The organism is Nostoc sp., assembly GCF_036916655.1.
Taxonomy (GTDB): domain Bacteria; phylum Cyanobacteriota; class Cyanobacteriia; order Cyanobacteriales; family Nostocaceae; genus Nostoc.
In genome coordinates this window covers 1-52,996 of record NZ_JBALFY010000093.1, presented here as the reverse complement: position 1 = coordinate 52,996, position 52,996 = coordinate 1, and the positions used below count along the sequence as shown (strand labels likewise).

70 protein-coding genes and 3 pseudogenes (1 of these 73 cut by a window edge) are annotated in these 52,996 nt (G+C 43.8%); 33 read left to right on the top strand and 40 right to left on the bottom strand.

Going from position 1 to position 52,996, the window contains the following annotated elements; all coding sequences use genetic code 11:
* A protein-coding gene (locus V7L31_RS24345; RefSeq protein ID WP_334698846.1) for a glycoside hydrolase family 24 protein crosses the window boundary here: on the top strand, positions 1 to 352 show its 3' end. 359 nt of this gene lie to the left of the window's left edge; only the last 352 of its 711 coding nucleotides appear in the window; its start codon lies off the left edge, out of view; it ends in the stop codon at positions 350 to 352.
* 416 nt (positions 353 to 768) lie between these two features.
* On the opposite strand, the gene V7L31_RS24340 is transcribed toward V7L31_RS24345, so the two are convergent.
* The 6 genes from V7L31_RS24340 to V7L31_RS24315 all read right to left on the bottom strand — a co-directional run bounded on the left by V7L31_RS24340 (position 769) and on the right by V7L31_RS24315 (position 6,107).
* A complete protein-coding gene (locus tag V7L31_RS24340) occupies positions 769 to 1,182 on the bottom strand; it encodes an ISAs1 family transposase (protein ID WP_442944482.1) in 414 nt (137 codons plus the stop codon).
* A gap of 901 nt (positions 1,183 to 2,083) precedes the next feature.
* Complete coding sequence (locus V7L31_RS24335; protein WP_334698644.1) at positions 2,084 to 3,769, bottom strand: ATP-binding protein; 1,686 nt, start codon at positions 3,767 to 3,769, stop codon at positions 2,084 to 2,086.
* Positions 3,769 to 4,341, bottom strand: coding sequence for a hypothetical protein (locus V7L31_RS24330; protein ID WP_334698643.1), 573 nt, complete (start codon positions 4,339 to 4,341; stop codon positions 3,769 to 3,771). The genes V7L31_RS24335 and V7L31_RS24330 overlap by 1 nt, the downstream gene beginning before the upstream one ends.
* A 63-nt stretch (positions 4,342 to 4,404) precedes the next feature.
* Positions 4,405 to 5,058: a hypothetical protein gene (locus tag V7L31_RS24325; protein ID WP_334698642.1), complete on the bottom strand. Its 654-nt coding sequence runs from the start codon at positions 5,056 to 5,058 to the stop codon at positions 4,405 to 4,407.
* Between the two features lie 95 nt (positions 5,059 to 5,153).
* On the bottom strand, positions 5,154 to 5,708 hold the full coding sequence (locus V7L31_RS24320; RefSeq protein WP_334698641.1) for a hypothetical protein: 555 nt from the start codon (positions 5,706 to 5,708) through the stop codon (positions 5,154 to 5,156).
* 6 nt (positions 5,709 to 5,714) lie between these two features.
* Positions 5,715 to 6,107, bottom strand: a complete 393-nt coding sequence (locus tag V7L31_RS24315; protein ID WP_334698640.1) for a hypothetical protein — start codon at positions 6,105 to 6,107, stop codon at positions 5,715 to 5,717.
* Between the two features lie 128 nt (positions 6,108 to 6,235).
* Here V7L31_RS24315 and V7L31_RS24310 point away from each other — a divergent pair, with 128 nt between their 5' ends.
* Entirely contained in the window at positions 6,236 to 6,370 is a 135-nt protein-coding gene (locus V7L31_RS24310; protein ID WP_334698639.1) for a hypothetical protein, read from the top strand.
* On the opposite strand, the gene V7L31_RS24305 is transcribed toward V7L31_RS24310, so the two are convergent.
* Positions 6,356 to 6,742 (bottom strand): hypothetical protein, encoded by a 387-nt coding sequence (locus V7L31_RS24305; protein WP_334698638.1) that lies wholly within the window; start codon positions 6,740 to 6,742, stop codon positions 6,356 to 6,358. The genes V7L31_RS24310 and V7L31_RS24305 overlap by 15 nt on opposite strands.
* Positions 6,743 to 6,756: 14 nt before the next feature.
* Here V7L31_RS24305 and V7L31_RS24300 point away from each other — a divergent pair, with 14 nt between their 5' ends.
* Complete coding sequence (locus tag V7L31_RS24300) at positions 6,757 to 6,945, top strand: hypothetical protein (RefSeq protein ID WP_334698637.1); 189 nt, start codon at positions 6,757 to 6,759, stop codon at positions 6,943 to 6,945.
* Between the two features lie 133 nt (positions 6,946 to 7,078).
* Here V7L31_RS24300 and V7L31_RS24295 read toward each other — a convergent pair whose 3' ends face one another.
* Positions 7,079 to 7,312 carry a hypothetical protein gene (locus V7L31_RS24295; RefSeq protein WP_334698636.1) on the bottom strand — a complete coding sequence of 78 codons (234 nt, stop codon included), beginning with the start codon at positions 7,310 to 7,312 and terminating at the stop codon, positions 7,079 to 7,081.
* Between the two features lie 161 nt (positions 7,313 to 7,473).
* Between V7L31_RS24295 and V7L31_RS24290 the strand changes: the two genes are divergently transcribed.
* Positions 7,474 to 7,710: a hypothetical protein gene (locus V7L31_RS24290; RefSeq protein WP_334698635.1), complete on the top strand. Its 237-nt coding sequence runs from the start codon at positions 7,474 to 7,476 to the stop codon at positions 7,708 to 7,710.
* Between the two features lie 276 nt (positions 7,711 to 7,986).
* On the opposite strand, the gene V7L31_RS24285 is transcribed toward V7L31_RS24290, so the two are convergent.
* Entirely contained in the window at positions 7,987 to 8,310 is a 324-nt protein-coding gene (locus V7L31_RS24285) for a hypothetical protein (protein WP_334698634.1), read from the bottom strand.
* A gap of 77 nt (positions 8,311 to 8,387) precedes the next feature.
* Positions 8,388 to 8,570, bottom strand: coding sequence for a hypothetical protein (locus V7L31_RS24280; RefSeq protein ID WP_334698633.1), 183 nt, complete (start codon positions 8,568 to 8,570; stop codon positions 8,388 to 8,390).
* Between the two features lie 177 nt (positions 8,571 to 8,747).
* Here V7L31_RS24280 and V7L31_RS24275 point away from each other — a divergent pair, with 177 nt between their 5' ends.
* A complete protein-coding gene (locus tag V7L31_RS24275; RefSeq protein ID WP_334698632.1) occupies positions 8,748 to 8,924 on the top strand; it encodes a hypothetical protein in 177 nt (58 codons plus the stop codon).
* A gap of 35 nt (positions 8,925 to 8,959) precedes the next feature.
* On the opposite strand, the gene V7L31_RS24270 is transcribed toward V7L31_RS24275, so the two are convergent.
* From V7L31_RS24270 to V7L31_RS24255, 4 genes are all read right to left on the bottom strand, one after another.
* Entirely contained in the window at positions 8,960 to 9,571 is a 612-nt protein-coding gene (locus V7L31_RS24270) for a hypothetical protein (protein WP_334698631.1), read from the bottom strand.
* A gap of 1 nt (position 9,572) precedes the next feature.
* Complete coding sequence (locus V7L31_RS24265; RefSeq protein WP_334698630.1) at positions 9,573 to 9,845, bottom strand: hypothetical protein; 273 nt, start codon at positions 9,843 to 9,845, stop codon at positions 9,573 to 9,575.
* A 381-nt stretch (positions 9,846 to 10,226) separates the two neighbouring features.
* Complete coding sequence (locus tag V7L31_RS24260) at positions 10,227 to 10,925, bottom strand: hypothetical protein (protein ID WP_334698629.1); 699 nt, start codon at positions 10,923 to 10,925, stop codon at positions 10,227 to 10,229.
* Between the two features lie 23 nt (positions 10,926 to 10,948).
* The gene (locus V7L31_RS24255) at positions 10,949 to 11,371 is read right to left on the bottom strand and encodes a hypothetical protein (protein ID WP_334698628.1); all 423 of its coding nucleotides are present in this window, start codon (positions 11,369 to 11,371) and stop codon (positions 10,949 to 10,951) included.
* A 15-nt stretch (positions 11,372 to 11,386) separates the two neighbouring features.
* Between V7L31_RS24255 and V7L31_RS24250 the strand changes: the two genes are divergently transcribed.
* Positions 11,387 to 11,572: a hypothetical protein gene (locus V7L31_RS24250; protein ID WP_334698627.1), complete on the top strand. Its 186-nt coding sequence runs from the start codon at positions 11,387 to 11,389 to the stop codon at positions 11,570 to 11,572.
* An 18-nt stretch (positions 11,573 to 11,590) separates the two neighbouring features.
* Here the strand turns inward: V7L31_RS24250 and V7L31_RS24245 are convergent, their stop codons facing one another.
* The 6 genes from V7L31_RS24245 to V7L31_RS24220 are packed head-to-tail and all read right to left on the bottom strand — an operon-like array spanning position 11,591 to position 13,747.
* Positions 11,591 to 11,890 (bottom strand): hypothetical protein, encoded by a 300-nt coding sequence (locus tag V7L31_RS24245; RefSeq protein WP_334698626.1) that lies wholly within the window; start codon positions 11,888 to 11,890, stop codon positions 11,591 to 11,593.
* The gene (locus V7L31_RS24240; RefSeq protein ID WP_334698625.1) at positions 11,887 to 12,276 is read right to left on the bottom strand and encodes a hypothetical protein; all 390 of its coding nucleotides are present in this window, start codon (positions 12,274 to 12,276) and stop codon (positions 11,887 to 11,889) included. The genes V7L31_RS24245 and V7L31_RS24240 overlap by 4 nt, the downstream gene beginning before the upstream one ends.
* Entirely contained in the window at positions 12,269 to 12,571 is a 303-nt protein-coding gene (locus tag V7L31_RS24235; protein WP_334698624.1) for a UPF0175 family protein, read from the bottom strand. Before V7L31_RS24235 ends, V7L31_RS24240 begins: the two co-directional genes overlap by 8 nt.
* On the bottom strand, positions 12,568 to 12,999 hold the full coding sequence (locus V7L31_RS24230) for a hypothetical protein (RefSeq protein ID WP_334698623.1): 432 nt from the start codon (positions 12,997 to 12,999) through the stop codon (positions 12,568 to 12,570). The genes V7L31_RS24235 and V7L31_RS24230 overlap by 4 nt, the downstream gene beginning before the upstream one ends.
* A complete protein-coding gene (locus V7L31_RS24225) occupies positions 12,999 to 13,412 on the bottom strand; it encodes a hypothetical protein (protein ID WP_334698622.1) in 414 nt (137 codons plus the stop codon). The genes V7L31_RS24230 and V7L31_RS24225 overlap by 1 nt, the downstream gene beginning before the upstream one ends.
* Positions 13,412 to 13,747, bottom strand: a complete 336-nt coding sequence (locus tag V7L31_RS24220) for a hypothetical protein (RefSeq protein WP_334698621.1) — start codon at positions 13,745 to 13,747, stop codon at positions 13,412 to 13,414. The genes V7L31_RS24225 and V7L31_RS24220 overlap by 1 nt, the downstream gene beginning before the upstream one ends.
* A gap of 23 nt (positions 13,748 to 13,770) precedes the next feature.
* Between V7L31_RS24220 and V7L31_RS24215 the strand changes: the two genes are divergently transcribed.
* Complete coding sequence (locus V7L31_RS24215; RefSeq protein WP_334698620.1) at positions 13,771 to 14,325, top strand: hypothetical protein; 555 nt, start codon at positions 13,771 to 13,773, stop codon at positions 14,323 to 14,325.
* 3 nt (positions 14,326 to 14,328) lie between these two features.
* Here the strand turns inward: V7L31_RS24215 and V7L31_RS24210 are convergent, their stop codons facing one another.
* Both V7L31_RS24210 and V7L31_RS24205 read right to left on the bottom strand, forming a co-directional pair.
* A complete protein-coding gene (locus V7L31_RS24210) occupies positions 14,329 to 15,021 on the bottom strand; it encodes a hypothetical protein (RefSeq protein WP_334698619.1) in 693 nt (230 codons plus the stop codon).
* On the bottom strand, positions 15,021 to 15,824 hold the full coding sequence (locus V7L31_RS24205; RefSeq protein WP_334698618.1) for a phage tail fiber protein: 804 nt from the start codon (positions 15,822 to 15,824) through the stop codon (positions 15,021 to 15,023). The genes V7L31_RS24210 and V7L31_RS24205 overlap by 1 nt, the downstream gene beginning before the upstream one ends.
* 45 nt (positions 15,825 to 15,869) lie before the next feature.
* On the opposite strand from V7L31_RS24205, the gene V7L31_RS24200 reads away from it, so the two are divergent.
* Positions 15,870 to 16,163: a hypothetical protein gene (locus tag V7L31_RS24200; protein ID WP_334698617.1), complete on the top strand. Its 294-nt coding sequence runs from the start codon at positions 15,870 to 15,872 to the stop codon at positions 16,161 to 16,163.
* 32 nt (positions 16,164 to 16,195) lie between these two features.
* On the opposite strand, the gene V7L31_RS24195 is transcribed toward V7L31_RS24200, so the two are convergent.
* The 6 genes from V7L31_RS24195 to V7L31_RS24170 form a co-directional block, all read right to left on the bottom strand.
* The gene (locus V7L31_RS24195; protein ID WP_334698616.1) at positions 16,196 to 16,477 is read right to left on the bottom strand and encodes a hypothetical protein; all 282 of its coding nucleotides are present in this window, start codon (positions 16,475 to 16,477) and stop codon (positions 16,196 to 16,198) included.
* Positions 16,478 to 16,480: 3 nt separating this feature from the next.
* A complete protein-coding gene (locus V7L31_RS24190; RefSeq protein WP_334698615.1) occupies positions 16,481 to 16,954 on the bottom strand; it encodes a hypothetical protein in 474 nt (157 codons plus the stop codon).
* 194 nt (positions 16,955 to 17,148) lie between these two features.
* Complete coding sequence (locus tag V7L31_RS24185) at positions 17,149 to 17,751, bottom strand: hypothetical protein (RefSeq protein ID WP_334698614.1); 603 nt, start codon at positions 17,749 to 17,751, stop codon at positions 17,149 to 17,151.
* Positions 17,752 to 17,825: 74 nt separating this feature from the next.
* The gene (locus tag V7L31_RS24180) at positions 17,826 to 18,215 is read right to left on the bottom strand and encodes a hypothetical protein (protein WP_334698613.1); all 390 of its coding nucleotides are present in this window, start codon (positions 18,213 to 18,215) and stop codon (positions 17,826 to 17,828) included.
* A gap of 26 nt (positions 18,216 to 18,241) precedes the next feature.
* Positions 18,242 to 18,436: a hypothetical protein gene (locus V7L31_RS24175; RefSeq protein ID WP_334698612.1), complete on the bottom strand. Its 195-nt coding sequence runs from the start codon at positions 18,434 to 18,436 to the stop codon at positions 18,242 to 18,244.
* Positions 18,433 to 19,830, bottom strand: a complete 1,398-nt coding sequence (locus V7L31_RS24170; RefSeq protein ID WP_334698611.1) for a DUF4055 domain-containing protein — start codon at positions 19,828 to 19,830, stop codon at positions 18,433 to 18,435. Before V7L31_RS24170 ends, V7L31_RS24175 begins: the two co-directional genes overlap by 4 nt.
* A gap of 171 nt (positions 19,831 to 20,001) precedes the next feature.
* Here V7L31_RS24170 and V7L31_RS24165 point away from each other — a divergent pair, with 171 nt between their 5' ends.
* Entirely contained in the window at positions 20,002 to 20,184 is a 183-nt protein-coding gene (locus tag V7L31_RS24165; RefSeq protein ID WP_334698610.1) for a hypothetical protein, read from the top strand.
* A gap of 24 nt (positions 20,185 to 20,208) precedes the next feature.
* On the opposite strand, the gene V7L31_RS24160 is transcribed toward V7L31_RS24165, so the two are convergent.
* A complete protein-coding gene (locus V7L31_RS24160; protein ID WP_334698609.1) occupies positions 20,209 to 21,090 on the bottom strand; it encodes a hypothetical protein in 882 nt (293 codons plus the stop codon).
* Positions 21,091 to 21,181: 91 nt separating this feature from the next.
* On the opposite strand from V7L31_RS24160, the gene V7L31_RS24155 reads away from it, so the two are divergent.
* From V7L31_RS24155 to V7L31_RS24145, 3 genes are all read left to right on the top strand, one after another.
* Positions 21,182 to 21,484: an HU family DNA-binding protein gene (locus V7L31_RS24155; protein WP_334698608.1), complete on the top strand. Its 303-nt coding sequence runs from the start codon at positions 21,182 to 21,184 to the stop codon at positions 21,482 to 21,484.
* A 62-nt stretch (positions 21,485 to 21,546) separates the two neighbouring features.
* Complete coding sequence (locus tag V7L31_RS24150) at positions 21,547 to 22,386, top strand: tyrosine-type recombinase/integrase (RefSeq protein ID WP_334698607.1); 840 nt, start codon at positions 21,547 to 21,549, stop codon at positions 22,384 to 22,386.
* Positions 22,383 to 22,628 (top strand): hypothetical protein, encoded by a 246-nt coding sequence (locus tag V7L31_RS24145; protein ID WP_334698606.1) that lies wholly within the window; start codon positions 22,383 to 22,385, stop codon positions 22,626 to 22,628. The genes V7L31_RS24150 and V7L31_RS24145 overlap by 4 nt, the downstream gene beginning before the upstream one ends.
* Here V7L31_RS24145 and V7L31_RS24140 read toward each other — a convergent pair.
* The 4 genes from V7L31_RS24140 to V7L31_RS24125 form a co-directional block, all read right to left on the bottom strand.
* Positions 22,591 to 22,929: a hypothetical protein gene (locus V7L31_RS24140; protein ID WP_334698605.1), complete on the bottom strand. Its 339-nt coding sequence runs from the start codon at positions 22,927 to 22,929 to the stop codon at positions 22,591 to 22,593. The genes V7L31_RS24145 and V7L31_RS24140 overlap by 38 nt on opposite strands.
* Before the next feature lie 91 nt (positions 22,930 to 23,020).
* Positions 23,021 to 23,428, bottom strand: a complete 408-nt coding sequence (locus V7L31_RS24135) for a DUF6464 family protein (RefSeq protein ID WP_334698604.1) — start codon at positions 23,426 to 23,428, stop codon at positions 23,021 to 23,023.
* Positions 23,415 to 24,365 (bottom strand): DUF6464 family protein, encoded by a 951-nt coding sequence (locus tag V7L31_RS32730; RefSeq protein ID WP_442944481.1) that lies wholly within the window; start codon positions 24,363 to 24,365, stop codon positions 23,415 to 23,417. Before V7L31_RS32730 ends, V7L31_RS24135 begins: the two co-directional genes overlap by 14 nt.
* Complete coding sequence (locus V7L31_RS24125) at positions 24,352 to 25,143, bottom strand: hypothetical protein (protein WP_334698603.1); 792 nt, start codon at positions 25,141 to 25,143, stop codon at positions 24,352 to 24,354. The genes V7L31_RS32730 and V7L31_RS24125 overlap by 14 nt, the downstream gene beginning before the upstream one ends.
* 84 nt (positions 25,144 to 25,227) lie before the next feature.
* Between V7L31_RS24125 and V7L31_RS24120 the strand changes: the two genes are divergently transcribed.
* The 6 genes and pseudogenes from V7L31_RS24120 (at position 25,228) to V7L31_RS24105 (ending at position 29,623) form a co-directional block, all read left to right on the top strand.
* A complete protein-coding gene (locus tag V7L31_RS24120) occupies positions 25,228 to 25,686 on the top strand; it encodes a hypothetical protein (RefSeq protein ID WP_334698602.1) in 459 nt (152 codons plus the stop codon).
* Positions 25,687 to 25,835: 149 nt separating this feature from the next.
* Positions 25,836 to 27,203 (top strand): annotated as a pseudogene (gene terL / locus V7L31_RS32725) (phage terminase large subunit); the annotation flags it as partial.
* Between the two features lie 131 nt (positions 27,204 to 27,334).
* Positions 27,335 to 27,997, top strand: a complete 663-nt coding sequence (locus V7L31_RS32720; protein WP_442944488.1) for an HNH endonuclease signature motif containing protein — start codon at positions 27,335 to 27,337, stop codon at positions 27,995 to 27,997.
* The gene (locus V7L31_RS32715) at positions 27,948 to 28,127 is read left to right on the top strand and encodes a hypothetical protein (protein WP_442944487.1); all 180 of its coding nucleotides are present in this window, start codon (positions 27,948 to 27,950) and stop codon (positions 28,125 to 28,127) included. The genes V7L31_RS32720 and V7L31_RS32715 overlap by 50 nt, the downstream gene beginning before the upstream one ends.
* Before the next feature lie 84 nt (positions 28,128 to 28,211).
* A complete protein-coding gene (locus tag V7L31_RS24110) occupies positions 28,212 to 28,874 on the top strand; it encodes a sigma-70 family RNA polymerase sigma factor (protein WP_334698600.1) in 663 nt (220 codons plus the stop codon).
* On the top strand, positions 28,871 to 29,623 hold the full coding sequence (locus tag V7L31_RS24105) for a DUF3102 domain-containing protein (RefSeq protein ID WP_334698599.1): 753 nt from the start codon (positions 28,871 to 28,873) through the stop codon (positions 29,621 to 29,623). The genes V7L31_RS24110 and V7L31_RS24105 overlap by 4 nt, the downstream gene beginning before the upstream one ends.
* On the opposite strand, the gene V7L31_RS24100 is transcribed toward V7L31_RS24105, so the two are convergent.
* A complete protein-coding gene (locus V7L31_RS24100; protein WP_334698598.1) occupies positions 29,577 to 30,164 on the bottom strand; it encodes a hypothetical protein in 588 nt (195 codons plus the stop codon). The two genes, V7L31_RS24105 and V7L31_RS24100, sit on opposite strands and share 47 nt — an antisense overlap.
* Positions 30,165 to 30,611: 447 nt before the next feature.
* Here V7L31_RS24100 and V7L31_RS24095 point away from each other — a divergent pair, with 447 nt between their 5' ends.
* The 3 genes from V7L31_RS24095 to V7L31_RS24085 all read left to right on the top strand — a co-directional run bounded on the left by V7L31_RS24095 (position 30,612) and on the right by V7L31_RS24085 (position 32,173).
* Positions 30,612 to 30,857: a helix-turn-helix domain-containing protein gene (locus tag V7L31_RS24095; protein ID WP_334698597.1), complete on the top strand. Its 246-nt coding sequence runs from the start codon at positions 30,612 to 30,614 to the stop codon at positions 30,855 to 30,857.
* 222 nt (positions 30,858 to 31,079) lie between these two features.
* Positions 31,080 to 31,691 (top strand): hypothetical protein, encoded by a 612-nt coding sequence (locus V7L31_RS24090; RefSeq protein WP_334698596.1) that lies wholly within the window; start codon positions 31,080 to 31,082, stop codon positions 31,689 to 31,691.
* A 59-nt stretch (positions 31,692 to 31,750) separates the two neighbouring features.
* Entirely contained in the window at positions 31,751 to 32,173 is a 423-nt protein-coding gene (locus tag V7L31_RS24085; RefSeq protein ID WP_334698595.1) for a hypothetical protein, read from the top strand.
* Between the two features lie 59 nt (positions 32,174 to 32,232).
* Here V7L31_RS24085 and V7L31_RS24080 read toward each other — a convergent pair whose 3' ends face one another.
* Entirely contained in the window at positions 32,233 to 32,472 is a 240-nt protein-coding gene (locus tag V7L31_RS24080) for a hypothetical protein (protein ID WP_334698594.1), read from the bottom strand.
* Positions 32,473 to 32,554: 82 nt separating this feature from the next.
* Here V7L31_RS24080 and V7L31_RS24075 point away from each other — a divergent pair, with 82 nt between their 5' ends.
* From V7L31_RS24075 to V7L31_RS24065, 3 genes are all read left to right on the top strand, one after another.
* Complete coding sequence (locus tag V7L31_RS24075; RefSeq protein ID WP_334698593.1) at positions 32,555 to 42,292, top strand: tape measure protein; 9,738 nt, start codon at positions 32,555 to 32,557, stop codon at positions 42,290 to 42,292.
* Positions 42,293 to 42,651: 359 nt separating this feature from the next.
* Positions 42,652 to 43,275, top strand: a complete 624-nt coding sequence (locus V7L31_RS24070) for a hypothetical protein (RefSeq protein ID WP_334698592.1) — start codon at positions 42,652 to 42,654, stop codon at positions 43,273 to 43,275.
* Positions 43,262 to 43,657 carry a type II toxin-antitoxin system death-on-curing family toxin gene (locus V7L31_RS24065; protein ID WP_334698591.1) on the top strand — a complete coding sequence of 132 codons (396 nt, stop codon included), beginning with the start codon at positions 43,262 to 43,264 and terminating at the stop codon, positions 43,655 to 43,657. Before V7L31_RS24070 ends, V7L31_RS24065 begins: the two co-directional genes overlap by 14 nt.
* A gap of 245 nt (positions 43,658 to 43,902) precedes the next feature.
* Here the strand turns inward: V7L31_RS24065 and V7L31_RS32710 are convergent.
* Positions 43,903 to 44,202, bottom strand: a pseudogene (locus V7L31_RS32710) (pentapeptide repeat-containing protein); the annotation flags it as partial.
* Between V7L31_RS32710 and V7L31_RS32705 the strand changes: the two are divergent.
* Positions 44,087 to 44,329 carry a hypothetical protein gene (locus V7L31_RS32705; protein WP_442944486.1) on the top strand — a complete coding sequence of 81 codons (243 nt, stop codon included), beginning with the start codon at positions 44,087 to 44,089 and terminating at the stop codon, positions 44,327 to 44,329. The pseudogene V7L31_RS32710 and the gene V7L31_RS32705 sit on opposite strands and share 116 nt — an antisense overlap.
* Here V7L31_RS32705 and V7L31_RS24060 read toward each other — a convergent pair.
* Positions 44,287 to 45,657: pseudogene (locus V7L31_RS24060) on the bottom strand (pentapeptide repeat-containing protein); the annotation flags it as partial. The gene V7L31_RS32705 and the pseudogene V7L31_RS24060 overlap by 43 nt on opposite strands.
* Before the next feature lie 263 nt (positions 45,658 to 45,920).
* Here V7L31_RS24060 and V7L31_RS24055 point away from each other — a divergent pair.
* On the top strand, positions 45,921 to 46,184 hold the full coding sequence (locus tag V7L31_RS24055) for a TRADD-N-associated membrane domain-containing protein (protein WP_334698589.1): 264 nt from the start codon (positions 45,921 to 45,923) through the stop codon (positions 46,182 to 46,184).
* Positions 46,185 to 46,368: 184 nt separating this feature from the next.
* On the opposite strand, the gene V7L31_RS24050 is transcribed toward V7L31_RS24055, so the two are convergent.
* The 3 genes from V7L31_RS24050 to V7L31_RS24040 form a co-directional block, all read right to left on the bottom strand.
* Positions 46,369 to 47,343: a hypothetical protein gene (locus tag V7L31_RS24050; protein WP_334698588.1), complete on the bottom strand. Its 975-nt coding sequence runs from the start codon at positions 47,341 to 47,343 to the stop codon at positions 46,369 to 46,371.
* Positions 47,344 to 47,649: 306 nt separating this feature from the next.
* On the bottom strand, positions 47,650 to 49,323 hold the full coding sequence (gene c2c8, locus V7L31_RS24045; RefSeq protein WP_334698587.1) for a type V CRISPR-associated protein C2c8: 1,674 nt from the start codon (positions 49,321 to 49,323) through the stop codon (positions 47,650 to 47,652).
* Between the two features lie 42 nt (positions 49,324 to 49,365).
* Entirely contained in the window at positions 49,366 to 49,578 is a 213-nt protein-coding gene (locus tag V7L31_RS24040; protein ID WP_334698586.1) for a helix-turn-helix domain-containing protein, read from the bottom strand.
* A gap of 169 nt (positions 49,579 to 49,747) precedes the next feature.
* Here V7L31_RS24040 and V7L31_RS24035 point away from each other — a divergent pair, with 169 nt between their 5' ends.
* From V7L31_RS24035 to V7L31_RS24005, 7 genes are all read left to right on the top strand, one after another.
* Entirely contained in the window at positions 49,748 to 50,056 is a 309-nt protein-coding gene (locus tag V7L31_RS24035) for a hypothetical protein (protein ID WP_334698585.1), read from the top strand.
* A 73-nt stretch (positions 50,057 to 50,129) separates the two neighbouring features.
* Complete coding sequence (locus V7L31_RS24030) at positions 50,130 to 50,984, top strand: KilA-N domain-containing protein (RefSeq protein ID WP_334698584.1); 855 nt, start codon at positions 50,130 to 50,132, stop codon at positions 50,982 to 50,984.
* Between the two features lie 27 nt (positions 50,985 to 51,011).
* The gene (locus tag V7L31_RS24025; protein ID WP_334698583.1) at positions 51,012 to 51,257 is read left to right on the top strand and encodes a hypothetical protein; all 246 of its coding nucleotides are present in this window, start codon (positions 51,012 to 51,014) and stop codon (positions 51,255 to 51,257) included.
* A 144-nt stretch (positions 51,258 to 51,401) separates the two neighbouring features.
* Positions 51,402 to 51,650 carry a hypothetical protein gene (locus tag V7L31_RS24020; RefSeq protein WP_334698582.1) on the top strand — a complete coding sequence of 83 codons (249 nt, stop codon included), beginning with the start codon at positions 51,402 to 51,404 and terminating at the stop codon, positions 51,648 to 51,650.
* Positions 51,637 to 51,924 (top strand): hypothetical protein, encoded by a 288-nt coding sequence (locus V7L31_RS24015; protein WP_334698581.1) that lies wholly within the window; start codon positions 51,637 to 51,639, stop codon positions 51,922 to 51,924. The genes V7L31_RS24020 and V7L31_RS24015 overlap by 14 nt, the downstream gene beginning before the upstream one ends.
* On the top strand, positions 51,917 to 52,531 hold the full coding sequence (locus V7L31_RS24010) for an HNH endonuclease (RefSeq protein ID WP_334698580.1): 615 nt from the start codon (positions 51,917 to 51,919) through the stop codon (positions 52,529 to 52,531). Before V7L31_RS24015 ends, V7L31_RS24010 begins: the two co-directional genes overlap by 8 nt.
* Positions 52,528 to 52,863, top strand: coding sequence for a hypothetical protein (locus V7L31_RS24005; RefSeq protein WP_334698579.1), 336 nt, complete (start codon positions 52,528 to 52,530; stop codon positions 52,861 to 52,863). Before V7L31_RS24010 ends, V7L31_RS24005 begins: the two co-directional genes overlap by 4 nt.
* The last annotated feature ends 133 nt before the right edge of the window (positions 52,864 to 52,996 follow it).

Here is a 52,996-nt window from a genome sequence, read left to right as displayed (position 1 = left end):
GCAGATGATGTTTTGGACTGCTTATAGTTTTGAAGCGGAATATCAAGATGTAGTAATTTACCGTTGGTTAAGTGATTCTAAAGTTTGGGGAGTTGATATTTCTCAACTGTTGCGCCAGGGAAAGTTAAATGATGTTTTGCGGCGACTCTCTCCCACTTGGACAAGTCTGGGATATGGCTTAGAAACTAATTCTATTAGTAGTTCTTTGCCTAAGGTTTATCAGAAAATGCTGCAAGAGGAATTAACAGCAGCAAAGCAACCAACTCGCCCAAATTTGACACCATCTCCAACTTCTTCTAGCAAAGCAGTAAAGAAGCAGGGGAAACGCATCTTATTTACTAATAAAAACTAAAAAAGATTTAAAAATGATATATATCATTGTAAAAAGTGAGAAAATGATAAGCAAAACAAATACCAGATATTCAAAAAGTTAAATTAACTTATCTGAAGTTTAATCGCTATCTGTTAATAGTAAAAAAACTTATTTATTGGGTAAATAAAAGTATGTTTATCTGGAGATAAAGGCAAACTTTCACGTAAAATATTCAATTCAGTTTTTCATATATTAATTTAAGCTAATGCTCTTGTTAAATAGTTGTTATCTATCGCGGCGAGAAACTGTTTGTTTTTTATTCCACGTTTTACACGCTTCTCTTGACTTAAAAGATTGACTGCAATGTGCCGCAATACTGCAAAGTTTTCTGGTGCATTATTCTTTCTAATTCTAGAGTCATCTTCTCTTAAGGCGACATCTAATAACGGCAGTCGCTACAACGGGGGGAACCCCCGCAACGCGCTGCCTCTCCAATGTAATGAATTCTCAATTCCCCAATGACTGCGAACTGAATTGGCAAACTGTTCAGCATCATCCTCAAGACTACTGATAAAATAACGAGTTTCAACTGTTGTTTTACCATCCAATGAACGGACGGACTCTACCATACCAACACTATTTAATTTTGACCAGATCGAATCTGGGTCAAGCCGCGATTGAATACCAGATAACATTAGATAATGGCGAATCTCATGACGACCGTGCCCTACTTCTTCTGTTTTATAGGTACTATGTTGAATCTCCTGAAATCCTGTGCCTATCCCTGACTGGAAAAGTTTTTCAACTTCATTATAAAGATTACCTTGGTTCTTTTTTAAGGTAATCACAACAGAACTATTTCTAGACACTTTCCAGATTTGTGTAGTGCTATTTCTGCTAAATGTCGTAATTACAATAAAGCTTGCCGTCTCAAAAGCATAGGAAAATTTTGCAGCGAAGTTAGAGAGATTGTCCTTAGCCTTAATGCTCAGGGTGTGTATCCCACAGAAGGTCGCGTTTGTGAATTAATACCAAATCCGGGGTGTTTTAGATATAAACAAGTCCGCGCTGCTTTTAATGATGCACGACGTGAGTTTGGTTTGTAAGCTGTTATATGTAAAACTATAACAGCTCATATAACTGGAACCATAACCTTGCCACCCTTTATTGGAAGCATAAGCTTGCCGTTGCGGCAAAGTTATGGGTAAAGTCACAAAAAAGCCGCCAAGTGGCGGCTTTCCAATTATGGGCAGTACCAGACTCGAACTGATGACATCCTGCTTGTAAGGCAGTAGTGTTAAGAACTAGAAGCTTTATTAGGCAAGTGTTTTGAAGGGCGGCAAAAATTACTGAGCTAATTTTGTGCTAATTTTATTCCTGAAAAATTTTTCAGGAGGCGAACTTTTGCAGCAGGTCATTGCGGTTATGTTGGGCGATCGCTTTTGGAATTGCCGCACTTTAGTTATTCTGAATACAAAAGTTGATATCCCAAACTTAACCGCCTAACAAATTCTTCAGTATTTCGGTTGCCCCAGACTGGATTTTTATTATCAACGATCCAGTTAACTGAATTGTGGCAAACCTCGGTGTGACATCTCTCGCACGTTGGAAACCAATTTTTCCCCAGGTGATTGCCGCCGTAGTGGGTGTGGTGTAACTCGTTAAACTTATGCTTTAAACAGCAACAACACAAGGAACCATACTTTTCAAGAAACTGACGAGCGATCACACATTCTCTACTGTAGTTGTTGCCGTAGCGCACCGAGTAATCTAATTGCGGTTTAATAGGTACTCGTGCAGTAGTTCTACTTGTTTGCTGCTTGGCATGTGTCCCATCATTTCTTCCCATTTTTCTTTGATTAAGTCTGGTGTTGGCACTTTCCCCAGCTGGTCTGCCCAGGCAACTAAATCTTTGTGCCAGTCAGTTTGAATATCCTCTGGAGACGCTAAAGGAATGGTGAGAGGAAGTTGGTTGATTTGTAGCAAGCCTTTTGGCTTATTGCCCTTTTTCTTGAACTGCTTGTAAGTGTGGTGGGTGGGATGTATGGCTAAGGATTCGGGAACAGCGCCACTGACAATGCAGCTGTAGGCTAATTCATCAACGTGTTTTTTTCTGGGGTCATCCTTTTTCCATTGCTTGGCTAACTGTCTTGCAGTGGCATTGAGAGCTATTAGGAGATAGTTATTCCTCATTTGTGCCGAAATATTTAAATCATTGGCGTTAGACGACTGGTTTAAGGCAATGAATATAATTTTGTATTTTCTGCCTTCTGAACCTAATCGCCTTAACGCTAGTTCAATAATTTCTTTGTTTGAGAAGCTATCTAGGCAGGCATTGATCTCATCACCAAAAACAATAATTGTCGGCTCTAAATCTAGCTGCTGTTTGTTAAGTTCTCGCCGGGAATCAAGTAGCTCAATTAATAGGATTAATTGCTGTTCAATTAGCGGGAAATCAGATATGGCGTGAATCCCTAGTTCACCCCACAAGATATTGACATTGGCATGAGGGTCAAGAGCCAAAACTTGTGCTGGCTCATCTTTGGTCAACCACCCTGCGACCCAAACAGCAACCGAAGTTTTACCACTTCCAGAGTTACCAGCAACAATAATCCCGACGGCATCATCAACTAAATCCCGCCAGTCGTAGAATTCAAGCTCACCCACTTTTCCGGGGCATAAAGCTTCGTAATCTATTTCTTCGGTCAACTCCAAAGAAACAGAGACAGCCGATAAAAGCCTATTCGCTTCACTCCTGTGCTTTGCTTCTTCTGCCTCTAATTTGGCTATCTCTGCCTTAAATTTAGCCAATTGTAGCAGACGCTGATACTCAGCTAATTGATTTTGTTTTTCAGCCTGTTCTCGGTCAAACTCGCGCTCACCTTCACTCTTATCCTTGATGCGAGTAATTTGGTCGTTGCGAGTTACCCGATCTTTTATGTACTCGGTTTCAACAGCGATTTTATGTGTAGTGATTTCACGCTGTTGCTCGTTGACTTGAATTTCTTGGTTTAAGTCAGTTTTGAGTTGTTCAAAGTAAGCTACAAACTCTCGCTTGTAGCGTTGTAATCGCTTTGATGTTAGCAGTGTACTACTCGACAATAGAATCAAACTGCCCAAAGCCCAGTTTTTAGCATCAGGATTGGTAGCCGGAATTGTTCGTAGTCGCGTTGCTTTATCAGACAGAATAAATGTCCCTTGCGGCTGAAAGCGTGGGTTGGTTGGAACATAATTTTCTTGTCTCCAGTATCCTTCTGGGATAATGTACTGCTTGTCTTGAGTGCAATACTTAGCGGCGCGATTATTATTTTTTTTGGGCTTGAAACAAAACTCAATCACATCATATTTAGTGCCAGACAAAGAATAGACTGACAATCCCAATCCCGTCACAGACAGAGCGATCGCCAGTCCAGTACTGAATTGATTCTGTTGTTTGAACAACTTCAACCAATCCATCAATATCTCCTAATCATCTTCCAAAGAACTGGTAATAAGGCCAAACCTAAAGATGCTCCCATCACAATCTGTAATTGCAAGTTGATAGTCAGCCCATCGGTAGGCTGTACTTTGATTTCGTAGTTTTTTACTTCAACTTCAAAAGCCTGGATCGATTCGTTGGCGTATTGCATAAGCTGTCTGTATTCCTTGGTTGCATTCCATGAAATACCAGCAGAAGCTATTAACTTACTACAGCCAAATACTACTCGTGGAATATCTCGTACTTTGTACTCACTCGAAAGGTCAATCCCTGCCTCACCAATATCAATCATGGCGGGAATTAACCCAAGGGAGAATCCCAGTAATCCTGCGCTCATTGCTCCTAAGCCAAAATCAATGGCTAGGAAACATAGGGTTATGTTGGCAGAATTGGCAGTCAATGTAAGTAAAAAATTACGAATTAATGTAAACGTCGCGCAAGCTGACAGGTAGTCTTTTTCTAAACGGTTTAAATGATCTTGATATTCACGAGGTATCTGATTTGCCTCAGAGTCTTCCTGCTGGTCTGTAACGTCCGTGTCAAGTAACATTGGTTTATCAAGAAGAAAATTATTAGCACCCACTGCAATCTGACGTGATTGCAGTGGGTTTTATTAAATACCTAAAGCATTGCGTAGTCGCTGAATTATCCCCATTGGACTTTTTACTTGAGCGGCGTAATCCCGTTTGTGAATCAGAGATAAATCGGCGTTGTCTCCATGCTCTAAAAGATGTTCCGCCACTTTAAGCTCGTAGCTTTGATTTTCTTGCAATTGCTTTAGCTGGATGCGAGAACCCTGCTCAAGCAGGCGAACTCGTCCTTCAACATCCTGAATTACCATATCCGCGAACAGTTTGGCGCGGTTGTAGTCAATGGCCCAGCTATGTCGCCCTATCTCCATCTCAAGTGAGGCTTTGAACTGTTCGCGCAGTTCATCCATGTCATTCAGATATTTGATATTGGCGAAACTAGCTTGACGTTTGGCTTTTTGAATATCCACCTCAGCCTTACTGCCACTGGCAACAAATTCACCTAAGAATTTATTCCATTCCTGTTCATTGGTGATTTTGGTTTTCATCGTCTCAATAATGGCTGGCATCAATGTAGCCGCCATTTTGCCCTCTTGATACATCGACCCCAACTTTTGCAGTGTGGCGCGATCGCCTGTCAATGCCTTCTGTAATTCCGCCACAGATACACCAGCAACCCTTTGTGCGGCTTTACCTGCTCTGGTGTTGGTTCTGATACGGGTTTTGATGTGCTTCATAAAATATTCTTTGAGTTACAAACAACAAAACTGGAGTCAGTAGCAATAACAGCAGTAGGTTGAATTTATGCTGTTGGCGATACTCTGCTACTTGCTCAACTAGGGACTTTGAAGAGGCTGAGAATTTCTGCTTCTGAATCCCGAAATTTATCCCTCGCTTCTTCTACACGGCGGGAGAATGCGCGTGTTTTGCCGCTAAAGTGTTCGTTGCTTTCTTCTAATCCCGCAATTAAATGAGTTTCAACCTGCTGCATTATGTCATCAGTCTGTCGCTTGTCTTGCTCAATTTGGTGGTCAACCCAAGCGATGATTGCAGACTGAATGCGGGTTTTGAGTTCGGCGCGATCACTTATTGCCCAGTCCATTTTTTGGCTGATTGACTTAATCTGCTCAATCGGCAAGCTGACATCTAAAGTTGATGCGACTTGTTGAATCAAGGTTTTCTTCTGAGCGTGACTTAATTCCCCTGCGCCTGTTGGAACCATCTCGGAAGATGCTGATAATTTTTCCACAATCACTGACATCTGATCTTCTGTTAACTCCTCATCATGGTAATGAGTGAAAATATACGTTCTAAGTTGTTCGAGAGTGAATTTTTGATTTCTGCTTTTTAGACGAGACTGAATTGCTTTAATTTGATTCTGGTTCATAACTTCCTACGCAAATAATTTGTACAAAACTTCTCCAAGCTCAGAAATGGAGTAAGTACCATCGTTGCGGTAATTCATGCCCATACTTCTGAAAACCCGATAAAACTTATGCTTGGAAATTGAAGGATATTTTTTGTAGATGTAATCCTTGATAACCGCGCCCTTAACTTCACCGCTCAAGTCAGTGGCAGACTCTACTACTAAATTCAATACATGAGATGTGATCACCTTCCTTGGTGCGATCCTTTTGCACTTAGCGACAAACCGCAAATTCTCAACAGTGAGAGGCAATCGCGCAGATACTAACTGATTTTTTAGCTCTTGCCATTGGTAAGCACGGACTGACTTCCCTAAGCAAGTTTCATAAATTATTCTTGTTCTCTCCTTCTGTAGGGGCATATTCTCTCCTTTTTAAAAATTCAGTTGTAACTGACATTTAGTACAACTTCTTATGCTGTAAGCGCTGTGAACAATTACAAGAGATTTAATCAACACTTAATGCAAGAAAAGTTGCAGTGCGCTGCTAGATGCAGTTTTTAGTGGCTGTGCGGTGCAACGGTGCAATGAAAGAATTTATAGGTGCGGATGCTTTGCACGATATGCAGGTAGATAGTGCAACGATGGATTTAGAACAGATAATGCCACTTTCACGTAAAATCTGAGCAATCTTGAGGTAATTCAGGATGAACTGCACAAGGTAAATAATTATTAGCAGAGTAATAAATACACCCATTGCAGTGATGTCTTGTTTCTAGTTCAGCAATCATTTCTTCTACTTTGGCTTCTGCTAGCTTGTCTGACACTGCTTGAGAAATTGCCGCCACGCTGATTGTGCATAAACCAATAATTCCAGCATTACCTCCATAAGCCACCATCTTTTCAATAGTTAACTCATGAGGTTTTAAGGCATCAGCAAGCCGTGTAATTACTTTGCCTGATAGTCCTAGTATTAGAACCCCAGCGCCTATTGTAGTTACGGTTAATCCCAGTCCTCCGAGTGAAAGGGCGACAAGGCTAGATAATTTTTCACGCATACTTCTTACGCCTTGTGCGTTTAGTTCTCGTTGGTAGTACAAACCAAATAACTGCCCAAAATATTAAAAGCGATCGCAGCAAGAAATTAACCCAAGGGCGTAACGGAGTTTTCCAAAATATCCACCAATGGATGATCCAGTGTGCAAACTTGGAGAGTGGAACCGTGTCACGCAATGGCATTTCTTTTTGGAAATTCCGATAAGTCAAATGATGTACGTTCCGACTCCTTGCCCACGGGAATACGACACAGTGATATTTTGTCAATACGTGGCATTTCTTACACTTTTCGCGCCATTCATCTGAATTGATGTAGACATAATACTGAGGCGATCGGCTCATGCTTTTGCCACCTCAGCCAGCGATTGAGTTAGTACTTTGGCTGCTTGCAATAACTTGTCCGGCTCCTCTGCGCTTGATGCAGCCGTCAACAACAGATCGTTAGCCTCATGTATTGTGTCAATGAGTTTGTTGATAATTGCTTTCTGGTTTTTAATCCTGGCGATTAATTCGCCTTGGTTATAAGCCGGATTGCTATTGAACTGGGTTTCTAAATCCTTGATGGTGTCCATACCCCTAGAGCCGCAGCTAGGTTAACAGAAAAAATCTTAGCACAGCCTGCATACTAATGGGATACTAATGCAGGTAAATAATGATAAATTGAAAATACGCACCGCAAAGCAACCCCCTAGTACCCCACAATTAATAGAGATTTATGAAAGCAGCAGAAAAAATGCCCAGGACTAAAACAGAGTCAAAGGTAAGGGTAGATGTGTATTTGCCGAAGCCTTTAGTAGAAGAAATCCAACGTGTAGCGGCTGCCGATGGCTGGACAGAAGCCGAATTTTATCGGTTGCTCGTCCTTGATGGGCTGTCTGTGTATTCCGAAAAATCAAATAAGCGATTAATAAATGAGCAGATGAGGAAGAAGCGTAAAGCCCAGGAGGAGGCTGATGACAGCAACGATTGAACCAAAGTTTCAAGTGAGTGATCGCAAAAAGTGACTTTTCAAGCAAAAACCTCCTGAAAAATTTTTCAGGAGGTTTTTGATGTTAGAACGATCTGTTATTTTTTAGCCCGTGACAGTTCCGGCGCTGCATCCTCTAAGTGCTTAATCGTCTCTACAGGATTTGGTCGCTGGCGATCCATCCATTGGGCGATCGCAAGTTCGCGGAAATTGGGGATAGGAGGTGAGAGCGATCACCATAATACAGAACCCGGCTTATGTCCTGCTCCTAAAAAATTTTCAACAACCACTTTCCATTGGATCGTCTCTGCCGATGCCAAGCGATCGCAATTTAACTCTGATATCTTCCCAATCCTGTCCACAGTAGTAATATTTTTTGGAACGCAAGTCTGCTAGATAGTAACCGACTTTTCCACCATTAATTTTAAATAATTCAATTACAACTTCTTTTTTAGTTGTGCCAAACATGAACTCAATATCACCATCCGGCAAATTGAGTGGGTTGTAAAAAGTTTTACCATTTTTAAAATGCCAGTAAGACCTTACGTCGGTAATTTTGCGCTCAATGAGTCGATATCTAATGGGATGAATTATCTTTTCCATCTAAGCCTCCGCAAGTTAAAATTAGAATAGAGAAGGAAGCCCCCAAGGGTCAGTTGGGGGCTATTTCAGGCTACGGGTTAGCTTTCGCTTTCCTTGTCATCAATATCTAAGTCGTCGATCACGTCTTGTCTATTGATTTCTTCTTTCTCTCCGGTGACTGGATCTTCTTCAACCCATTTGTTGTCCTCGTATTGAAAGAGTCGGATAGCGGGCATTTCTGCCTCGTCTTTTCCGTTAGCCTTGTGAGATGGATCTGACATTTACCTCCTTGTTTGAGGGGGTGAACTTTTTCCCTCATGTCTTAATTGTATACCGTGGGGACATGGATGTAAAGGGAATTTCGCATAAATAATTTTGTATTTTTAGCCATTCACCATCAACAAACTCTACACCACGGGGACGTGGCTTTGATGTAGAATAGAGGTAATTGGAGGTGAATGATGCAAAAAATACGAAATAATCAAGGAAAATTTACTACAGACAGAGCAGAGGCGAGAGACGCCAAACTAAGTTTGAGAATTGAACCATCTGTTTTAGAACAGATTCAAGCTATTCCAGATTGGCAAGAGAAAGTGCGATCACTGCTCTATGAATTCATCGAGACAGAGCAATGATAATCGGTCAATGTTTATCGCTCCTGAAAAGTTTTTCAGGAACCCTCCTGCAAAACATTGATCGCTTTCAAGTTATGATGCGGATTTGAAAGCTCCCCTTTAATCCTCTGTTCTAAGAGCAAAAGCCAGTCTATATGCTCTATCTGATTTTGCCATGAAAGTTTAGAATTCTTGCTGATATGAATAAGTGAAAGCGGCGCTAGGGCAACACCCGCGACTGCACGACGGGGTGCGAGTTGTCGAAGCGCAAAACTTTGGGTAAATCCTTCGAGATCCACATCCCAAACACCAATAGGAGTAGCACTCCCATTGCGGAAGACGCGCCAGACTGCAAAGCGATGCGTAAGTGCAGAATTATACTGATTGTCATGCGATCGCAATCTGAAAGGGGTTCCGTTGAATTGCCCAGCCATTTCTGCTTGCAAGTCGGGGAGATAATCCAATGTGATGAGGTAATCGCACTCGCCGTATATTGAAGTGATGCGGTAGGTGCTAAGTCCCCCTGGCGTGGTGCGTTCAATTCGCAAAACGGCGCAATATTTCCCATACCATCGCTTGATAATTTTCGGTGAAGTTCTGCGCTTCTTCTTCGGTTTGAATAATTGCTCAATCCATCGCTGTAGTTTTGTGAGCCAATTAGCTGCCACATTAGTCGCGCCCCTTCGTCAAAAAGTGGCCAAAAGCATTCGCCAACGCATCCGTCGGCAATCCCAAAATTCCAGCTATCAGCACAACACAGGGATAGAAGATTTGGGCGTTTAGTTCGCGGGAGGCGATCGCAAATTCAATCTTCCCTCCGTTGTTGATTTTGAAGGAAATATCTGTTGATTGGGCTGCGATTAGGGTTGTCAAGAAAAGTGCGAACAAATAGGAGTAACCCTTGCCAAGGCGAGAATCATTTTTGGGTGGGGTGATAGCCATTGTTTTTGGCAAGTGGTTTACCTATTCAAAATTCCCCAGTAACTTAGGCGTATCGGCAGAGGTAGCCTTTGTAGTGCGAGCGCTTGCCACGGGCGACTCTGATTAAGCTGGAATGATCCAACCCAGTCTCCTTGCTGAATTTAAAAATATTGGTGACTGCTAATTCTTCACCTTGCGGTGTGGTTACGATGTAGTCCTTGGCTTTTCCTCTAAGTGCAAGGCGCTTAACGCGGATTTCTTCGGGTTCATTAACAAGACGACACAGCCAGCCTTTGTAGAGTCACGCTTTTATATTGAAATAATTATACTATAAAATAAAAGCTCAAATCTATACAGAGTATAGATTTGAGCTTTTTGAATATTTGATTTTATTCTCAACCTTTACGTCAAAGAATAGCGGGTAATTGTGGGTGAACCCTGTCCCATTAGGGAAAAAGTCACTGTGCAGATCGCAGAACTTTGCAGTGACTTATCTAAGTTCATCGCCACAGTAGCCCCTTTCAAGCCATCACCTACGGCATAACCTGCGGGTGGTGGATCTTGCTGCCAAACATAGACTTCACGCCCTGAAACAGCATTACTTGCAGCAAAGAAGACGCGGCGAAAAGCTTCATCGCTGGAAAGTAAATTCGCCGTCCAAGGAAGTTCCCAAGATTGTCCAGTTATCGCGCCATCTTTATAGCCAAGGGCATCTTCAAAAACTAGCACATCAGCCCGATCGCTATTCAATTTTGCACTCAATTGCGTACCACCTAATAAGCGCAATTTCGCCACGTAATTAGCTGTAGAACTGCCCGTTAATGCAGTAGTGGTGGGTTCAACATGTAGAACAGTATCACCAAGTTTTGCATCTTGAGTTAAATAAACCTGTAGCTTGTCAGTGCCATTATCAAAGGTCAAAGGTGTGCCACCTGCGATCGCTCCTGTCAATGCAGTTACGGTGATGCTAGTTGCAGCGCTAGTTATACCACTAGCGGCGATCGCTGATACGTCGGTTGGCTCGGTGCGATCGCCCAGTGGCAATAAAGCTACATACAGCTTTACCTTGTTGCCTGCACCGACTTGAAAAGTTTTACTCATTCTGATCTCCGGTTAAATCGGAATCAGGGTTCCCTCACCTGCCAATCTTTAATGAAAATCTTGCACTGTTCGACGGTCAAAAGTTTGTCGTTCGCTGGCATTGGGCTAACTCTTTCTATTAAGTAATCAGTAGGTAAATCCCCACTCAAAAGCCCAATTACTTCTACCAAACTTTTATTTGTATCCCATTGCTTGAGGTGAATTTCCCAGCTATTAGTGAAGGTGCGATCGCCCCCAATATTCGCGCTCACATCAGGATATGGCTGTTTGATTACTACTTCTAAGCCTGAAGTTTTTGTGCCGTTTTCTGGGTAATTCCAGCCTTTGTCGGGGTCGGGGAGACAGGCGATCGATGGGGCTGTGGTGCGATCGGGAAAGGTGTAAGTTCCTAGTGAATCTTTCAATATCACCAACACGTCGGCTCGTAAAATAAGAATATCAATCATCTACTTAATTGTTAAATGTTTATATCTCAAGCCCAGGCTAGTAGATTGTGGGCGATCGCATACAAAGAACTTGGCTTGCGAGAGCGTGAAGTAAGGGCGGTATTTTTGGAATTTGGCGTTACTTCTACAACAATGATTGTTGTGAGCGATTACGACAAAGTTATTAGCAGGCTAAAAGAGTATGCTGATGCAAATTTTTGATGGTATATGAAAAATTTTTCAGGAAGTGCGTTCCTGATAGTCAAAGCACATCCGCTCCCACAAATCCTCAAATATCTTTTCGATTTCCTCTACTGACTGGAACTTAGAAACGGCTATGCAATAAAGCTTGAGATTTTTTGTAAATTGCACTTCTGAGTCAAGCACTTCTTTGCCTTCTAAGTTGTAAACGTAGATATTCAAAAAATATTTTGTGCCAATAACGTCATAAATTCGCTTTTGCAGCAAGAATTCGGCAGCACGAAAGCCAGTGTTTTTGTACTTTGTGTAGCCTGAATTTATAAAGTCTTTTGGTGTCATAAGAGTTTATTCAATTGCTGCTGCATAATCCCTGCTGCATCGCACTCTTGCAATCCTACTTTTGTCCACGGTCTAGGAGGGAGTTCCGTACCGTTTTTAGTAGTTGCACCATCATGGACGATCGCGGCATAATCAGCTTCCCAGGTGTACTCAGCAGCATTAGCGGTGCGGCTAATTACCAGAGAGTCGTAGAGTTCACCAGTATCATAAATATCTCGTGGAGACGACACTAAATCCTTATTCTGACGGAGGGTTTCACGCGGCCATTCCCAGATGTCGGAGGCGATCGCATTTTGAAATGAATCAGCAAGCGCATCTACGGAAACATCGAAAGCTTTATTGATAATGGAATTTAACTTGTTTGAGTCGATGTTGATGTTAGGCATTTTCTATATCTTCTTCTAATTCCTCAACTGTATTCACGCCTAAATCAAGAGGTATGTTTTCCGCTCTCAAAAACTGTTTTGCTTCCTCTAATGAAATGCCAAGTAGTTCTGCAAACATTCCAAGAGATATCTGTCGTTTTTCATAAAGCTCAATAGTCGTGGTAGTTCTCGCAACCCAATCTTTGATCGCGTTGAAAGGTGTGTACCCTTCTCCCGGATGTCCTTTCCCTGGATGGATATAAGTTTTATAGGATAGAACGCTATCGTATTTTGCTGTTGAAAGGTGGAGATTCATAATATTCTCAACTTATACAAGTTATCTACAATCTGCCGCGTGCAACTACCAATACAGTAAGCTAATTTCTCTTCATTCTCGTCAATTTGCGAAGTCAATATCAACTGATTGGTTAACCGAAGATAGCTAGTCGCCATGTGAACTGCTTCATGGGATATGCACTCGCTTCCAAGTATTTCTTTGCAAAACAACACATCCCCTATTTTTGGTGCTGTGATTCGCTTCTCGCCTTCATGTCTCTCGCGCCATAGGGGAATAGTGAGCGCTCCATATCCGCCATTCTTATCCTTATCCCAAGGCGATAATTTCGCGCCAGCTTGCCACATTTCGGTTTTGTCTTGAAAGATATGAATGTGATAATAGTGGCGGAAATCTTTGATGAAGGGGTTGAATTTTGCGGGGGTAACTTTGATTTTAGCAAGTGGCATCAGTTCCTCCGAAATATCCCCCGAATTGGTGTAATCGCATCAATCGCCATTGCAACAACATAAGGGGACTGCACCACAGGTAGTAGCTTAAATCTCCCCGTCTCTGGCTTGCCAATTGCCACATTTATTTCAATGTCCGCTTCCATCAAAAATTCAATTCCTTGGGGGTAAACTTGCGGCTCAACTAAATACCCTTCTAGCAGCACTGCATGGCCGTCAGCCCCAGCAAATTGCTGAATTTCGTCAGCGTAACGCGAGATTGTGCTGTACTCTGTCGGAGGCTTGAGAACCGCTTTGATTATTAGAGATTGGTAATTAAGGGAGCGGTTGCCGACAACGTTGGTGGTGTATGTGCCGTCAGCAACCTGGAAGGTGAGAGTGGTATTTTCAAAACCAGAGAAGGGAGAGGACATTATTTTGACTGATCCGGCTGATGAGTTCCAAGAGTTCCTTCAGTTGCTCTACGTTCTCTTCGTGATTTAAGGCGTTCGATGCATTTGTCTAAATAGTTCAGAGCATCAATATTTTCTTGAGATTTATAGCCTGAATTTTGAAAATATTCCAATTGACTAAAGCAAGCCTCTAAGACTTCAATCAAGAAGGCTCCGTTTCTTCCAGCAATGTTTATCGGGCCTCTTTGCCATGAAATTGTGAAGCCTGTACCAGTTGACACGCCTCCATCATGAGTTCCATCGTCGTTTGTCCAGTTTTGGTTAATAACAATGATTTGATCTGAAAATAGTGTCATACATTAACCTCGCTTAATAATCAATGAATCAAGAACCAGAAGGTTTATACGTTGAGTCGCATATCGACCCAGAAACGCTTAAACCAGTAATAAAAATTACTTACATTGGCAAACAACTCTTTATAACTGCAACAGATGCTACAAGAAAAGCGATCGCCATTATCAATGCTGCTGCTTATGCTGAATCAGAAGGGGCATTGTTTAAGGCGCTAGCCCCAGATGTGCCCAAAGGGTTTGGTAAACCTAGCAAAGATGTACAGATGGCAATTATGGCATTAAGGTTAGTGAGAGAAAAACGCCAGCCACTACCTGCTGACGTGAACGCCATTTTTGGATTCAATACACAACAACCTTTGGTGGAAATTGATTATCAACAGTTTAAGACTACTCTCTATCTGGATGATGCCAGAAATCATGCAGCAGTATTGTTGCAAGCATCAGAAGCAGCTAGGTTTGACGCTTTCTGGTTTAAGTTTGGCAAAGAATTAAGCATGAACGAAAGCGAAATTCAAGGGGTGATAAATGAATATCGAGTCTATAAAGAACGGTATTCTATTGAAGATTTGTTTAACCTGTGAAGTTCACCCCGCAGAATAAACAGTGAAGTTTCCTGACACCACAGTGTAAACCCTCCCTAAACCATCACTAAATTTGAGTGTGTAACTGAGTTCCACCTCAGAATCGGGAAAATCTTCTGTGTCCCCTGGCTCGATCGCAAAACTGCCCATCATCGTTTCAATCTTGGTAGTTGGGTCTACCACTGGATCTGTTTGATGAACATTAGTTTTAACAATTGGTGCGGCTAACAGATCGTCTTTGCGCTTGGCTGTGAATTCAGCATCAAGTCCAGTTAGCTTTTGCCCCTGAATCTGAAACGACAGAGGGGTTAAGTCTCCTTTGACCAACCTTGACCCACTGAACGCGGGTGCAGATGATCCTGGTTGCAACAAAGTACTTAAATCAGCCCGATACAGCGAACCTTTGGGAGGGGCTGCGGGGGAGACATTGAGGAAGAATTTTACTTGAGACTGGGTGACAGATGCGATCGCTCCTGCGGGAAAATGCAATTTCCGCTTGAGTGTGCCGGATAAGTTGGAGGTGAAGGCAATGCTGTCAGGTCTGACAGATCGTTTTTTACCCAATGCCCCTACACTGGCAGTTGTGGTGGAGGCGATCGCTCCCGGCTTGCCGAAATCTTTGCGAATTTTGATTGTGGCAATATCAGCAGTAGTGGTGGAGGCAACTGCACCTGATGGAAAATTTAGCTGTGCCATTAATCAAGAGTGATGGTGAGGGTATTGGCAGGGATAGCAGGAATTGTACCCGCACTTATTACTTGAGTGGCAGTTAGCGCGTATCTGCCAAGGTAGTTGCCTCCAGTGGTGGCATCGAATAATTGCACGTGAGTAACCGTACCCTGAGAGCCTGTAGCCTCACCAAAGTTTATATCCAAGGCGTTTACCTTGCTGCCAAGGGTAGCGATGGGGAAGTTGTTAGTGTTGTTGGTCACACTCACTCGTGCGTAGCCGTTGCCACTAGGTTCTGTACCAGCTACGGCATCTGTGGGGCTACTGGTAGCGTAAGCGGCATACAGAGCAGTAATCACATTGAATGGGACGTTACCGAATAATTGGTTGAGTAGCGCATTCTTCACGTAATTACTCAATCCGCCGGTTGCAAACTGCACTGTGAGACTGCCAACAGGAATTCGCATTGCATCGCCCACGGTGATATTGATGGGAGAGGTTAGGGGAAAATACACCAGCATATTGCCACTGGTGGGGGAGTCGAAGACTGCGATCGCTTGCACCAAGCCGTGATTGCTGGATGCTTCGCTGAACTGAATTTCTGTGGCGTTGGACTTGATTTGGTTCGCTGTAACAGCAAAATTTGTGGTGTTATTGGTGACGGCGATCCGTTGGTATCCGCCAGAGTTGGGTTCTGCACCGGGGCCAGTTTCGCTTGCGACACCAACCATGTAACCAAAATACAGTGTATTGGGTGTGCTGTAGGGCACACCACCGAATAATTGATTGAGTAGCTGTGCTTCGCAAAAATCGCTTAAAGAGCCTGACATGAGTATAATTTCTTGCAAGAAACTTCATTGCAATGATTCCCTTTTATGGACAGAAATCTTCTAAACTCTTTGCCAGACAACTTTGAGAGATTTTCAAGCACAGTAACTAAACTTCACCAAGAAGATTGGCACGGTGGATATCAAACACTCTGTGTCTGGCGCGGCAACGAATTTATCTTCGAGGTTTGGTACTGGATTGGCGATCATGATTGGCAAGAATTCTTTAATAAACTTTGGTATAAATCTGGATTAAATCATCAGCAGATTTATAGAGTTATTGGGTGTGTTGCTAGGTGCGTACAAAGAGAAGAAGACTTTGCTAAAGTTAACCGACATTAGTAATAAATAGAACCTAAAAATTTTTTCTTTAATTATGTATTTTTAACTGAGTTTTGAACCATTGGGCTAACTGCTGTCGTAACTTGCGATCGCACATCTATTGATTTGCCGGGGTCAAACAGTATCGTTAAAATAACTTCTTTCCCAGAGTTCGCCGTATAATCAGCATCTTGCTCTCTTGGAATAGGTAAATATTGCTTAACTTCCTCTAGTATTTGGTATGCCTGAGTAGCATTGATTCGGAAAGCGTTAAAAAGCTCAATTACGCCTGATATCACAACATTTTTGACATTTAAAGGCTGGATTTTTATCATAAATTAGCTCCTCAACAACATCCCGCCACCTCCACCCATTGAATCTGGGCTTGGTGGTAAACCCAATTGATAGCGCAATTTCTCAATCAAGTCATCACTTTGTGTAAACATTCCTGCACTTCTAGAACCCGTCTCCCACTCCAAAACATCAGCTTTTTTGAGCGCTGAATTGACAGACGATCGCTCATTAACAATTGCTCTCTCTACGGCTTTAAAATCAGTCATAATTTGTAAAACTTGATTGACCAAATATTCAGACTTCTGCTCAATTTTATCTAGCCTCTGCCAGATATCATCTTCTTGAAAAACCAATGGTACTGGGCGATTTTTCTGGTATTCAGTGGGTGTTAGCGTGGCATCAAAGCGGTAGAAGTCATTGGGTGAATCGGCGTATTGCGATCGCATCTGGTCAGTGCGTAACAGTGCTTCATTAAGAGCAGTGAGAATTTGATAGCGTTGTTCTAGAGTGAATGGCATATCTTTAATGAGTATTGATTTTGCGCCTTGGGACTTATTCGCCACTGGGGAAGTTATTCGCCCAATAGCTATTCTTGAGCCACCTTGTAAGCATTGCCAGCTATGGGAGCCACGGGCGATTACCGATGAAGTTGGACATTATGTTGGTGTTAGGTTGTGCATGAGTGAAAGTATGAGTCACGACTTTTCTTGCTTTAGAGTTTCCGAAACACCAACCGACACCGACACCGCCCCCCACACTCACAATCAACCCCAGGCGGAATAACATCTTTTACAGGTGTCCAGCTTAACCTCTGATAGCTAATACACGATCCACAATGCCTACTCTGGGCATCTAGCAAGCGTTTGGCGTAAAATCCATATTTCCCCCGGCTGGTAAACTCCGATTCAAAAAATGAAGTCTTGGCAGATTTTGCATAACTTCCAGCCCGCCTGATCGCCTGTTCTGGTGTCAGTTTCCCCTCTGCCAAATCTTCCCCAAAACCATGAAGGAATTTATACTGCTTCTTGAGTTGTGCCCCAATCTTGCCGTAATGTGTAGGTGTAAATTGTTTCGTTCCACCTGTACCAATGGCCGCAACCCGCAGGTGGGACTCCTTCAAACTCAGTGCCATCCGGGTTTGAAATTCGGGTATGTCGATTTTGCCTTGCGCTAAAAGTCTTGCGTGTCCCTTCAATCGCACTTCTGTGCGGGAAACCTCTTCGTCCACAAACCGCGCCACGTCAACTTGACGCACATAGCGCCCTGTTTCTGAGTCGCGGTATCTATGGGTACTTGGGTCGAATTGGTATGGCATTTAGGAAAAATTTTTCATGAGGTAGCGAAGTCTTTTCCATTAGATCCACATCAGACTGGCGGATGATAGAGAGTTCAAGCAGTTGAGCTAGGGTTCGGGGTGTCCCCTTGGGTTTGAAGGTTCGCATTTTTTAAATTGAATAGGGCGCGGGCGATCGCATTTATTGCTTGTTCTAGCGCCAGCCTTTTTGGCTCATCGCTCATATCAAAAGTTACAAGGTGTAAATGTAGTAACTCATGGACTAATGTTTCTTCGATGTTGTAAGGACGTAATGCACTAGACTGATAGTCTTCAGGCATTATCAATCTGATATCCGCACTTTTTTCGTCTAAATCCCAACGAACATGCCCGATCGCGTCAGGCATTTCTCTATGTGGAACCACCTTCACCGATATATCCCAATCTAAAAGCTTGAGGGTGCGCTGCCATTCAAGAAGGATTTGTTGCAGATTTTCTAATTTCATAACTTTTCTTAAATGTCTTATCCATGTCAATTCCCCTTTCGTTGCCGTCCTGCGGGGTAGGGTTTTGAAGGGTCTGCAAGCCGCCAGCCGTGGCAAACTTTACCCACGCCGCGCAAAACATTGTAAATATTGCTGGAGTTTAGTTGGCGATCACGGCAAAACTGAGCAACACTTTCAAACTCCACGATTTTGCCTTCTGGGGATACAAGCTTGTACTTCATGAGGCAAGTATCCTGTCAGTACTGGTAGGGTTTTCAGTCAAACTCACCTCAGCATCAATGTCAAACTGTCGTGGGAGAACTTTACCCGCTTGCAGTAGCAGCAATAGGGTACGGTGGCTGATTAGTCCTTGAGCTTGAAGGTCTTCCAATTTTCCTGTCTGTTCCGGCGTGAGTGGCATTGATAGCAAATCTTCATCCTGGGTAATGCCGCCGCCCTCAGCTTCCCCGGTGTAAGCCACCCAAAGTTCAAAAACTTGCTGCATCGCTGATTCCTTCCGCCGGGCCACGCCTTTGAGGTTGGCGCTGGTTTTGGTAGATTCCAGCACTGCCTCAGTAGCGGTCTTCTGGCGATCGCCAGAAGTCAAGAAGTCCAGCGTCATTCTATCCATTGCGGCTTCTAGGTCTTTGATGTCGTCTTTGGAAGCTGCGATCGCCACCCCGCTAGGTTCAGCAAAGAAAAAGTCCCCATCCGTCGGAATATCTAGCACCGAGTTGGGGCCAATCACCAGCGGGGGGACTTTTTTTATATCATCTACCGTTTTTATTAATCCCCTCCGCACCGGCACCGGTAAATTACACTTCCTCAGCACTTCATTTAGCTGGCTGCGTTTCTGGAAATGTTCAATGTTGAGCTTGGCAAGGTTCAGAAACGGTGCTTTAGCAGAGAATAAACCGCTTTCGGTTACGGAGTAATAAACCAGGGGAATTTCAGAAAGACTGGTTGTACCTTGTTCTACTAGCAGTAATTGCGATTCTCCGTTGGTTTCAATTATCTGAAAAACAAAATATTCACCTGGAATCAGCACGCGATAGTAAACAACTTCTTTCTCCCCATAGTCTCCATTTGGCTCTAATCGAGTTTCACGGATGGTTACTCGCGTTAATTGGGGTTTACCGTTTATCTTGGTTGTTTGCCAGTTGAGGATGTCGCGGCGATCAATGAGGACGAGGTATGGGCGGCGATCGCTTGCCAGTAAATCACCCTGAGAAGTAATGGTCGGATCTTCTGTGGGGTATTCCACCATCACCCCACACCAGCCATCCCGCAAGCAATATTGATCAACTTCGTGGAAAAATGTCCATAAATCATTGCCGCACTGGTCGATGTTGTCTTTATTTTTTACAATGCTTTTGGCAACATTACTATTGAGGCTGAAAACGCTCAGAAGCCCCGCGTAGTCTTTGATTGCAGGTTCAAAGCGATTATCAAAGGTGGTGCGACGGATGCGATCGCTCCAAGCCTGGGGCGGCTCCTTCACTTCCTTGGGAAGATAAGCCCTTTCTCGCCCCTCCAAATTATTCCAGCAATCAAGCAGTAGCAGCAGATTGCCTGAATATGCAGCAGCCGCAAGGGAAAGGGTTGAGGGTAGATTGTTGGAATTGGTGGGAGGCAAGCTACGTAATTGTTGCGGGGTTTACGTAACCAAAATTCCCTGAAGGGAACAGGTTGGAGTCGAACCAGCAAAGCTAGCATCCTCCCAGCTGTTCCTTGCGGGCGGAACAGAGAATCGAACTCTGAGCGCGACCCACGCCTAACCCAAAAGGGGTTAGCAAGGAGTCGAACCTTGACTACACCATGTTTCCGCTCATTAATTATATCAAGGGCAAAGGCAGGGTTTGATACCTACACGCAAGCGCCATCTCTTGCACGTCCCTGCTGTAGCGTCCTACAGGTCGAAGGGTACTGCGTCTACTTCCGCCACTTCGCCAAACACGATCGCCCTGTCCGCACGCAACGCATTTTGTAGGGTTTAAGCGATCGTATCTATATATTAACTTTGAACCTCTGCTGTTTCAGGGGCGCTTGTTTTTTCCAGGTAAGCTTTAGCCCCAGCAATCAGCTTTGTTTCCACTTCTGAGATATCTAAGCCTTTAAATAAGCGCTTGTAGGCTGCTAGTAGTTCTTTTCTAAGTGCCATTCCAAATTCGCTTGTGCCTTCAATGAAGGCGGAAACTGCATCAACAATGGTCGTGTCTTCTAAGCGTACCTTGTTGAAAAAGTTTTCAAGAGTTATTTGAATTCCCTTGACTGTCAAATTGGCAGAACCGGCTGACTTTCCACCCTTGGTTTTAGCGATGTCATCGGTAACTAGCTTCTGAGTTAATAGCTTTGTTGCCAGACTGCGGGAAGATTTTGGCTTGTTGAGGGGTTCTGTCGCCACAGCAGGATCGGCAGGGGTTCCATTGCCTGAGAAGGATTTAGCCCATTCTAGAATCACAGTATTGAAGGCAGATTCAGTTACCATCTGCGATCCATCTGGCATTGGGTGAATCACTTCTTTAGCTGCGCCAAGCATTTTTATTACTTCCTGCGGTGACTTTGAGGTAGCACGGTGCAAAGTTTCTAAGCTTAAGAATTTAACCTCTGTAGCGCTACTAGCTTCGGTGATTTTTTCTAAGGTTGCAACCATATCATTCGCTCCAGTTTCTTCACATTCTAAACATATTTCATAGCCTAAAAGTGGCTTTAATTTTTGAAATAGTTCTTGGCGATATTGCAGCAGAGTAAAAAGTGATGAAATACTCGCGCACCTTAAATTTAAAATAGTCTGCCCCTTAAATACTGAAATATAGGGTATCGCTTGGTTTAGCGCTTTTGCCAGTTTCGGCTCATCAAATAGCAATGAAAGTAATTGACCATTGTTAATATTCATAAAACGCAAGTATTTTTGTTCCTTTTCCCCCTTCCCTGTAAAGAGGCAACAGTGCTAGAGTTCCTTTGTCCCGGTGCTTTGAGGTATGAAAATGAACAAGGGCGAATTGGTAGATGCCATAGCAGGCAAAACTGGCGTTACCAAAAAACAAGCTGATGCGGTCTTGACTGCTGCATTGGAAGCGATTATTGAGGCAGTAGCTAATGGCGATAAAGTGACATTGGTGGGGTTTGGGAGCTTCAACCCACGGGATAGAGCGGCACGCGAAGGTCGCAACCCGAAAACCAATGAGAAGATGGAGATTGCGGCTACCAGAGTGCCTGGGTTTTCGGCTGGAAAAGCTTTTAAGGAAAAAGTCGCAGGTGGTTTTGAACCTGCTGATGTTGCAGCCTGAAGTAAAAAACAAAACGACACTTTTGTTATAGGAACTCTAAAGCATTGCGATCGCTAGCTTTCATGAGTTCCTTATCTCGCGTTTCAACTGACCAAAAATTAATAGAAATGTGGTTGCATGGTAGGCCAATTTCTACCCAAAAAGAATACCGTCGGGACGTAAATCGTTTTTTTAGCTTCATTGGCAAAAGTCTGCAAGAGTGCCAACTAGAAGATTTGCAAGACTACTCCACTGATTTAGATGGACAGGGTATCAAATCCAGTACCAAAAAACGCAAGCTGAATGTAGTCAAGTCGTTGTTTACCTTCGCCACGAAACTCAACTACACCCGCTTTAATGTGGCGGCGGCGCTGAAGATGCCCAAGGGCGATACTGCTCTTGCTGGTCGCATTCTCAAGACTTCTGAAGTACTGAAGCTGATTAATTGCCCGAAATTGTCGATTCGCGATCGCACTTTCCTGAGATTTGTTTACGCCACCGGGGTGCGAGTGAGTGAAGCTTGTAGACTAAAGTGGTCAGATTTTCAAGAACGTGACTCTGGAGAGGTGCAAGTCACGGTACTGGGCAAGGGTGAGAAGCTGCGAACGGTATTAGTGCCAATCTCTGTGTGGGTAGAGATGGAGCAACTGCACGGGCATGAACACGTATTTACTGGGGCAACAGGCAACGCCATTGACAGAGTGATGGCGCATAAGATAATTAAGAATGCAGCAGTTGAGTCTGGAGTAAATTCAAAGGTTTCTATGCACTGGCTTCGACACTGCAATGCGAGTCACGCACTAGCTAAAGGTGCATCGCTAGCGCTGGTAAGGGATTCGCTTGGTCATGCCAGTGTTGCAACGAGTGATAAATATCTCCACGCCAACCCCACTGATTCAACTTCTAACTATCTTGGCTTATGAACTATCTGCGAACCTCAGAGGCAATCATCAGCGATATCAAGCCAGGAGCTAGACTTTACGTTAGCTTGGGTGAGTATTGCTATGTAGCCAGAATCGGGTTTAACCAGGATTTCGCAGTTTACAAGGGTGGTGCTGACTGGGGGCTAGATACGGTGGCTGACCACGGGGTTAAGATAGGTGAAGCTATGGCTATCAGGTTGTTTCCTATTTGTGCTGAGATGGGTTTGAGGTATCGTTATTAGGTGATGACAGGCTCCCAAACTCCACTAAATCAGGAGCCTCGCCCACTCTGGAATCGGCGATAAAGCCCTCAATCGCATTCTCTTTTGTGCCATACATTTCGCGGATATGAGCGCAATCATCCCTGTCCCAAAAATGTTCCACTCGGCATTCTGCCCTCTGTCTTGCTCTTTCGGGCGACAAGTCAACAAAGATGCGCTCACAGGCTAGTGGCTGATAATCGAAGATGCGACGGTCTAAATGCCAGTCAACGTGTTTCATCATTTTGTCGCCAGCGCGGTTACTAACACAGAATGGTGTCACGCCGTCGCGTGAGTTCCAGATCCACTCCACCTCAGTGCCATCCTCAGCAGCATACTTCATTAGGCAGAATGCTTCTCTGTGCCGATATCCATTAGACTTCTTCATAATCCTTGCATTCGTGACACGGCCCATCCGGTTTTATAGCACACCGGAGATGAGGCGATCGCGCATTATTCTTGCAAGTGACATCGCTAATAAACCGAGGTTCTTGGCAAGCATTATTCAAGGCACTGGAAAATTCATCAATCGTGACTCCAGCCCTGCCTATCCGTCGAAACGTATCGGACATTGCCTGTATATCAGCGCTTTGACTCCTGTTTTCAGCATCTAACAATGAAGCTATGTGTCTGTGTTTCCAGTCCCAGTACGCCACCCATGCCCAAATCCCACCAAATATTAGCCCCGCGACAGCAAACCAACCACCCTGGGCAATCATGAAGATGGTGTTTTCGGTAATGGCGATCGCCCCTAAAATCGTAAACCAATCAAATTTTTTCATAATGTTGACACCCTTCGCACGGGCCACAGGGGTTGACGGTGCATCTTAAATATTGGGATTTTGCATTATATTCGCAACTAACATCACCTATTGCGTTTATTGCGTTTGGTCTTGTAGTCGCAACAAACACCTCCCTAGCTGCGTTGCCGTCGGGGTCTATTCCTTCAAAAACTGTTAAAAACTGGTCAAAGTGGCCCCTTGGGGGTAGTTCAATTTGTCCTCGCTCAAGCATCTGGCTCATTCGCTCAAAAGAAGCCAGTCTGTTAGTTCTTGGGCGGGTGGTGAAAGTGATGCGAGTTTCATCCAACGAACATGGGGACGTATTCACCTGCTGCGTATTGGGAGAAAATAGAAACCAGCCTTGTTGACCCGTTTCTTCGACCCATCCTAGTAATTCACCTTGCAGCAACATTCCACCAATTTCTACACTGTCACCTCTTCTGATGGCATCAGATGGAATCCGCGCCCTAATTGTTACTGTTGTGTGGTTGGTGGTTAAGTCACCCTCTTGTGTGACCTCGTACAGAATCAGATTAATTGACCTTTTTCCTGCCTGATGAATTTTAGCAAAATGCTCCTCTCTGTACCTGACGATAACCCAGTTTTGACTGCCATCGGGAGCGGTGCTTCTTCTGATGCGATCGCCAAGATCAAATGCCAAACGCTCAAGAAACACGGGATTGGCGCATACAACCTGGCTATGATCTAAGATTTGCTCAAAGTTCTGTCGTCCCGAAAATTCTGAGTGCCAAGAGAACCTAACGCGCCATCTCCTCTCAAAATAGCGATAACGAGCATCAATCTCTAATTGAATTTCCAGTCGTTGAGTTGCTATATTCAACAAACTTTTAATCGCGATCGTGCTGACTTCATACGTAGCATCTGACCAGAGACGCAGCGCGTAGTTATTCCCTTCAACTCTCTCAATCTGGTTCATTTCTTAATAGTTTTGACAACAAACCCTTAACTTCCCTACAACGATAACTTAGGTTTTCTAACTGGCTTTTAAGTATATCTGGGTTGTCTGTCAAGTAGTCAATTATCCCCGATCGCGTCCACTCATCGCAGCTGTGAATAACATTTAATCTCTGTTCCACAGCCTTCAAAGCATCTGCCAATTCCCGATATTTCAAGGTTTGCTGCTTCTTCCCCCACTTCTCCAGCCAGGGACGAGGCAGGCTATCAGGATCGCGCCCCAGGATGTAAACCTGCTCTAGGAAATCGATTTTATCTTCCCAGTTACCCTTGAGTCTCCAGCCCTCACACTTCCTGGAAAATTTTTCATAAACGATCAAATGGATTTTGAACTTATCCCAAAGCTTTTGTCTGTGGGTGCGATCGTATCCCACAAGGTAATCACATCCTGGAACTGCGATAATATTCAAAAAGTGCGAAGGTATAGGGATACGCCGTCGGTTTAAGTACTCACAGATATCGCGCCACAGCCTCACATCTTCATAAGTTATGGGCGCGTCCCATCCGTCGATTAGTGCTTTGCAAAACCTCAGCCCATCGTCAACATCTAAGCAGTTGTCTGGTAGGTTGTTGTAGGACAAGCGATCGCCAGCCTCATCGTAAATAATATAGCCCCAGTGCATATCATGTTGAGTCCTGCTCCCTCCTCCGGCGTAAATACAAATCTGGCGGTTTTGGTAGGGTGAGCAGCAGCAAAAATTATGGGCATCTTCAATCCGTTGTGGCGGAAATTCAGGCATGAAAAACCCCCACGAAAAAACACAACCTTTGCATTACGGGAATTCCAGGATACAAGTAATTTTATTTTGCAATATCTTTTTGCAATGCCGAAAAAAATCGACTGGGAGGAAATTAGAAAATACTGGCAGCAAACTGGAGCGTCGAGCAGTGCGATCGCCTCTCGTTTTGAAGTGAGTAAGCGCTCTGTAGATGACCGCATCCCCCAATGGCGGACGACTGAAAAACCAACAACTAACGTTGTTCAGTTACAGCCAAAACCCAAAGTCCAAAATCCCAGACTAGACTTTAGACGACGCGACGGTGAACCAATTGACGATCTGTTTGCTGTGGAAGCTGCGATTGCTCACCTTCATGATGCACTTCCGGCAGCCGAAGATAAATCTAAAGGCGGGATGGCTGGGGCGATCGCACGACTAATCGAACTGAAGCGCAAATTAAAGCCTGAGACGGTCGCTGATTTGGTCGAACGCGTGATTGAGCTTGATATCGGCCCTGAAGAATTTTTGATTGAGTTGAATAATGCGTGGCAAAAAAGAGCGTAAGCATTAGACAGCAGTGGGAGCAAGCTGCTGTTAACGCAGCTGCATCGCAGACAGTCAAGATAACGCTCTCTTTGTCAGACTTTGTGCGAGAAAGCTGGGAAGTTTTGGAACCCAGCACAGATTTGCTTTGGAATTGGCATATTGATGCTATGTGCTGGCATATCCAAGAAACCCTGCTTGACTGGTTTAAGCACAAACAAAATCCTCATTACTCGCAACGAATCCAAAACCTTTTAATCAATGTCCCGCCAGGGAGTTTAAAAAGTCGGGTGGTATCTGTTTGTACACCTGCTTGGTTTTGGACGATTTGCCCTTCCTGGAGAGCTATTTTCCTTTCAGCTAATCCCCGCGTGGCTTTGCGAGATAGCGTTTATTGCCGGGATGTGGTTGAGAGCGATTGGTATCAGAAGCGCTTTTCACCGGACTGGAAGTTGCGAGATGACAATAATTCCAAAACAAGTTTTTGGAACACAAAGGGCGGTGTACGCAGTGCTTTTGGCTTCAACAGCCGGATCACAGGCGATCGCGGGGATTGCCTTCTCTGGGATGATCCACACGACGCCCAAGAGGTTAATTCTGAGCTTATCAGGCAAGGAGTTATTGATCGCTGGGATAGCGCTATTCGCAACCGGGTCAACGATTTAAAGTCATCCGTGCGGATTGGCATCATGCAACGCTTACACGAACAGGATTTATCAGGTCACGTTCTGAAGCAAGGCAGATGGCAACATTTGTGCATCCCCCAAGAATTTGAAACTCAACTTTCCCCCACGGCGTTGGGCTGGGTTGATCCTAGAACAGAATCAGGGGAGTTGATGTTTCCAGAACGCTTCTCAAAGGAGGTATTACAAGAGGAAAAAACAGCACTCGGTTCCTATGGCTATGCCGGACAGCACCAGCAAAGACCCGCACCTGCTGACGGCGGACACTTCAAGCGCTCCTGGTGGAAGTATTACCTGGTTGCGCCGGATGATTTCGAGCTAATCATCCAATCATGGGACTGCACTTTCAAGGAAACCAAAAAATCAGATTTCGTCGTTGGGCAAGTTTGGGGTAAACGTGGGGGACAGTTTTACCTGCTTGACCAGGTACGCGATCGCATGGATTTCCCCACCACGTTAGCAGCAATCCGCGCCCTCTCAGCAAAATATCCCAATTCCACCGCAAAGCTGGTTGAAGATAAAGCCAACGGGCCAGCTGTGATTAGTTCGCTGGAGCGGGAAATACCTGGAATTATCGCCATTGAGCCAGAAGGCGGGAAACTAGTTCGGGCGGTGGCGATCGCCCCCTTCGTGGAAGCCGGCAATGTGTTTCTCCCCGATCCCAGCATCGCCTCATGGGTGGGTGACTTTGTGCAAGAATTTAGCACCTTCCCTAATGGTAGCAATGATGACCAGTGCCTTGTCGCTGGGACGATGATCGCAACTTTGTATGGTGATAAGCCGATTGAAGATATCATTTCAGGCGATCTAGTTATCACTCATCTAGGCATTCGTCGTGTTTTATGGGCAGGAAAAACGGGAGTTAAACCAGTTATCGAAAGGGCTGGAATGATTGGTACATCTAACCATCCGGTCTTTTCTTGGGGCGATAATTTTGTTAAAATGGATAGTATCACACAAGCATCCAAACTAAGTAAAATAAATATATGCGACTTGACCCGACATCACCTCCTGAGTCTGTTGAGTTCAATGGTGTCACTTACAGACTCATGGGAGCAAAGCGCAGATACTATCTCTCTCAGTCAAAATCTAATCAAGGAAGGAAGGGCGCTAAAGGCTTGCACGTTGCTATTTGGGAGTTTTGTAGCGGGCAAGCAGTTCCAAAAGGCTGGGTTGTTCACCATAAGGATGGTGACACATTTAACAATGACTTTTCTAATCTTGAGTGTTTATCAAGGGAGCAACATCATAAACTCCATCCTCTCAAGAACCCAGAAAAACAAAGTCAACATTTGCAAAAAATCAGAGGACTTGCTACAGAGTGGCATAAATCACCAGAAGGCAGAGAATGGCATCGACAACATTCAAAAGCGATCGCCGAAGCACAGAAACCCAAGGAAATTACTTGCGTATTTTGCGGCAAGGTTTTTATGTCGAAGAAAACCGATGCTAAATACTGCCGCGCTCAGTGTGGATACAAGCACAGAAAGGCTCAAGGGCTTTACAGGGTCGAGCGAGAGTGCATCAAATGCGGAAAATTATTTATTACAGACCTTCCTATTAACCCAGCAAGAGTTACCAAAACTTGCAGCAAATCTTGTGCTATGTCAGGAAAACGAAAACCAAGAAGTGTACAACCTGGAAGTTGAAGAAGCGCATACGTATTACGCCAACGGCATCCTGGTTCATAACTGTGACTCAACTAGTCAAGCAATTAACTGGCTAGCAAGTAAAGTTACTTACTGGGCGGTTAGTCATGACAATACCTGGGGTTCATGAAGTAAATATCAATTTTCAGTACTGCTGCTCATGACTGTATTACTTGCCACCAAATAACCTGATTAATATATTTGGTTACGAAATATGCGGTCATCTGTTGTTAATGAAAGAAATACACTTGCCGAAGCGAATAAAAAATTGGTTCACAAAGTTGTACACCGGATGTCTCAAGTGTGCCGCGAACCTTATGATGATTTATTCCAATTGGGTTACATTGGGCTTTTGAAAGCAGCCGATCGCTTCGATCCCAGCACAGGATATGCCTTTAGTTCCTTCGCTTTGCCCTATATTCAAGGAGAAATTCAGCACTTTCTACGCGACCAATGGCAATCAGTAAAGTTGCCACGTACTGCTATTGAAACTAAAGCAAAAGTTAGGCGATTGCAGAGACATTTGGCAAAGCTTGGCAGGGATATAGATGCTTCACAAATCGCTTGGGGATTAGGTATAAGCGAAGAAAAATGGAGGGAGATAGAAGCACTTGATAGCAATGTAACTATCAGTTTAGATGAGCTTTTGCATGAGCCTATGCAAGCTGATGATGATGAAGTTGATGATAGGGTTGTCCTGAAACACTTGAATAAGCTGCCTGTCTTACAGCGAACTGCCATTGTTGAAAAATTTTTCAGCAATGTTTCCATTGCTGACATTGCCAAACGTCAAAAGGCAAATCCTGAAAAAATCAAGGCTTATATTAACCTTGGGCTAGTTAAATTACGAATATCTTTATCACAAGAAGAACTATGAATTTATTAGAATTAGCTATTAATATTAATGAGGCTTTTGATAAATCAAAGGAGCTTTATAAAACTGGGATTAATGAGTTGCAGCAAGCGCTATTATGCGATAAACAAGCTGGGGATTTATTGATTCAAGTAAAAGCTGAATTACCTTATGGTCAATTCACTACCTGGGTGGAGGAAAACTGCCGTTTTACGATGCGTCACGCCCAATTTTTGATGAAGATTTCTAGGGAATGGCATCGGATAATTAAACAGTGGGACGAGCTAAGAAACGAAACGCGTTTCGCTTCTGATTCACCATTACCTTCACTTAGGGTTGCGATCGCCCTTGCAGCCGCCGAACCAAAGTCAGAAGCGCCGCCACCGTCGCCAGTTGAAAGGTATAAGGTAGCACTCCCGTCACACCCGTGCTACGGAGAGACAGTTGAAGTTAAGGAGGAGTTGAGCAAGGGTGATGTCATACTTTGCAAGACTTCCAAGGGTGAAATTCCCTTCCTCAAAAAAGAGTTGGTTGCTGAGTCTCAACCTCTAGAGCCAATCAATGCTGAGATTATTGATGTGGAAGTGACTGATATTTCTGAGCAGTTGAAGGAGGCGATCGCGCTTATCATTGAATATCTGCCAGAAGATAAGTTAAAAACTGTTTTAGCTGCATCTTTAAGTATTGGTAAAGACCACTTACCAAGTGATGCTCAGAGTACAGCTGCTAAATTAATCGGGGGGCAGGAAATACCTGTTTTAAGTCAAGGCTAGCAACTTGTTTTGTTACCTGCCAGCCAGCTTCACGCCCAATTTTTCCTGTTTTTATAAAAGCGAAACCCATGCAAATGAAAGTATCGCTGTCATACGTCGTTTTTGGGGAAACTCCCGTTAATATCTTGACTAAAGATGTGGGTAGCACCCACTCAAACTTGACTGCTTTCTCCAGTTCCTCGTAATTAGCTAATGGTGACGAATTCCTTGTATAGGTGTAAGACATCATTTTTTCCATTAGCTCCGCCATAACGTTAATGGCGCTCATTCCATCGTCATCAAACTCAATATCCAGTCTTGGTTTCTCCAACTTGTCCAGTTTGTCAACTGGTAACACTTCAGGCGACTTGACAAAATTTTCAATCGTGCCTCCTGAATTTATATGCTTGTCCAGTTCGTCAAGTACCAGTAAATCGTCTTGTGTTATCTTGCCTCGTCTTGCGGGTTTAATTTTTAAATCCTTAAGTCTGTCATATATAGCCTGTCGTGATTTCAGCCCATAGCGATGCAAAAGCGTGTTGATGTCAATTAGATTGTCCATGTTGTCAATTCGAGTGCTGGACAAATTATCCCCGAAACGCAAAAATAAATAAATAGCGAATATTAGATTAAATTCATGAGACGGCGATGCAAGAGGAGTAATCGAGATGACAGTATTTGGCGATTAAGATATGGAAATCAAGCAAAGTACAAAGAGATGTGCCAGTCAGCGCATAGAAAAACTCATAATCTCTGCTGCGTTTGCCTAACCAGAAAAAGCACCCAAATTCATCATGCTTGCTACGGTAATGACATTGCTGGAAAATCCATCTTCCCTGTGTGCCAACATTGTCATTATTACGTCTGCCACCATAAAGCCAACTGGATCAGATGCTCTAAAAATCCGGTATGGGAGAACAAAAACACAGAAGAGTTTATTCAAATACTGCGATCGGGGCACGAGTCGCTCGTTAATGAGACAGCCCCCATTTTTGAGTCAAAAAAGAAAATGAAAATTTACCTTCAAAGCATTCAGACTGCTTTTGAAGTTTACCTTCAAAGCCTTGAGATTAGCTCGATTCGACTCAAAGCAGCAATTACATTAAAAGAAGCGGCAATGATTTCTAATTTGTCTACTGGGTTCCTCAGCGAACATTTAAAATCTGGGGAGTTGCAAGGGCAAAAAATAGGTAAAGGCTGGAAAATTCGCCCATCTGATTTAGAAACATTTATAGATGCGCTTTTCAACCCATGATTGACACTTAACTCTTGCGCTATTAGCATAAAGAGCGAGCGCAATTAATATTTGAAATTTAAATTACCTTGTCTTTTGGAATAGGTACGGGTGTTCATGGACACCCGTTTTTTGTAAGATTTTATGATTAATCTTTGCGTCTCCTCGTAAGGTGGCTTGCTGCCACCTTTTTATTGGCAATCGGGAACTCAGTTTACTGACAACTGATAACTGATAACTGATATGTTAAAACTCCCCTTTAAGACTTCCCCCCAAGAATTTGAAAAAGCTACCGTCGGTAACGCCGAAATTGGTGAATTGGAATTGCCAAAGTATGGTGATATTAGTCCTAATGAGCGCCTATTTATCAAAGCAGCTAACTTAACAGATATTCGCATTGCTGCCGTGAAATTAGCGAAAGATATCGCTGTTAAATCAGGCAATAAAGTAATTGATATTTACAATGCTCTAACTCAAGGCGATAGCGAGTCACTGGCAGAGTATTTAGAAGAGTTTGTGACCTTCCAAGATTTGCTAGAGGAAAACTCTTCCGCCCGTAACTTAGTACTGGCTACTGCCGTAATTCAACGATTAGTGCCTGATTGGAAGCTTGAGAACACTGGCGATCCAAATCAAATTCATCCGCAATTACTGAATTTGGTAATCGAATTCGCTAAAAATGAGGAAGCCGGCTGGCCCACAGAGGCAGCTTCAATCGCCGAAGAAGATTTGGGAAACTCGACACCGACTCAAGAGATCCCGACTGGACAGAAATCTACTGGCGATGCCGAAGATACTGGCCGCAAGAAGAAAGATTCAGCGAAACAAGATTTGGCAACCAGCCAACCTGGGTAATTTTACAAGCGCTGCACTATGGCGCGAAACTGCACCGTGAGGAGTTACACCTTGCTGAATTGGGTATAGCCACCCTCACATCGTGCTTTGTAAATAGCAACCGCGATCCGAAGTCGGAAGCCGCAAAACCTTCTGACTTTTTCTACTTCACTCCTGCTGAGGATGAGGGAGAAAGGATTTCCAGCGTTGCTGCTAATGCCTTCTTTGCATTGGCTGATGCGGGATTGTTGCCTGGATGGTGTGTGGCGATCGCACCTGTGGACAAACTCGCCAAATCCCGCAATAGCGATCCTTGCACGCCCCTTGTGTGGATTGGTGAAGGGTTGGTACTATTACAGCCAATTGTTGATGATGGCTTGGTACGGTTCCCTCTAGGGTTTGTTGATGGTGTGAGTGGGGCGATCGCTACAAATGGCGGCGTTGTGAAGGTTCCAGTATTGGGTGAAGCGTGGGTGCTGGATGGGGAGTTTGCGCTTACCTGATTCGGCAGACAGTGCTTGCCGAATTTAACCTCATGAAAAGTTTTTCACGAGCGTGATAATCAGCTTGTTTTTGTGTAACAGCAAACGATTAAAACTCTGTCACCTGTTAGGTCTTTCACTAATATTCTTGCTGACAGAACGTATTCAAAATCAAGCATTGCTTTAGCGGCTGCATTTGCTTCATTCAAGTCGTTATATTCTGAGTTGTCACTTGTGTGTTGCCAACCTAAATTAGAATTCAAATCGCCCACAGCTTGGCAATATATCTCTAGGCAATAAGTTGTTGCTGGTTCTTTCATTGGTTGCTCGAAGCGTTTACTTGTTGAGAGTGATCGTCTAAGTATAAGGGAACCCATTGTTTGATGTAATGCGATCGCAATCATGGGTACTCTTGGTTCCGCTTCAATTAAATTAAACCTGGATCGTTCCCAATTTGACAGCGACTTGAAGAAGTTGCAATCGACTGATGCAGGTCAAATTGTATATCGCATCAAGCTGGACACCAAAGACTTTGAGCGACAAATCAAGGGATTGCGAATTCAGCAACCTATCCTCATTCCCCTTGAAATAGACACAAAAACTTTTGATCAGCAGATTAAGAAGCTGTCAACTAGTATTGACCCCATCAAAATTGACCTAGCACCCAACGTCAAAGATTTCCAAGAAAAGCTGCGACGGTTGTCAAATATTTCGCCCATCACAATTGACATTAAAGTTGACGAAGCCAAGGTAAAACAGCAGTTTGAGCAAGTTGGTAAGTATGCTGCTGAGGGTTTTGCTCAGGGGTTCTCAGGTGTTGAGGGTGCGGGTAAGTCGGCTATTGATTCGATGGTGCGATCAGTCAATAGGCAATTGGGAATTCAGTCGCCGTCGAAGGTTTTCAAAGAGATTGGTAAGTATGCTGCTGCGGGATTAATGCAGGGTTTAGATGCCATCAACCCAAGCCAAATCCAAGGAAAGATTGATGGGGTTGTCAGTCAATTTGACCGCATCAAAAACTACGATTTTGGTAGTGGAAATATTAGCGATCGCATCGCCAAACCATTTAAAAGCATTGAATCAATCATCCTCGCACCTTTCAAGGGTATTGAGTCAGTCATTCTCGCACCTTTCAAGGGTATTGAGTCGGTAATCCTTGCGCCTTTTAAAGGTATTAGGTCAGCTATCCTTGCTCCTTTTGATGGTGTTAAATCCATAATTAATTCTGTTTTCTCTGGATTGCAAAATCTTTCCGTCAGCGTCAATTCAGCACAAGTTAACGAGCAATTTAGGGGAATTGGGAAAAGTGCGGCTCAGGGCTTTGCCCAAGGGTTTGCAGAAGCCGAAAGTTCAGGAGAATCGGTAATCAATTCTCTTGTATCGGCAGTCAGGAGACAGCTAGGAATTCAGTCGCCGTCAAAAGTATTTCGAGAGATTGGTAAGTATGCGATCGCGGGATTGATGCAGGGATTGGATTCAGTTGATACTCGTGCGATCGTCAATAAAATTACTTCAGAGTTTAGAGCGATCAATCTCAGCGCCGAAGTTAGATTAGTGGCTGATACCAAGGGCTTGCAACGACAGATAACGGGTGGGCTTGTTGCAACTGTAAGCGTTGAGGTTAGTGGTAATTCCACAAGCAAGTTGAGTGATTCTATTGCTGATGCCGTTGCTCATGCCGTCAAAAAAACTTCATCCAAGGGGTTATTTGGCGGCATTTTAGATATGGTGGCAGCGCCTTTCAAGCTTGCTAGCGGAGCAATGCTTTCGGTCGTAACCCTGCCGTTCAAGGCGCTGGGTGCTGGCTTAGGTCATACTTTTGAAGGCTTGTTTTTAGGCGCTGGATTACCGCTAGGAGAGAGCTTAGGCGCGGGTATTGCCAAAGGAGTTAACAAGGCTTTAAAAGGTAAATTTAACGCTAATCTGAGCCAAATTGGCATAAACTTGACTGATTTATCTAAGGCGGATTGGAATCTAGCTAAAGCTATTGATGCCTTATTTATCGAAGGCAATCCCATAGGAAAAGCTAGAAACGCTGTCAAAGAACTTCGAGATGTATTTGCAGATTTAAAAACACTTGTAGCGCCAGGGACGATAGAGAAAGTTGTAGAGTTTGGAAAACTTAGCTCCGCAGGGCCTAGAGAATTTAAAAAGCAGTACGTAGCGGCAGCAAAGAAAGCCAAAGAACAGGGTAGAGAGCTAACTCCAGAACAATTCACTGAAGAACTTAAGCCAAAAGCTGAATTTAAAGCAGTGGGGACAGCAATCAAGCTAGCTGCAATTCCCCTTGGTTTCAAAAACAAGGTAATGAGTTTTGAAGCCCAACGTCAGATTGAAACCAGATCGCAGAAGATAAAAGTTCCTGAAATCTCAGAGCCAACTGTAACGCTAGTCACTGGCGGATTTCAGAAGCAAAGAGGTAGAGGTGCGTATGAAATTGCTGAACTAGCAAAGAATGTTTTACCTAATTCCCGTGTCATCGCAATTCCCAATACTTACACAGACAGGAAAGCGACTGACACGCATAGCGAATTACTGAATTTTATTAAATCTTTAGGGGGCGATGTGCCGCCGGGATTGCTTGATACTATTCAGAATACCGAAAAACTTGTGGGGACGGCGGCTCATGGCTACAATCCAGATGCGATTAGAATAGCAGCTTACGCACGAGCCGTTCAGCGCAAATATCCCGATAAGCCTGTCAACGCTGTTACCTTTTCAGGTGGGACTTACCCGCTAGAGCAAGCTATTCAGTTTGATACCGATGCTGGGGGAAAAGCAAAAGGCATAGGATTAGGGGCTGGGCTTTATGGGCTGACAGGAAGGCACAACCCCAACTACAGAGCAATGATTGGGGAGCAAGATCCATTAGGCTTTCCCTTTCAATTACTGAAGCCCACAAAAAATACAACCATCATTCCTAACTTTGCCGATGTCCAGTCAATGGATGTGCATAATCCCAAAAGATATTTTGCCAATCCATCTGTTCAAGGTGCAATGTCCGAAATGTTTACAGGGTTTGTGGCACCACAAGGAACGGTAAAGGCTCAGGAGGATATATTCTCTTTAACTAATCGGAAAGTAGCTGCAAACAAGCATACAGCTAGGCTGAATAGATTTATTGCCGATCCGACTTCAGTGCCATCTAATAAGGTTGATGAATCATTTGGCGAATTAGCTGATTTTTTAACTAAAAATAAATCTTCTTTCGGAAATGCGCCAAACAGTTCAATACCAGTAGAGAAAGATCCGCATCTAAGGACAATACCTCAATTGATGGCATCAGGAGATAATCTAGCTCTTGATGCTCAACAGTTTTACGATCAAGCTAAAAAGGTATTATCAAAAGCAGCTGCTATTCTTGCAAAACCTCTGGGTATAAGCGAGACGCAGCTAAATAGTTACGAACCAGAACAGCAACTTAAAGTTGTTAGAGCTATTTCTAAAGTAAAATCAGAAGCGCCTGGATTGGATAGAACCGTTGCTAGGCTCCAAGGCGCTCCAGATGATTCGGACTATTCTTTTTACACAAGAGATTCAACAGTTGCCACCAAGCGGACAGAGGATTTTAAGGGATTGATCAATTATCTACGATCCCAAGTACTTACCGACTTGCCAGCAGATATTGATGAACTTGCCAAAGAATATCTAAAGTATCTTGAAGAACTTCAGGGAGCAATAGTCAAGCTCGTTACAAATGGTGAGGCGATCGCACCTGAAATACTTGCTCAAAAAGATAAATTAAATCTGCTATCTTTTGATCCAATCAAAACAAGCGCATCAGATCAGCCATCAACGACCGATCAAAAAACCTCAAGTCCCCTTCTTGTTAGCAAGGATTTACAAGGATTACCAATAGCCAGAGATTTAAAGCTACCCGCTACAGGCATCGATTTAGCCCCAAAACCTCAGCCTTTAATAGGGTCAAGCCCAATCTCTACGTTGCAGCCAGAAGGCAAGGCGAAGATTATCGAAGAGGGATTCAAAAAATATTCTGAAACTTTTAAAAATCAAGTACAAGCTTCTCAAGAAATCGGCGATTTCACTGAAGTCAATAAACAAATTCAGGATTTTATAAAATACGCAGCGAGAGCGAAAAAAGAGTTAGAGGAAATTCGCCAATTACTAATCAGCAATGGAGAAATAGAAAAATCTGATAGTCATAATTCTGCTTCTAGAGCAAAAAAAACTATCACGAATCAAACCAAAAAAATACAACAAGAGCTTGGTAAGTCGGGTAATTCAGTTGATTTGGTGAGTGGTGTAGACAGAGAGTTGGCGCTACTCGAAAAAGAAGGAATGTCGATTGGGACAAACCTATCTAAAGGCATAGCTTTGGGTGTTCAGCAATCTGCCCCTCTTGCGATTGAGTCAGCAGAGCGGATGGCTCTTAATATCATAGAAACGACTAAAGAAACCTTTGGCATTCATTCTCCATCAAAAGAATTTGAGCAGATTGGAGAACATATTGGAGAAGGCTTCGAGATTGGTATCAAAAGCTCGATGCAAGAAGCAAATGAAGAATTGCTGAGACTCGTTAACTCCTCAGTAGACGAAGCCAAGAAATTGTCGCTTCCAATTCCACCGCCTCCACCAGGGTTTAACTTACCAATTGGCACTAAGTCAGCGCTGCCAACTCCACCGCCTCCACCAGGGTTTAGTTTACCAATTAGCACTAAGTCAGCGCTGCCAACTCCACCGCCACCGCCTAATTTCTATCAACTTCTTAAGTATGCAAATTCTAAAATACCATTTACTCAAATACCTCTTCCAGCAGTAGGTTTTACGACAAATCAACCCATTGGTAAATCGTCAGCGCTACCAATTCCACCGCCTCCACCAGGGTTTAACTTACCAATCGGTAAGCCTTCAGCGCTGCCAACTCCACCGCCTCCACCAGGGTTTAACTTACCAATCAGTAAATCGTCAGCGCTACCAACTCCACCGCCTCCACCAGGGTTTAACCAACCCATTGGTAAGCCTTCAGCGCTGCCAATTCCACCGCCACAACCAGGGTTTAACCAACCCATTGGTAAGCCTTCAGCACTGCCAATTCCACCGCCACAACCAGGGTTTAACCAACCCATTGGTAAGCCTTCAGCACTACCAACTCCACCGCCTCCACCAGGGTTTAACAGACCCATTGGTAAGCCTTCAGCGCTGCCAACTCCACCGCCACAACCAAAGTCTACTTCGCCTACCAGCCCATCAGTACCGTCACCACTGACTAGTCAAAAATCTAACTCGGCAGATCCAAATCGAGGCATAGGTGCGTTCTTTTCTGGGCTGAAGATAGGAAAAGATGGTAGAGATACTGGCGCCGTAGCTTTCGCTAATATCTTCAAGAATATTAAAAATCAAGCTGAAGAATCTTTCCCAATACTTAAAAACTTCAGTGGGCTTTTGTCTTCACTTTTCAAAGGGTTTTTGGCTTTCCAGGGTGGGATAATCCTGCAAAGTATTTTAAGTAAGTTATCAGCAGATGCGTTCAAAGCATTCGTTGAACTTGACAGGTTAAAGACTGCGCTCAACTTTGCATCGGGGGGCAGTGCGGGAGGCGCTCAAAATCTGGCATTTGTGAGGAAGACGGTTGATGATTTAAGAGTCCCCCTCAAAGCCTCAGCCGAAGGCTTCACGCAGTTAGCAGCAGCCTCAAGAAATTCGGCATTGGAAGGGAAAGGGACTCGTGAGTTGTTCTTGGGAATCTCGCAAGCTAGTACGGTACTCAGCTTGTCAGCAGAAGACACCCAAGGGTCAATCTTGGCTTTGAGCCAGATGATCTCAAAGGGCAAGGTCAGTGCAGAGGAGCTTAGATGTTACGATTCTAACACCGAAGTACTGACACTTAGAGGATGGGTTCATTGGGATGAAGTAAGCGATCGCGATTTGTTTGCTTCTCAAAATCTGGAGACTGGAGAAATTGAATTTCAATTGCCAATTCGGACAGTAAGGTATCGATACACTGGCTTAATGCTTCGTGTGAATTCAAAAGAAATCGATTTACTGGTGACTCCCGATCACCGAATGGTTGTAAGAGCAGTCAATGATACTGAGTTCAAGATAGTCAAAGCCAAAGATTTAGGAAATCAACCATATTTTTATTTAACTGACTTCGACAGTGATGCAGAAGTGCTGGTAAATCCGTCAAGTCTAGAATGGGTTGAATTTGACGATGAGGTATTTTGTGTAGAAGTTCCGTTTACTACACTTTACGTCCGCAGATCGGGTAAAACCTGCTGGTCTGGTAACAGCCAGCTAGGTGAGCGATTGCCCGGTGCAATGGGTATTGCAGCGCGGGCAATGGGTGTTACAGAGGCAGAGTTTACCCGCCTCTTGGACACCGGCAGCATTTTATCTCAGGATTTCTTGCCGCGTTTTGCACGTCAGTTGCAGTCCGAATTTGGCGATGCTGCCAAGGATGCCTCTGGTAATGCCCAAAGTGCCATATTTGGGGTACAAAACGCTTTTTTAAGCTTACAACAGGGCATTGGTGAGGGCGTTGCACCAGCTGCAATCACAGGCTTGAATGCTTTGTCTGCTGTTCTTGAGGGAGTAGCTAAAGTTGGGAAAGAAATAGCGATAATAATTGCTGCTGTTTCTACGGCTTTGCTTGTTAATTTGGGTAAAGCCTTATGGACAATAATTGGAGAGTTGGTTCTTACCAAAGTCGCTGGAGTATCTTTAGGAAGTACTTTTTCTCAACTAGCTAGTACTATCAATAATTCATTCTCAGTCAAACTGACATCTGGTATCTTTGCAGTCTTGGAAGTAGTTAATCTCCTGAATGATGCCGTCAATACTGACCTAGTAAAATCATTTAACGAGGCAGCTAAGGCAGCTAAGGAAACAGCAGAAGAAGCCGCAAACGCATACAAAAAAACTAGCAAGCCAGAATCCTCAAATGGTTTTGGTAAATTGGCAGACGATTTTTTAATTAGCCCCATCAGAAATAATGCACAGAAATTACAAAGCAATCCTGTAACCTCAGCTTTGTCTGCCGTGGCTGCTAGTTATGTACCAGGAGGAGCCATAGCGCTTAAGGGAGCAAGTAAACTCCAGACTTTTGGAGAGCTAGAGCGCGATACAACAATTAAAGATATTAACGATCTCTCAGATGAAACTAAGAATTTTTTGGCTGCGGCTGGTGTGCGATTGCAGTCTGTAAAAAACCGTACTGGTAAAACAGGACAATTACCAAAAGTTGATGCAGAGCTTTTAAATGCCGAACAGCAACGCCAAATTACTCAAGCTCAAATCAAACGGGATTTTACGGATAAGGGTTTAGCTATACCTGCCGAATTCAGACTAAAACGAGAAGCTCAAGATGAGCAAATCAAAAAGCTTAATGACAAGCGTACAGAAATCGCCAAGCCTGTGATGCTGGATTCAACGAAAACAGACCAGTATGTTAACAGCATTAAATCACTACTAGAGGCTCTTGACGATCCCAAATTCACTAAAACGCTGGGAGGGGTAGAGGCAGTAGAAAAACTCAAAACCAAGCTGAAAGAAGCAGCAGTTCCACTCAAAGAATTTAAAGCTCAACAAGATGAAACTCTAGCCTCATTCCGAGTTGACCCAATCAGGGCATTTACTCAAGCACTGCGAGGGTTGAACTTGGCACTGGCTGAGGGTCAAGAGAGGAACGAGCAAAAGCTTGCAGACCGGAAACTTACAAATACAAAAGTTGCGATCGCTGGATTCAGTACTAACAAACTCGCAGCCAGACAACTCGCTTTGTCAAATGCCGATGATGAAAGAAAAATTGCTGCGGATAATGCTGTTAGTCAACAATCTACCGTTACAGCACTTGAAACTGAAGTTAACAAACCAGAACTGCAACCTACTCTACAAAGATTGGGAGTAGCACCAAATTCGTCAGCTGCCAAAATTGATGATGTACTGAAGAATACCTCAGATGATGCTGACAAAGGGATACTAGAAAAACTTAAAACTTTCGCAGAATCAAAGCTCAAGTTGTCTCAAACAAAACAGGCTGCTGATGATGCCCAACAACGCCTCAGTCAACAGGTTCAAGATAATTCCCTCTTCAGCATTGATGATAGTGCAGCCAATTCTCGCGCTGCCACTCAAAAAGCAGAAAACCAGAAGATTACTGGCATTAAGCGATCGCTCGAAGCTAAAGTTTTAGTCGAAGAAGTCGCCAACGAGAAAATCGCTAGAATTCAGCTTGCTAGTACGCAAAGTCAACAGAAAAGTCTTAATCAGCAGTTACAAGCACTTCATATTTATCACGATCAAGGTGCAATCAGCGCTGAGAAATTCGCAGAAAAAGAGCGTGAACTCACCACCGAGCAAACTAACTTAGAAAAGCAAGAGTCCGAAAACAGGCTGGCTGTGCAATCGGCAGTGTTGGCGCGTCGGCTCAAAGAAATTGAGTTTTTCAATAAAAAAGCTGAGACGTTGACGGCTACAAAGCAGGCAGACAGCACTCGTACTGCCAAGGAAAAATTACTCTCAAGCGGTTTGACCCCACAGGCTCAAGACCGATTCTCACTCGACCAAACCAAAATTGATGCTACTGCTGCAAGCGATCGCGTCAAGTCAATCCAAGTCCGTATCGCCCAAAATAAACAGCTGTATAAGGAAGGGTCTAAGGATGCACGCGAATTCATGTTGGAGCAATACGCTCTAAATCAAGAATTAGCACAAGCTAACTTGGCAGTAGTTGATCAGAAAATTACGGCTGAGGAGAAATACCGCGAAGCGGTCGAACACGCCATTGGGCGCATTATGCAAGCTGAGGAAAATCGCTTTAAATCCCTCACTTCACAGCTAGATTTTCAAAAAGCTTCTCTTGATTTATACAACCAAAGCCTAGAACGTACTGGCAAGCTTGAAGAGAGTCGATATAACTTAGCTAAAGCCTTGACTGACGCGGGTGTTGCCCCACTGGAGACGAAACGCGATAACGCTAACCGTGCCCTAGACCTCAGTCGCAAACTCAAAGATGACAACCTTGACCCTGGCGTGAGAAGCGTTGTTAGTTCTCAGCTTTCACAGATGGGTTTTGGTACAAATGAACTGGCTATTTTAGCCCAGCGCAATCGAATTGAAGATGAAATTGCAGCCAAGAAACTTGAGAGCCTAAAGTTAGAGCAAGAGTATCAAAGGAAGGCTTTAGCGCTTGATTTGCAACGTCAACGGATCGCGGCTGAAACTGCTGTTTATGATGCTGAATCAGCAAAATTAACTGCTGCTAAATCCAAATTGGATGCAGAAGGGGCGATGCGAATTGCCCAAATAAAGAAAGATCCACAAGCTATAGAGTCGGCAAAAGTGGGATTGGAGATAGCGAACCGTGAAATCTCCCTTAGTGATAAGCGACTTGATAATGCTCAAAAAAATCTTGGCATTCAGGATGAATTAGCCAGGAACGCGACAATGGCGCAAAAGACAACCCAGCAGACCGCCATCGACCAACAGCTAGCAGCAGATAAAACGAGAAAGCAAGGCGAGGGTATAGAGAAGGCGGAGGCTGCTGCTCCCAAGGATGCAGGGGGCAAGGGGACTGAGGACAAGGGTAAAGGTTCTCGTCGTCGGGGAGGCAGAATTGGTGAAACTTTTGTCCAAAATGGACGAACGATTCAAGACGGAGTTGATATAACCAACCACCAAGAGACTTTTTCAGATAAAACTATAGTCAAAAACGGGCGGACAATTAAGAACGGTGTTGATATAACCGACCACCAAGAAGATGTAGCTCCCCAAGGGACATCCAATGGTAGCTTTGAATTACCACAAAGGATCGAAGTCAACCAGTTACCTGAACTAAATCGTAAGCCGGGAGAGGATTTATTTGGGGCTTACGGGCGGTATAACGACAGCCTAAAACTCAAAGGTAAATCAGTCGATATGCCACCTACTGATATGGTTACAGGTGTTCTCAACAAAGCAGGCATCCAGAACGTGAGTGATTCTGGTTACTCAAGAATAGCTGAATCTCTGAAAATGGCAAATCAGGGGATTGAGCAAAGGTTAGATGCTCTCAACAGTGCGATTATGACGTTGGCTAATACGCCGCGAAGTCTTACTGTGCAAACTCCAAATCCTGTTGATGACGCGGCGAAATTGATGAGCGACATGTCACGAGGTCAGGTAATGGCGGCGGGAGTGTGAAAAATTTTTCAGAACCGAAGCTGGAAAAGTCACTCTTTAAAGACTGTATCGCCTGTATTGCTTGGATCTTTGGTGGCTACAAGCAAGCGGATACGCCATTATGATGCCATTACAGTGGACTTATAACGTCATTATGATGGCACTGCAATAGACTTATAACGGCAATAGAGTGGTACTACGGTAGGCATATACAAGTACTATAGTGACACTACAGTAGAGATATATAAGTACTATAGATATAGTGGATATATCCCAGAAATACAACAATCCTGCATCCCTAGTATTTCTAGTAAGGTCAAAGGACTTTTCTGGGCAGTAGAAGTTAATAAGCTAATTCTGGCTGTAGGGGCCGTAAGGCAATGACACAAAGCTTCATGCTCACACAAAAAACAATCTCAACACTTCAAGCACAAGTAGAGCTGTTTGAGCAATGCTTGCATTTTCCTAATGCACAACATGAAGTTAATGCCCAACTAGCTGAAATGGCTAACACTAAAGGTATCTCGCAGGACGAACTTAGGCAAGAGATAACTCAATTTAAACAAAAACTTGAGAGACTGGCCAAAGCGTTTAACCAAATTAGCGAAAAACCCGAAGAAGAGCTAATAGTACTATACTTTGTTAAATTCGTTTTCCTTTTAAACGAGCTTTTAGAGACATATTGGGATTTCTTTTTAAGAAAAGACGCAAGAGAAGCAATCAAACAGGTGATATTAAAGTTGGTTGCTCTATACAAGGAAGCCAAAAATGCAGTTAGTCCTATAACTCCCAAAAAAGATGCCGACTATGTTGTCATAGAAACCCTAAAACATAGTCTAAACTCACTGATTAAAGTAGGGTTACAAGTCAGCGCGTTCTCCCCAGAGGAGATTAACGCATTCGATCTAGGAGACATAACTCCTCAAGAATCGGAAACTATGTTAATCTTCCTATCAACAATGAAAAAATGGGAACCGGTTTACAAGAGACTTGCAGCATCCTAAATTTCTTGAGAAAGAAGACGTAATTCGTATACATGATGAACTCGTCAGTGAAACTGGCGAGTCATTAACCATATTAAATGAAGGTTCATTGGAATCCGCTCTTTACCAACCAAAAGCAGGTTTTGGCGAAGAATATTTCCATCCCACAATTTATGAACAGGCATCTGCATACCTATTTCACATAGCTTGCAATCACGCTTTTGAGCAAGGCAACAAACGCACTGCTTTTGCTGCTATGGTGACTTTTTTAAATGTGAATGATTACGATATTGAGATAACAGAAGAAGAAGCTGAGAAATTAACGGTACAGGTAGTTACGCATGAAATCAGCAAGGAAGAACTGCCTGCTATATTGAAAAATTACATAACAACCCTTATTTAACGTCCTTGCGATTATCTGCTTTTCTTCAATCATCCAAGAGCGATGGAATAGCGGCGGTAAACTACGCCCTCACCAAATTGTTACCTCTGTTATGTGGATAACTTGTGGATAATTTCAGTTTCTTGCTTGCGATCGCCCTTACCCAAATCGCTTTTTGACTAACTTCTTCCTTATTGAAAGCGTTAGCGCAGCCAGCCTTTGGCATCGCCCTCTCTGGGATTATGAAAAATTTTTCAGGATGTTTCTTATTTTGGATTGAGAACTGGGGGGCGATCGCCAAAAATTGCCCCTCGTCGCTCTAGGTCACGTTTTATATCCTCTGTAAGTCCTATGTTGCCTCCAAATGAGGCATTTGCAACATTAGCGTCAGTCAGGTCGGCATCTCTGAGGTCGGCATCTCTGAGGTCGGCATCTCTGAGGTCGGCATCTCTGAGGTCGGCATCTCTGAGGTCGGCATCTCTGAGGTCGGCATCACTCAGGTTGGCATCACTCAGGTTGGCACTACGGAAGTCGGTGCGCTTGAGGTCGGCACTGCTGAGGTCGACATTACTGAGGTTTTGTCCACTAGCTCCTTCAGTAACAATTTTTATGACTCTAGACCATTTAGGACTGATTATTGTTGTGTTATCGAATATTGTTTTCCTAAAATCAACACCATTGAGAATGGCATAACTGAGGTCAGCACCATTGAGAATGGCATAACTGAGGTCAGCACCATTGAGAATGGCATAACTGAGGTCGGCACTGGTGAGGTTAGCACCATTGAGAATGGCATTTCTCAAGTCGGTACTGGTGAGGTTAACACCATTGAGAATGGCATTTCTCAAGTCGGTACCACTCAGTTTGGCATTTCTCAAGTCGGCACCACTCAGTTTGGCATTTCTCAAGTCGGCATTTCTCAAGTCGGCACCACTCAGTTTGGCATTTCTCAAGTCGGCATTTCTCAAGTCGGCATTTCTCAGATTACGATTTCTCAAGTCGGCATTTCTCAGGTCGGCATAGACCAGATCGTGGTTATTATAGAGTCTAAACCTATTGTAGTGACGGATGGCAAATATACAGAAAATAATCAATATTGTGAGAAGAGTAATGATGATCTTCCGGCGACGAATTAGCGAACTATATGCGACTTGCTTAACCGAACTATATGCGACTTGCTTAACATTATTAATAATTGCGTTCCTCAGGTCAGCATCGCTTAGGTCAGCACCAATCAAGTTGGCATAACTCAGGTCAGCATCGCTTAGGTCAGCACCAATCAAGTTGGCATAACTCAGATTGGCATACCTCAAGTCGACATTTCTCAAGTCAGCACCACTTAGGTCAGCACCAATCAAGTTGGCACCGCTCAGGTCGGCACCGCTCAGGTCGGCATCGCTTAGATCAACACCATTCAACTGTCGCATCTTAACCGGTTGACTAACAATTTCCTGCACTAAACGCCATTTTTCATCAGACTCGCTACTTTCGTCATCATCTGAACTTTCGCTCAAAATTTGAACATCTTCAACAGGAAAACCTGCTACTGTTTTTAGTTCTCCTGATTTAATGCGAGATACAAGCCGCTCAATATCCTCTGGAGAACCTTCGACAAATAATCTGATGCTGCCTTCTTTGATATCAGTAATTTCTATAGTGTCACCTGAATATTCCTGCAAAATCAACTCAAGAAACTTTAAATTATCAACTGAATTTATATGACCTGTTAATCTGATTTCGATTTTGACTGTTTTAGTTTGTTTATCAATTACAGTCAATTGAGTGTAATATCTTCGCGCCGACTCTACCACTATGCTGACGAAAGAGCCACTGCGATCGCTTGTGCTTAGTTCCTCTAGTTCTTCTGGTATTAGTACAACTTCTTTCCAATTCAATTCCAGCGCTTCACATATCCTTTTAAAAGAATCAAGCTGGATTGGGTCACGCCGGAAAAATTTTGTCACTGTGCTACGAGCCAACAGTTGGGACTTTGCAAAGTTGCTTTTTGACTCAAACCCCATCCTGATCAAGGCTTTTTCAGCCATCTCAACACCTTTTAGAGATGCCGCGATAGTTATTTTCTTCCTTTTTCTATCAAGGCTTGGGTCTGTCATGTTCTAACCAAGGTATTTAAAAAGCGATCACTTAGGCAATCAAAACTAAAGCATCAGACAATCATAGAGAAATCACAAGTGATTTACAACACAATCTTTGTGTGGTCAATGTTATAGGTTTTTGGCTCGACATTAGAAGTGTGAACTTAAACACACAAACAACAAAATCCATGAGCCACAAGCCAGTCGAATTTTACATTGCCCAAGAGCGCCTACGCCAAGCACGCTACAGCTTTAATCTTGCCCTGACTGCCACTGCTTTATCTGCTTGCATCAGTCTTATTGGAGCCGGATTACTGTTGTCAGGCAAAGTTCCAGAAGGAACATTTACTGCCGTTGGGGGAATGGCAACGAGCGTGCGATGCATCCAGTTTGCGAAGGAAGCCAACGATAGACTTGATAAAACTTTAGTTGAGATGAAAGACGGAGATTAACAAGGACTGCTCAGGTTGAGCGATCGCTCTGCTTGAATGAAACACCCAATACCCTCGGATGGTTTTTGGGTAGCGATCGCTCTGAAGGGATTATGAAAAATTTTTCAGGAGGTTAAGTTATGGGAGTGGGATGTGAAATATTTGTCTTGGGTTCGGAATGCGGACAGTTTTTATCTTGATTTATTTACTCCTCCGCCAAAAGCTGTACGCACCAGCCACCGTATTTAGATTTGGAGTATTTGTACCCTTCTTTTGAGCCATTGTTCAACATTTGCTTCTCAACATAGGTGTCACCTTTTGCAAGAGTGAACTTCCAGTTTTTTCTAATCGGATTTCCGAAGTTAGTGCTAGACTCAATCCTGGCTGTAACCCAAGCCATGCTTCCATCTGGAGCTACCATTGTCTCTAAAATTTTTGCACTTTCGGGTGAGTAGAGAGAAGACGAAAGCTCGAATGTTTCCGCACACGAATAAATGTCACCTCTCATCCCCTTGTTTATAGCCTGATTAAAATAGTCGTTCATAAAGGCAATAGCCGATGCCTGAAGCGCTTGCTCTTTGTCTTCAATAGTTGATTGCTTGGGCTGGGGATGGACAGGCGATAAAATGGCTGATGGACGAGATTTTGCAGCAATAGTGGGTGTTGACAGGCTGGAAAAAGATGCTTGCTGAATTACTGGTTCAGTAGTTGCAACAACTGGAGCTACTGGCTTAATAACCTGTTTGTTTGCATAGGCTAAATTTCGCTGATACTCTTCTGCCTTCTTTCGAGAAACTGCATAATTTGAGCTTGTGTTTGGTACAGATTTCATCAAGGCGATCGCTTCTTGCCACATCTGAGCGACTAATTTCCAATCATCCGATGAATGAGCAGACTGGCTAATAGTTGCCGCACCAATCGCTTTGCTGGTTGCATCTGGGTAAGGATCTGCTTGCGGAGGGGCTTGAGGAGTTGCTTGCTCTGGAACGGGTTTAGGATTATTTGTCGCTGCATATTGTGCCGATGGTGACAATGCTGCCTGACTCCCCCCTGTAGAACATCCTGTAACCAACGGAGAAAGTACTGTTAACAATACAGCAGTTGTATAAAACCTTTTTGCAGTGCAGTTAAAAATCTTGGGGTTAGAAGCAGTACTGATAAAACTTGCGAGACGGTGCATACTGAGAACTGAGAATAAAACAACACCTCCTAAATTACTGTATTTCTGAAAAATACTCCTCCAGTACAGCTACCGAAAAACTTTGAATATTTAGCTATCACACTCATCCTGCATCCCCAACTTCATCGCCTTAATCCCAAAGCCAAAGCGTAAGCTGTTGCTTGCGATCGCCCCCTAACCCCCGATATCTATTTCTACCTGGGGTCGATCAGAATCTGGCATTTGTTCGCAACTTGCGATCGCTCCTACCCCAATATCCATTTCCGCTTCTCCTCAGCTTGCATGATGCGCTGCTTACGATCGTCCCTACCCTCCAGTATCCGTTTCCGCTACAAAATCCCACAAGGTAAGCTGAATAAAGCTTTCATCTATAGTTTGCGCGGGTTTTCGTTTTTTCTGGTTCTTGCCCTTGGAGGGATTCAGAAAATCCCTTGAAAGGCTTTCGCTAGAAGGTGCGCGGGTGGGTGTAGGGAGTTCATCAAGTGGAAGTGTTGCGGTTAATGGTTTTGAGGGTGTTTGAGGTGCGGGTGGGGAAAATACATCCCCCATTCCGCGCGATCGATCGCCATATTCAGGCGATGGTGCTACTTGCGTAGCTTCCTGCTGACCCTCTGTTTCGGAGGCAGAGGCAGGCTTAGGACTTGCGTCTCGTTTCCACTCCCAAGAGCGGTACGTCTGCTTAAAAAGTTCACACCCTTTAAGCAAAATATTTTGTGCGGCATTCTCGTCCCGTCCGGCTACATAGCCGCAAGTACAACGGTGAGTGCGAACGCTCAACGATTTTTTAATTTTTTCACCACATTTAGAGCAATTGATTGTGGTGTAATGGGCTGGCACTTTGACAAATTCTCTACCGCCAGCTTTTGATTTACTCTCAATTTTACTAATCAAGTCTCCTAGTGCAGAGTCAGCAAAGCTTTTGTTTAACCCTGCTTTACGCTTTGCACCATTTTGCTCATACCCTAAGCCATTTTCGCGTTGCTTGGCTTTAGGTTTTCTCGTAAGATTTTTAATTTGCAAATCTTCCATTGCAACTGCACCATATTCACGCACAATTTTAGTGCTGAGTTTATGGTTAAATGCGTTGCGAGAACGACGGATTTTCTCATGAAGACGAGCAATTGAATGCTTGGTTTTCTTGCTGTTACTGCTGTCTTTTTGCTGACGCGCTAGCTTACGTTGCAATCGCCGTAACTTGGCTTGTTGATTCCGGTATAGCTTCGGTGGTGCAACCTCTCGTCCTGCATCTGTGGTGATAACAGATTTTAAACCGGGGTCAATTCCCACAGCCTTATCATTGGCTGGCAATTCCACCTCTGGAATATCCACACATACCTGAAGATAATACCCAGAAGGCTCTTTAAGTATTCTGGCACTACCGTATTCATCACTCAGGAACCGCTTGAACAGTCCTTTAACGTAAAGCTTGCCCAACTTAGGAAAGCGAACATAACCGTTGTCGCTATCGGGGATTCTTTCAGGCTTCAGTTCTTTGCATTTGCCCCCAGCATTGCGGTTAAGAAGTGATTTGAGTTTGTCAAATTTACCTTTAAATCTTGGTCGTCTGCCAGGGTGTTTGGGGTCGCTGTAGGCTTTCCACGCTTTATCTAGTGCATCATTTACCCCAGATTTAAATTTAGTGGGTACGCCTTGCAGCCATTCGGGGATATTGTCGCTCCTGAAGAATTCGCATTGGGCAAACTTCTTAGGATTTTCAATATTTCGGCAGGTACGAACCTCACAATATTTGTATCCTGCCTTGGTTTTGCGTACTCCGCAGCCTACCAATTTACTGTTCTTCCATTTGAGTTTTAGGCTGTCGGGGAGAGGGCGATTTGCTTTCTCCCTCCAGCGTCGCTGCTGTGCTTCTAATCGAATTTCAAGTCCCCGATTCCAAACCCATTTCAACTGCTCTAACCACAAATCTATTGTTTGTGTTTGAACAAGTGTAGGATAAATTTTGAATTCGAGGGTTTTCATAAAGAAAGGCAGAGGGCAGAGGGCAGAAGGCAGGAGGTAGAGTTAATCATCGTTTTCAAACTCGTAAATAATCCAATCTCCAGGCTGAATTCGCAGTCCTTGGCAAATATCGCCAATAGTCTTCAAAGTAGGATTTGATTTTCCATTTTCAATTTTAGAAAGATATTGCGGGCTTAATCCTGTCAGCCGAGAGAGGTCATTTAAGGACACATCTCTTGTCTCTCTTATTTCTTTAAGCAGAATCTTCACAGGCATAATTTCAATTCATAAGCAACATCCTAGTTTACTATCCCCTAGCTGTCAACCATTAGATGTCAGTTGACAGATGTCAACCAATGGATGATAATTTAGACATAGAGAAAGCGCCCCAGTCTGGACAACTTCAAGCGCTTCTCTATCCACATAATTCATGGAGATTTCCATCATGCCACAAGTACTTGCAGACACTCAAGCGATTCCTTCGGAAAGCTTCGCTAACGCACAGTCTCAATCAAATCTTCACGTCGATCTAGCCCCAAATTACGAAATCGACAGCGTAGAAGATGAGGATTTTGGCACTTTATACAGGCTGTGGAAAAGCTATCACTTCCTCGGCTCTTTCTACCAGAAGCTAGATGGTAAGTGGATTGCACAGCCAGCTAATAGTGATTGCCGTTCAGAGTGCGATACCGAATATCAGGCACAATTAGTCATTCTGGCGATTCAAGGTTTAGTCGTCCCGTCTGCGGCATAAAACGAAACTCCCATCGCTAGAGGCGCAATAACAGCGCCTCTTTCCTGCTTTGTTTTGACAGGAGACTAAAACTATGAATTTGGTAACACACGATTGGAATGGAAGCGCGATCGCACAGTTGAGCGAAGTAACCAGGATTGCAAAACATGATGTACCTGCTGGCTATGTCAACGCCACTCAAATGTGCAAGGCGTGTAACAAGCAATTCAATGACTATGCTCGTCTTGAATCTACAAAAGAATACTGGGAAGGACTTTCAAGGTTCACGGGAATTCCCGTAGACCTTTTAGTAATGACGAATTTAAAAGGTAGAAATGACCAAAGAGGCACTTGGGCGCACCCTGAAATCGCCATAGACCTAGCTAAGTGGGTAAGCGTCGAGTTTCGCATTTGGGCCAACCAAACACTTAGACAAGTGATGACCGGACACTTGTCAGTGACAGAAGCGTTCGCCCCTGCTCCTCCTGCCTCCTGCCTTCTGCCTTCCCCTACCCCAACCGCTCAAGAAATCTCAGAATTATTTGACCTAACCTTGGGTGGTGCGGGACTAGATCCAAAGCTGATAGCGGGGGTGAAGTTAAATGCGATCGCCTCTTACAACCCGGCCCTATTAGAAGCAGCAGAGATAGCAAAGTCAGCCTTATCAATTCCAATCGAGCAAGGATTGGTCAGACCAACACAGTTAGGTGAAAAACTCGAAGCCAAAACTGGCGAAAAGTGGAGCGCTATCAAAGTTAACAAGCTACTGACGGATCTTGGTTTTCAAATCCCTAACCCAGATGGTAAAAACCCTGCCTACCTTCCGACCGAAAAAGGCAAAGACTACAGCCAGCTAGTACTTGACACTGCCAAAGGGCGAGATAAAACTGTTCAGTCTTTGCAATGGCATTTGTCTGTCTTGGAAGCATTGGAGGCGAATGATCACTGACTGGATGAGGTGTTGCCAAGAGAGTTTATGCCTACCTGGATTATGGATGGCATCAATCCCAAGGACATCAAAATTCTGCTAAGAGTTGACCGCCAAGAGGCTTTGTACAGATTCCTCCGTGATTTTTTCATACCTTTGCTTGACGATCGCGGTTACTCATTCGCTGATTTATTGCAAGCGGCAGCAAGCTGGGCGTTTGAGAAAGAGTTCAAGGCAGCGTCTCATCATATCTGGGATGCGGCGGACAAGTTTTATTCCATCACTGAAATTTAGAAAGATGATCCTGAAAAGTTTTTCAGCAGCTTTAGCTTTGTGTGCTGTCTCTATTTTTGTGCATTCTTTTACCCCTCCCGGACTTGCTACCAGCAACGAATGCACACAAGAACACCCTTGCAAAGGTTTTGACAGGAGAGAAGGATGAGCAAGGATTCAGTATCAATTGAAATCGCGCTCAAAGAACAGAGACATGATTTTGTGTGCAACAGCCTAGCGCAAGTCATGACTTTCCTTGAAGGACAAGGTTTCACATTCGATGAAGTGCTAGACGGCTTGGTTAATTACGCCTGGATGAAGACTGATTCAATAGATGCGGTTTGTTTTCTTATGCAAGCTTCATTGTCAGTCGCAAAAGCTCACAAGTTGGAGGAAAAAGATGTTACCTCGTAACTTAAAGCAGCCAACTGTGGAACTAGAGGAGTTTTTGAACTGCTGGAAAGTAAACCACGCGGAACTCGCCCAAATTTGTGAGTGCAATATTTCAACCGTCGAGCAATGGTTTTTGTCACCAGACAATGCCGACTATTGCCCACCTACTGAACTCCATTTGCAACTGCTAGCCCAAGCACATTACTTGTGGCGCACAGAGGCCAGAAAAGAGCGTAAAAGTCGCCTCAGACAAATGTATTGGGAGAAGCATTACAGAGGTGATTTGGATGGATAAGAGCATCAGGGAGCGCCGATACAAACGCTTATACAGAAAGGCAAGACGCGATAAACTTCCACGCCTAATTGACAAGTACGGAGATAGGTGTTTCTGGTGTGGATGCGATTTAACACCAGAAGTGATGACCGTTGACCATTACATTCCCTTATCTCGTGGTGGGAGCAACAAAACCGATAATTTACGCCTAGCCTGTTACGGCTGCAATCAAAAACGAGGTAACGCCATGCCAGAAGATACACCAGAAATCATTGCTGAAAAATCATGCATTCGCTTTCCAAGCCATTGGACACAGCCCAAATATCAATTGGGGCAGTTAGTTAAACAAGGTCGAATTATTGGGATTGAATACCAATCACCAGGGACAAGAAGGGCTTACGACTTAGGCAAGGGATGGATTTACGCTGTGCTTATTGATGACCAAGGTTATGACACTTTGCAGTTAAAAGATTCAGAGATTGAGCCACCGCCATTATCTGTCTTGCAAGCCGAAATCAACTACGAAAAGTCACTTGTTGAGATTCATCAAAAAAATTTAGTTGTCCTTGATGAGCAATTGAGTGAAGTAGTTCAACTTTCTAATGTCGGTGAGGCCCAGCAATCATGACTCTTTCTCCTCAACAATTCTCAATCTGTATTCCCAGTGATTGGACACAGCCCTTATATCATTTTGGGCAATGGGTTAAAGAGGGTTTAATCGTTGGCTGTACCTATTATCCTTCTGGTAGCAAAGCAGCCTATCAGTACAAACAAATTTGGCGCTATGACGTACTTTGTGATGTTCAAGCTGATGCCGAGGACATGAAGTGCTTGCTTGAATCTGAGATTACGCCACTAACTACAGTTGAACTCACGAACATAATCCAGGATGAGATTAACTTTCATAACAGAAGGATAGGGGCTTTAAGCAAACAACTTAACGAGGTACAGCAATCATGATTGACTCCGAGCAACAGTTACACATCCGCACTGCTTTGCGAGATTCCAGAAGAGAAGGACTGATTAATTTTGTGGAAGATTTGATTGGGCTGTTGGATCAAGAGGGCTACTCATTCCAAGACCTGTTAGAAGC

Excerpts from the sequence above, each read along its gene's own strand:
- V7L31_RS24100 (WP_334698598.1), bottom strand. The coding sequence starts at position 30,164 with ATGGACAATCTAATTGACATCAACACGCTTTTGCATCGCTATGGGCTG.
- V7L31_RS24135 (WP_334698604.1), bottom strand. The coding sequence starts at position 23,428 with ATGAAAAAATTTGATTGGTTTACGATTTTAGGGGCGATCGCCATTACC.
- V7L31_RS24035 (WP_334698585.1), top strand. The coding sequence starts at position 49,748 with ATGCCACAAGTACTTGCAGACACTCAAGCGATTCCTTCGGAAAGCTTC.
- c2c8 (WP_334698587.1), bottom strand. The coding sequence starts at position 49,323 with ATGAAAACCCTCGAATTCAAAATTTATCCTACACTTGTTCAAACACAA.
- V7L31_RS24175 (WP_334698612.1), bottom strand. The coding sequence starts at position 18,436 with ATGAAGTACAAGCTTGTATCCCCAGAAGGCAAAATCGTGGAGTTTGAA.
- V7L31_RS24015 (WP_334698581.1), top strand. The coding sequence starts at position 51,637 with ATGTTACCTCGTAACTTAAAGCAGCCAACTGTGGAACTAGAGGAGTTT.
- V7L31_RS24235 (WP_334698624.1), bottom strand. The coding sequence starts at position 12,571 with ATGAATCTCCACCTTTCAACAGCAAAATACGATAGCGTTCTATCCTAT.
- V7L31_RS24120 (WP_334698602.1), top strand. The coding sequence starts at position 25,228 with ATGCCGAAAAAAATCGACTGGGAGGAAATTAGAAAATACTGGCAGCAA.
- V7L31_RS24155 (WP_334698608.1), top strand. The coding sequence starts at position 21,182 with ATGAACAAGGGCGAATTGGTAGATGCCATAGCAGGCAAAACTGGCGTT.
- V7L31_RS24255 (WP_334698628.1), bottom strand. The coding sequence starts at position 11,371 with ATGATTGATATTCTTATTTTACGAGCCGACGTGTTGGTGATATTGAAA.
- V7L31_RS24090 (WP_334698596.1), top strand. The coding sequence starts at position 31,080 with ATGTTAAAACTCCCCTTTAAGACTTCCCCCCAAGAATTTGAAAAAGCT.
- V7L31_RS24145 (WP_334698606.1), top strand. The coding sequence starts at position 22,383 with ATGAACTATCTGCGAACCTCAGAGGCAATCATCAGCGATATCAAGCCA.
- V7L31_RS24200 (WP_334698617.1), top strand. The coding sequence starts at position 15,870 with ATGGACAGAAATCTTCTAAACTCTTTGCCAGACAACTTTGAGAGATTT.
- V7L31_RS24325 (WP_334698642.1), bottom strand. The coding sequence starts at position 5,058 with ATGAAGCACATCAAAACCCGTATCAGAACCAACACCAGAGCAGGTAAA.
- V7L31_RS24230 (WP_334698623.1), bottom strand. The coding sequence starts at position 12,999 with ATGCCACTTGCTAAAATCAAAGTTACCCCCGCAAAATTCAACCCCTTC.
- V7L31_RS24260 (WP_334698629.1), bottom strand. The coding sequence starts at position 10,925 with ATGAGTAAAACTTTTCAAGTCGGTGCAGGCAACAAGGTAAAGCTGTAT.
- V7L31_RS24330 (WP_334698643.1), bottom strand. The coding sequence starts at position 4,341 with ATGTTACTTGACACGGACGTTACAGACCAGCAGGAAGACTCTGAGGCA.
- V7L31_RS24310 (WP_334698639.1), top strand. The coding sequence starts at position 6,236 with ATGCAGTTTTTAGTGGCTGTGCGGTGCAACGGTGCAATGAAAGAATTT.
- V7L31_RS24275 (WP_334698632.1), top strand. The coding sequence starts at position 8,748 with ATGATGCAAAAAATACGAAATAATCAAGGAAAATTTACTACAGACAGA.
- V7L31_RS24150 (WP_334698607.1), top strand. The coding sequence starts at position 21,547 with ATGAGTTCCTTATCTCGCGTTTCAACTGACCAAAAATTAATAGAAATG.
- V7L31_RS24320 (WP_334698641.1), bottom strand. The coding sequence starts at position 5,708 with ATGAACCAGAATCAAATTAAAGCAATTCAGTCTCGTCTAAAAAGCAGA.
- V7L31_RS24280 (WP_334698633.1), bottom strand. The coding sequence starts at position 8,570 with ATGTCAGATCCATCTCACAAGGCTAACGGAAAAGACGAGGCAGAAATG.
- V7L31_RS32720 (WP_442944488.1), top strand. The coding sequence starts at position 27,335 with ATGCGACTTGACCCGACATCACCTCCTGAGTCTGTTGAGTTCAATGGT.
- V7L31_RS32730 (WP_442944481.1), bottom strand. The coding sequence starts at position 24,365 with ATGAACCAGATTGAGAGAGTTGAAGGGAATAACTACGCGCTGCGTCTC.
- V7L31_RS24055 (WP_334698589.1), top strand. The coding sequence starts at position 45,921 with ATGAGCCACAAGCCAGTCGAATTTTACATTGCCCAAGAGCGCCTACGC.
- V7L31_RS24105 (WP_334698599.1), top strand. The coding sequence starts at position 28,871 with ATGAATTTATTAGAATTAGCTATTAATATTAATGAGGCTTTTGATAAA.
- V7L31_RS24125 (WP_334698603.1), bottom strand. The coding sequence starts at position 25,143 with ATGCCTGAATTTCCGCCACAACGGATTGAAGATGCCCATAATTTTTGC.
- V7L31_RS24305 (WP_334698638.1), bottom strand. The coding sequence starts at position 6,742 with ATGCGTGAAAAATTATCTAGCCTTGTCGCCCTTTCACTCGGAGGACTG.
- V7L31_RS24020 (WP_334698582.1), top strand. The coding sequence starts at position 51,402 with ATGAGCAAGGATTCAGTATCAATTGAAATCGCGCTCAAAGAACAGAGA.
- V7L31_RS24010 (WP_334698580.1), top strand. The coding sequence starts at position 51,917 with ATGGATAAGAGCATCAGGGAGCGCCGATACAAACGCTTATACAGAAAG.
- V7L31_RS24040 (WP_334698586.1), bottom strand. The coding sequence starts at position 49,578 with ATGCCTGTGAAGATTCTGCTTAAAGAAATAAGAGAGACAAGAGATGTG.
- V7L31_RS24180 (WP_334698613.1), bottom strand. The coding sequence starts at position 18,215 with ATGAAATTAGAAAATCTGCAACAAATCCTTCTTGAATGGCAGCGCACC.
- V7L31_RS24110 (WP_334698600.1), top strand. The coding sequence starts at position 28,212 with ATGCGGTCATCTGTTGTTAATGAAAGAAATACACTTGCCGAAGCGAAT.
- V7L31_RS24185 (WP_334698614.1), bottom strand. The coding sequence starts at position 17,751 with ATGCCATACCAATTCGACCCAAGTACCCATAGATACCGCGACTCAGAA.
- V7L31_RS24190 (WP_334698615.1), bottom strand. The coding sequence starts at position 16,954 with ATGCCATTCACTCTAGAACAACGCTATCAAATTCTCACTGCTCTTAAT.
- V7L31_RS24240 (WP_334698625.1), bottom strand. The coding sequence starts at position 12,276 with ATGCCTAACATCAACATCGACTCAAACAAGTTAAATTCCATTATCAAT.
- V7L31_RS24195 (WP_334698616.1), bottom strand. The coding sequence starts at position 16,477 with ATGATAAAAATCCAGCCTTTAAATGTCAAAAATGTTGTGATATCAGGC.
- V7L31_RS24220 (WP_334698621.1), bottom strand. The coding sequence starts at position 13,747 with ATGACACTATTTTCAGATCAAATCATTGTTATTAACCAAAACTGGACA.
- V7L31_RS24250 (WP_334698627.1), top strand. The coding sequence starts at position 11,387 with ATGTTTATATCTCAAGCCCAGGCTAGTAGATTGTGGGCGATCGCATAC.
- V7L31_RS24160 (WP_334698609.1), bottom strand. The coding sequence starts at position 21,090 with ATGAATATTAACAATGGTCAATTACTTTCATTGCTATTTGATGAGCCG.
- V7L31_RS24080 (WP_334698594.1), bottom strand. The coding sequence starts at position 32,472 with ATGAAAGAACCAGCAACAACTTATTGCCTAGAGATATATTGCCAAGCT.
- V7L31_RS24265 (WP_334698630.1), bottom strand. The coding sequence starts at position 9,845 with ATGGCTATCACCCCACCCAAAAATGATTCTCGCCTTGGCAAGGGTTAC.
- V7L31_RS24225 (WP_334698622.1), bottom strand. The coding sequence starts at position 13,412 with ATGTCCTCTCCCTTCTCTGGTTTTGAAAATACCACTCTCACCTTCCAG.
- V7L31_RS24245 (WP_334698626.1), bottom strand. The coding sequence starts at position 11,890 with ATGACACCAAAAGACTTTATAAATTCAGGCTACACAAAGTACAAAAAC.
- V7L31_RS24205 (WP_334698618.1), bottom strand. The coding sequence starts at position 15,824 with ATGTCAGGCTCTTTAAGCGATTTTTGCGAAGCACAGCTACTCAATCAA.
- V7L31_RS24335 (WP_334698644.1), bottom strand. The coding sequence starts at position 3,769 with ATGGATTGGTTGAAGTTGTTCAAACAACAGAATCAATTCAGTACTGGA.
- V7L31_RS24005 (WP_334698579.1), top strand. The coding sequence starts at position 52,528 with ATGACTCTTTCTCCTCAACAATTCTCAATCTGTATTCCCAGTGATTGG.
- V7L31_RS24095 (WP_334698597.1), top strand. The coding sequence starts at position 30,612 with ATGAAAATTTACCTTCAAAGCATTCAGACTGCTTTTGAAGTTTACCTT.
- V7L31_RS24210 (WP_334698619.1), bottom strand. The coding sequence starts at position 15,021 with ATGGCACAGCTAAATTTTCCATCAGGTGCAGTTGCCTCCACCACTACT.
- V7L31_RS24050 (WP_334698588.1), bottom strand. The coding sequence starts at position 47,343 with ATGCACCGTCTCGCAAGTTTTATCAGTACTGCTTCTAACCCCAAGATT.
- V7L31_RS24075 (WP_334698593.1), top strand. The coding sequence starts at position 32,555 with ATGGGTACTCTTGGTTCCGCTTCAATTAAATTAAACCTGGATCGTTCC.
- V7L31_RS24215 (WP_334698620.1), top strand. The coding sequence starts at position 13,771 with ATGAATCAAGAACCAGAAGGTTTATACGTTGAGTCGCATATCGACCCA.
- V7L31_RS24070 (WP_334698592.1), top strand. The coding sequence starts at position 42,652 with ATGACACAAAGCTTCATGCTCACACAAAAAACAATCTCAACACTTCAA.
- V7L31_RS24290 (WP_334698635.1), top strand. The coding sequence starts at position 7,474 with ATGCCCAGGACTAAAACAGAGTCAAAGGTAAGGGTAGATGTGTATTTG.
- V7L31_RS24285 (WP_334698634.1), bottom strand. The coding sequence starts at position 8,310 with ATGGAAAAGATAATTCATCCCATTAGATATCGACTCATTGAGCGCAAA.
- V7L31_RS24030 (WP_334698584.1), top strand. The coding sequence starts at position 50,130 with ATGAATTTGGTAACACACGATTGGAATGGAAGCGCGATCGCACAGTTG.
- V7L31_RS24315 (WP_334698640.1), bottom strand. The coding sequence starts at position 6,107 with ATGCCCCTACAGAAGGAGAGAACAAGAATAATTTATGAAACTTGCTTA.
- V7L31_RS24025 (WP_334698583.1), top strand. The coding sequence starts at position 51,012 with ATGCCTACCTGGATTATGGATGGCATCAATCCCAAGGACATCAAAATT.
- V7L31_RS24295 (WP_334698636.1), bottom strand. The coding sequence starts at position 7,312 with ATGGACACCATCAAGGATTTAGAAACCCAGTTCAATAGCAATCCGGCT.